Below are 57671 nucleotides of genomic sequence, written 5' to 3'. Positions count from 1 at the left end.
AGATCGGCAAGGTATCCCGGATCAACGACGCATCGGGCCGCTACATCGAATTCTGCAAAGGCAGTGTTCCAACCGGTACCAGTTTTTCTGGGCTGAAGATCGTTGTCGATTGTGCCCATGGAGCAACCTACAAAGTTGCACCGAGCGTTTTTCGAGAGCTGGGCGCCGAGGTGGTGGTGCTTTCTGCCCAGCCTAACGGGCTGAACATCAACCATAACTGCGGTTCGACCCACACCGAGGCATTGCAGGCGGCTGTACTGGCTGAACATGCGGATCTCGGTATCGCCTTTGACGGTGATGGCGACCGAGTGCTGATGGTCGATCACACCGGTACGGTTGTCGACGGTGATGAGCTGCTGTTCATTATTGCTCGTGATTTGCACGGTCGGGGCAAGCTGCAAGGTGGTGTTGTCGGGACATTGATGAGCAACCTCGGACTTGAGCTGGCCCTGGCTGACCTGGATATTCCCTTCGTGCGCGCCAATGTGGGCGACCGCTACGTGATTTCCGAGCTGCTGGAGCGCAGTTGGGTGATTGGTGGCGAGAACTCGGGGCACATCGTTTGCTTCGACCATACCACCACCGGTGATGCGATCATTGCCGCGTTGCAGGTGCTGATGGCGCTCAAGGCGCGCAACGAAGGGCTCGCCCAGTCGCGCCAGGCGTTGCGCAAGTGTCCGCAGGTATTGATCAACGTACGTTTCGGCGGCGGTGTGAATCCACTCGAACACACGATGGTCAAGCAAGCCAGCGAGCGAGTGACCCAGGCGATGGCTGGGCGCGGAAGGGTATTGTTGCGCAAGTCAGGGACAGAGCCTTTGGTGCGTGTAATGGTCGAAGGCGAGGATGAAGCACAGGTCCGTGGTTATGCCGAAGAGTTGGCAAAACTCGTTACTGAAGTTTCTGCCTGAATTCGGCTTGCCAGTCATGAAACGGTTGGGTAACATCTGCGCCCACTTTGACCGACGAGGTACAGCATGCGTCGCCCTATGGTAGCTGGTAACTGGAAGATGCACGGTACCCGCGCCAGCGTCGCTGAGCTGATCAAAGGCCTTCGTAGTCTGGCCTTGCCAAGCGGTGTTGATGTCGCGGTATTCCCGCCTTGCCTGTATATCAACCAAGTGGTTGATGGCTTGAAGGGTAAGTCGATTTCGATCGGTGCGCAGAACTCTGCGGTGGAATCCATGCAAGGCGCGTTGACCGGTGAGATTGCACCGAGCCAGCTCGTTGATGCAGGTTGTTCGCTGGTTCTGGTAGGGCACTCCGAGCGCCGCATGATCATGGGCGAGCAGGATAAAGCCCTGATCCGCAAGTTTGCTGCGGCCCAGGCCTGTGGCCTTGTTCCGGTGCTGTGCGTAGGGGAGACCCTGGAACAGCGTGAATCCGGGCAGACGCTTGAAGTGGTAGGGCGCCAACTGGGTAGCATTATCGAGGACCTGGGTGTCGGAGCCTTTGCCAAGGCGGTCATCGCTTACGAGCCTGTCTGGGCCATTGGTACCGGACTGACGGCTTCGCCGCAGCAGGCGCAGGATGTGCACGCCGCCATCCGCGCGCAGCTGGCGGCAGAAAATTCTGAAGTGGCACGAGGTGTGCGGCTTCTATACGGCGGCAGCGTGAAGGCGGCCAATGCGGTCGAACTGTTCGGCATGCCGGATATCGATGGGGGGCTCATTGGTGGAGCGTCCCTGAATGCAGATGAGTTCGGTGCGATCTGTCGCGCCGCGGGAAACTGAAAAAATGCTGGAAACAGTCGTAGTCGTTTTTCATCTGCTGGGCGCGCTGGGTGTTGTCGCTCTCGTATTGCTGCAGCAGGGTAAAGGTGCGGATGCTGGTGCGTCTTTTGGTGCAGGTGCTTCAAATACTGTATTCGGAAGCCAAGGTTCCTCTACCTTTCTTAGTAAGTTTACTGCTATACTCGCCGCCGGTTTCTTCATAACCAGCTTAGGGTTAGGTTACTTTGCTAAAGAGAAGGCTCATGAGCTGACTCAGGTAGGTTTGCCAAACCCAGCGGTGTTGGAAGCGCCAAAACAACAACCGGTTTCTGATGATGTCCCGGTGCTTCAAGAGCAAAAGTCGGCCAACTCGGCGACTGACGTGCCTCCAGCTCAAGAGCAGAAGTAAGAAAGTTTCAAACGCTGTATTGCCGAGGTGGTGGAATTGGTAGACACGCAACCTTGAGGTGGTTGTGCCCATAGGGTGTAGGGGTTCGAGTCCCCTTCTCGGTACCAATTATCAGGAGAGCCCGCTATTGCGGGCTTTCTTGTAGGTGGAAGGGTTACATTGACCCTATAAGGGATCGGTCGTATACTTCCGCCCCAGCTTTGTCGCGGGATGGAGCAGCCTGGTAGCTCGTCGGGCTCATAACCCGAAGGTCGTCGGTTCAAATCCGGCTCCCGCAACCAGTTTCAGGGCCCCTTCCAAGGGGCTTTTTGTTAGCTGGACACTTTACAACGCCGCTGTTCAACGGCGTTTCAAGGATGGGCGTTTCGCCCATTTTTTATTTTGCACAGCATGCACTACATGCACGAGGGGGTTCAGGTGTCGAGCAAGCTAGAAGAGTTGCAGGCCTTGTTGGCCCCGGTGGTCGTGGCCCTAGGCTATGAATGCTGGGGTATTGAGTTTTCGGCTCAAGGTCGCCACTCAATGTTGCGCGTTTATATTGATAAAGAAGGCGGTGTGCTGGTGGACGATTGCGCCATTGTCAGCCGTCAGATCAGCGGTGTGCTGGATGTTGAAGATCCAATCACATCCGAATACACCCTTGAAGTTTCCTCGCCTGGCATGGAGCGCCCTCTGTTCACCCTTGAGCAGTTCGCTTTGTTTGCCGGTGAACAAGTGAAAATCAGGCTGCGCTCGCCTTTCGAAGGTCGACGCAACTTCCAAGGCCTTCTACGCGGTGTAGAAGAGCAGGACGTCGTGGTTCAAGTAGACGAACACGAATTCCTGTTGCCGATCGATATGATCGACAAGGCCAACATTATTCCCAGTTTTGACTGATACGTGCCAGATACTGCGGATCCCGCGGATCCAATGGCTTGCGAAAGGCGAGGCGTACGATGAGCAAAGAAGTACTGCTGGTTGTTGAGTCGGTATCCAATGAAAAGGGCGTACCGGCTAACGTTATTTTTGAAGCGCTGGAGCTGGCCCTGGCCACTGCTACCAAGAAGCGGTTCGAAGACGAAGTTGATCTGCGTGTGGAAATCAATCGCCACACCGGTGCCTACGAGACTTTCCGTCGCTGGACGGTAGTCGAGGAAGAGGACCTGGACGATCCGGCTATCGAAACCTGGCCGAGCAAGGTCGCGGAAACGCACCCGGGCGCCAAGGTCGGCGATGTCGTCGAAGAAAAAATCGAATCCATCGAGTTCGGTCGCATCGCTGCACAAACTGCCAAGCAGGTCATTGTGCAGAAAGTTCGCGAAGCCGAGCGCGCACAAGTTGTTGACGCTTATCGCGAGCGCCTGGGAGAAATCATCTCCGGCACCGTGAAAAAAGTGACACGCGACAACGTGATCGTCGACCTGGGCAACAACGCCGAAGCGTTGCTGGCCCGTGAAGACATCATTTCTCGCGAAACCTTCCGGGTCGGCGTGCGTTTGCGCGCGCTGCTCAAGGAAATCCGCACCGAGAACCGGGGCCCGCAGCTGATCCTGTCGCGTACCGCGCCGGAAATGCTGATCGAGCTGTTCCGCATCGAAGTGCCGGAAATTGCTGAAGGTCTGATCGAAGTCATGGCCGCGTCCCGTGATCCGGGTTCGCGCGCCAAGATCGCGGTCCGCTCCAAGGACAAGCGCATCGACCCGCAAGGTGCCTGCATCGGCATGCGTGGTTCGCGTGTCCAGGCCGTATCCGGCGAGTTGGGCGGCGAGCGTGTGGACATCGTCCTCTGGGACGACAACCCGGCTCAGTTCGTGATCAATGCCATGTCGCCTGCTGAAGTGGCGGCAATTATCGTCGACGAAGATGCCCACGCCATGGACATCGCCGTTGGCGCAGACAATCTCGCTCAGGCCATCGGTCGCGGTGGTCAGAACGTGCGTCTGGCCAGCCAATTGACTGGCTGGACCCTGAACGTGATGACCGAATCGGACATCCAGGCTAAGCAGCAAGCTGAAACCGGCGACATCCTGCGCAACTTCATCGAAGAGCTTGAAGTCGATGAAGAGCTGGCGCAGGTGCTGGTGGATGAGGGCTTTACCAGCCTGGAAGAGATTGCCTACGTACCGGTGGAAGAAATGCTCAACATCGACGGCTTTGACGAGGAAATCGTCAACGAGCTTCGCGCTCGGGCCAAGGATCGTTTGTTGACCAAAGCCATCGCTACTGAGGAAAAGCTGGCAGACGCCCATCCGGCCGAAGACCTGCTCTCGCTTGAGGGCATGGACAAGGATTTGGCGATGGAACTGGCGGTGCGCGGCGTAATTACCCGCGAAGACCTGGCCGAGCAGTCTATTGACGACCTGCTCGACATCGACGGCATTGACGATGATCGTGCCGGCAAGTTGATCATGGCCGCCCGAGCCCACTGGTTCGAGTAATTAGGCGCGGCCTGAGGAGAGAAGTGCATGACGCAAGTCACGGTGAAACAACTGGCCGATGAGGTCAAAACACCGGTAGAGCGCCTGTTGCAGCAGATGCGTGAGGCAGGTCTGCCGCACACCGCCGCCGAGGAACATGTGACCGACAGTGAGAAGCAGTCCCTGCTGACTCACTTGAAGAGCAGTCACAAGGCGAAAGTGGAAGAACCGCGCAAGATCACACTGCAGCGTAAAACCACCAGCACCCTGCGTGTTGCCGGTAGCAAAAGCATCAGCGTTGAAGTACGCAAGAAGAAAGTCTTCGTACAGCGCAGCCCGGAAGAAATCGAAGCCGAGCGCAAACGCGAACTGGAAGAACGTCGTGCAGTGGAAAATGCTGCTCGCCAGAAGGCTGAAGAAGAAGCCAAGCGTCGCGCTGAAGAAGAAGCGCGTCGCCAGCCTGCTGCTGCGCAACCCGCTCCAGCCGAAGCTGTCGAGGCTGCGGCCCCGGTAGCCGAGCCTGTGCGTGAAGCCGCACCGGTCGCGGCACCAGCGCCGGCTCCGGCCGACACTCGCAAGCGCGATGAGCAGCGTCGTCCCGACAAGCCACGTGCCGACGACAACCGTCGTGGCGGTAACGATGGCGAGCGCAAGAATGCTCCTCATCGTGCTTCGGTCAAGGAAAAGGCGCCGGCTCCACGCGTTGCGCCTCGTACTACCGACGAAGAAAGCGATGGCTTCCGTCGCGGCGGTCGCGGCAAGGCCAAGCTGAAGAAACGCAACGCCCACGGTTTCCAGAGCCCTACCGGCCCTGTCGTGCGCGAAGTGAAGATCGGCGAGACCATCACTGTGGGCGACCTGGCCCAGCAGATGTCGGTCAAGGCTGCTGAAATCATCAAGTTCATGTTCAAGCTGGGTACCCCGGCCACCATCAACCAGGTACTGGATCAGGAAACTGCCCAGCTGGTCGCCGAAGAACTGGGCCACAAAGTGACCCTGGTCAGCGACACCGCCCTGGAAGATTCCCTGGCCGAGTCGCTGAAGTTCGAAGGCGAAGCGGTCGCCCGTGCGCCGGTCGTGACCGTCATGGGTCACGTTGACCATGGTAAGACGTCGCTGCTCGACTACATTCGTCGCGCCAAGGTTGCGGCGGGCGAGGCTGGCGGTATTACCCAGCACATCGGCGCCTACCACGTTGAAACCGACCGCGGCATGGTGACGTTCCTCGACACCCCGGGTCACGCCGCGTTTACCGCGATGCGTGCCCGTGGTGCCAAGGCCACCGACATCGTGATCCTGGTGGTCGCGGCGGACGACGGCGTCATGCCGCAAACCATCGAAGCTGTTCAGCATGCCCAGGCAGCTGGCGTGCCGCTGGTGGTTGCAGTGAACAAGATCGACAAGCCGGGCGCTGATCTCGATCGCATCCGCAGCGAACTGTCGGTTCACGGCGTGACCTCTGAAGAGTGGGGTGGCGACACTCCATTCGTCCCGGTTTCCGCGAAGATGGGTACTGGCGTCGACGAACTGCTCGAAGCCGTCCTGTTGCAGGCCGAGGTTCTGGAATTGACCGCTACGCCTTCGGCTCCAGGCCGTGGCGTGGTGGTTGAATCGCGCCTCGACAAGGGCCGCGGCCCGGTGGCGACCGTGCTCGTCCAGGACGGTACCCTGCGCCAAGGCGACATGGTGCTGGTCGGTTCGAACTATGGCCGCGTGCGCGCCATGCTCGACGAGAACGGCAAGCCAATCAAGGAAGCCGGTCCGGCTATCCCGGTCGAGATCCTCGGCCTGGACGGTACTCCGGACGCTGGCGACGAAATGAGCGTTGTGGCTGACGAGAAGAAAGCCCGTGAAGTCGCGCTGTTCCGTCAAGGCAAGTTCCGCGAAGTCAAGCTGGCCCGTGCTCACGCCGGCAAGCTGGAGAACATCTTCGAGAACATGGGCCAGGAAGAGAAGAAGACGCTCAACATCGTCCTCAAATCCGACGTCCGTGGCTCGCTGGAAGCTTTGCAGGGCGCTCTGAACGGCCTGGGTAACGACGAAGTGCAAGTGCGCGTGGTCGGTGGCGGTGTCGGTGGTATCACCGAATCCGACGCCAACCTGGCACTCGCCTCCAACGCTGTACTGTTTGGCTTCAACGTGCGTGCCGATGCCGGTGCTCGCAAGATCGTCGAGCAGGAAGGCCTGGACATGCGTTACTACAACGTGATCTACGACATCATCGAAGACGTCAAGAAAGCGTTGACCGGTATGTTGGGCAGCGACGTGCGGGAAAACATCCTGGGCGTGGCCGAAGTTCGCGATGTGTTCCGTTCGCCGAAGTTCGGTGCGATCGCCGGTTGCATGGTGATCGAAGGTGTCGTTCACCGTAACCGTCCGATCCGTGTATTGCGTGAAGACATCGTTATCTTCGAAGGCGAGCTGGAATCCCTGCGCCGCTTCAAGGATGACGCTTCCGAAGTGCGTGCCGGCATGGAGTGCGGTATTGGCGTCAAGAGCTACAACGACGTCAAGGTTGGCGACAAGATCGAAGTCTTCGAGAAGGTCCAGGTTGCTCGCAGCCTCTGACTCGCGCACTTCAAGAGCCGCATCGGGCAGCCGCATGAACATGCGCTGCCGTGCAGGCGGACTCTAAACGCAACGCCCGGTCTGGCTTTTGCCAGGCCGGGCGTTTGCCGCTTTCAGACCTCGCGGGTTTCACCGTGGGGCAGTAACAGGTAACAAGACATGGCAAAAGAATACAGCCGTACCCAACGAATCGGCGATCAGATGCAGCGCGAGCTGGCCCAACTGATCCGTCGCGAAGTCAAGGACCCGCGCGTCGGCCTGGTCACCATTACCGCAGTGGAAGTCAGCCGTGACGTCGGTCATGCCAAGATTTTCATCACCGTGATGGGCCAGGACAGCGCCGAAGAAATCGCCCAGAGCATCAAGGTGCTCAACTCGGCCGCCGGCTTCCTGCGCATGCAGTTGGCCCGGGAGATGAAGCTGCGCAGCGTTCCGCAGTTGCACTTCCACTACGACGAAAGCGTCGTGCGAGGCGCGCATCTGTCAGCGCTGATCGAGCGCGCCGTGGCTGAAGACAGCCAGCACCCGGCTGCGGCTGAACCCGAAGACTCCAAGGAGTAACCGGTGGCTCAGGTCAAACGTATCCGTCGTAATGTCAGCGGTATCATCCTGCTCGACAAACCGTTGGGATTCACCTCCAACGCAGCCCTGCAGAAGGTTCGCTGGTTGCTCAACGCCGAGAAGGCTGGCCACACCGGTAGTCTCGATCCGCTGGCTACTGGCGTGCTGCCCCTGTGTTTCGGCGAGGCGACCAAGTTCTCCCAGTACCTGCTCGATTCCGACAAGGGTTATGAAACCCTGGCGCAGTTGGGCAAGACCACCACCACGGCGGACGCCGAAGGTGAGGTTTTGCTGGAACGCCCGGTGACCGTTGGTCAGACGGATATCGAGGCGGTCTTGCCGAAATTTCGCGGGCAAATCAGTCAGATACCGCCGATGTACTCTGCCCTCAAGCGCGATGGACAGCCGTTGTACAAACTGGCCCGTGCAGGTGAAGTAGTGGAGCGTGAACCGCGTTCTGTTACTATTGCGCGCTTGGAATTGCTGGCCTTTGACGGTAATACTGCACGGCTAGCCGTGGATTGCAGCAAAGGCACCTATATCCGTACCCTGGTGGAGGATATCGGCGAGCAACTCGGCTGTGGCGCGTACGTGGCAGAATTGCGACGGACCCAGGCCGGGCCTTTCACGTTAGCCCAGACGGTCACGTTGGAAGAGCTCGAAGCCGTGCATGCCGAAGGCGGGAATGAAGCGGTCGACCGTTTCCTGATGCCGTCGGACAGCGGTTTGCTCGACTGGCCGCTGCTGCAGTTCTCTGAACACAGTGCGTTCTACTGGCTCAACGGCCAGCCGGTACGTGCCCCGGATGCGCCGAAGTTCGGCATGGTTCGGGTACAGGATCACAATGGTCGCTTCATCGGTATCGGTGAAGTGAGCGAAGACGGGCGCATTGCGCCACGTCGATTGATTCGGTCGGAATGACCGGAACCAGCCTGCGTAACAACAGGCTGGCGAGTGTGGCTGTTAACAGGCACGGTCACTACTCATTTATAGATACAGGGATTTGTCCCTGGCCTGTTGAAGCTGTTTCATTGAAACAGTTTCCTGACTAAAAGGATTGCCTCATGGCTCTCGACGTTCAAGAAAAAGCTCAAATCGTAGCTGACTACCAGCAAGCTGTTGGTGACACTGGTTCGCCAGAAGTGCAAGTTGCACTGCTGACCGCCAACATCAACAAACTGCAAGGTCACTTCAAGGCCAACGGTAAAGATCACCACTCCCGTCGTGGTCTGATCCGCATGGTAAACCAGCGCCGTAAACTGCTGGACTACCTGAAAGGCAAGGACGTGAGCCGTTACAGCGCTCTGATCGCTCGCCTGGGTCTGCGTCGCTAATAAGCGATTGCGCTAGAGGTTGGTGGTCTGTCGTACGTCAGGGGTTTCCCGTTGGCGCATGGCAGGCTCCCAGCCTCAAGTTTTATCTGGATGCACGTTTTACCCTGGACAGTCGCCGGGCCGATTCCCGTCATTGCCCAAGAATTTCGCAAGAAGACAAGTTCCCCCAAGAGCCACAAAGAAGGTAGGACACCGTGAACCCGGTAATCAAAAAATTCCAGTTCGGTCAGTCGACCGTTACCCTCGAGACCGGCCGTATCGCCCGTCAGGCCTCCGGCGCAGTGCTGGTCACCGTTGACGACGACGTCAGCGTATTGGTGACCGTTGTCGGCGCCAAGCAAGCCGATCCAGGCAAGGGCTTCTTCCCTCTGTCTGTCCACTACCAGGAAAAGACTTACGCAGCCGGTAAGATCCCTGGCGGTTTCTTCAAGCGCGAAGGCCGTCCTTCCGAGAAAGAAACCCTGACTTCCCGACTGATCGACCGTCCGATCCGTCCGCTTTTCCCAGAAGGCTTCATGAACGAAGTGCAGGTCGTCTGCACCGTCGTTTCCACCAGCAAGAAGACCGATCCGGACATCGCTGCGATGATCGGTACCTCGGCTGCCCTGGCGATCTCCGGCATTCCTTTCGATGGTCCGATCGGCGCTGCCCGCGTTGCGTTCCACGAAAGCACCGGCTACCTGCTGAACCCGACCTACGAGCAACTGAAAGCTTCGAGCCTGGACATGGTCGTGGCCGGTACCTCCGAAGCCGTGCTGATGGTTGAATCCGAAGCCAAAGAGCTGACCGAAGACCAGATGCTGGGCGCCGTACTGTTCGCCCACGACGAGTTCCAAGTGGTGATCAACGCCGTCAAGGAACTGGCCGCCGAAGCCGCCAAGCCAACCTGGACCTGGGCGCCACAGCCAGAAGCCACCGAGCTGCTGGGCGCGATCCGTGCCGAGTTCGGCGACGCGATTTCCCAGGCCTACACCATCACCATCAAGGCCGATCGTTATGCGCGTCTGGGCGAGCTGCGTGACCAGGTCGTCGCCAAGTTCTCCGGCGAAGAAGGCCAGCCATCGGCCAGCGACGTGAAGGCTGCGTTCGGTGAAATCGAATACCGCACCGTTCGCGAAAACATCGTCAACGGCAAGCCGCGTATCGATGGTCGCGACACCCGCACCGTACGTCCGCTGAACATCGAAGTCGGCGTTCTGCCGAAGACCCACGGTTCGGCACTGTTCACCCGTGGCGAGACCCAGGCACTGGTCGTTGCAACACTGGGCACCGCCCGTGACGCGCAACTGCTGGACACCCTGGAAGGCGAAAAGAAAGACCCGTTCATGCTGCACTACAACTTCCCTCCGTTCTCGGTGGGCGAGTGTGGTCGCATGGGTGGCGCTGGTCGTCGCGAAATCGGCCACGGCCGTCTGGCCCGTCGTTCGGTCCAGGCCATGCTGCCAGCCGCTGACGTGTTCCCGTACACCATCCGCGTGGTATCGGAAATCACCGAATCCAACGGCTCGAGCTCGATGGCTTCGGTCTGCGGCGCTTCCCTGGCCCTGATGGACGCTGGTGTGCCGATGAAGGCTCCGGTTGCCGGCATCGCCATGGGTCTGGTTAAAGAAGGCGAGAAGTTCGCTGTCCTGACCGACATCCTGGGTGACGAAGACCACCTGGGCGACATGGACTTCAAAGTGGCCGGTACCGCCAAAGGCGTCACCGCACTGCAGATGGACATCAAGATCAAAGGCATCACCGAAGAGATCATGGAAATCGCCCTGGGCCAAGCCCTGGAAGCGCGCCTGAACATCCTCGGCCAGATGAACCAGATCATCGGTCAGTCCCGCACCGAGCTGTCGGAAAACGCTCCGACCATGATCGCGATGAAAATCGACACCGACAAAATCCGTGATGTCATCGGTAAAGGCGGCGCGACCATCCGTGCGATCTGTGAAGAAACCAAGGCCTCGATCGACATCGAAGACGATGGTTCGATCAAGATCTTCGGCGAAACCAAGGAAGCGGCGGAAGCAGCACGCCAGCGCGTCCTGGGCATCACCGCCGAAGCCGAGATCGGCAAGATCTACGTCGGCAAGGTTGAGCGCATCGTCGACTTCGGCGCGTTCGTCAACATCCTGCCGGGCAAGGACGGCCTGGTTCACATCTCCATGCTGAGCGATGCTCGTGTCGAGAAAGTGACCGACATCCTGAAAGAAGGCCAGGAAGTGGAAGTGCTGGTACTGGACGTGGACAACCGCGGCCGTATCAAGCTGTCCATCAAGGACGTCGCGGCAGCCAAGGCATCGGGCGTTTAATCACTCCCTCGCTTAGCCGCTGAACAAGCAAACGCCCCGACTGGTTCGGGGCGTTTTGCTGTGCGCGCAAAAATCATTTTTGCCGCGGGTTGCCTGGCCTCTGGCTCAATGCTAGGTTTAGCCCCACGCCCGTGTAGCTCAGTCGGTAGAGCAGCGCACTCGTAACGCGAAGGTCGCAGGTTCGATTCCTGTCTCGGGCAAAGTCACACTTGTTTTCAGATGATCCCCCGAATGGTTCTGAAGGCCAGGTAAACCGGGCTTCCAACGGCTTCCTGCGTCAGAGAGATCCTTGATGATCCAGATCCATCTTCCATTCCCAGATCAGCGAGAACGCCATGACCGTCAAAGAACTGAGTCAAGAAGCCAGACACCAAGAAGCCCTCGAAAAGTACTTGAACGAAACGCCGCAGCTGCGGGATGAGATCAAGGACCTACCCGCCGATGATCAGAAAGACCAGATCCAATGGGCGTTCGAAGACGAGGCCGAAGCCCAGGGGCTGCAGCCTTGGGAGTTGACGCTCAAATACACCAGCACGCCTGAAGAGTTCGAGGCGCAGCGCCTTGCCTTGCACAAGGAGGCTGCCGAGGTGTTGGGTGTGGAATGGGATGAATATTGCGAGATGAACAATCTGGTGGTCTGAAGAAAACGCCAGCCTTTTGAGGCTGGCGTTTTTTGTTGTCAGAGGCTCAAGCGCATCGACAAATCCACGGCCTTCACATCCTTGGTCATCGCACCGATAGAGATGTAATCCACTCCGGTCTCGGCAATCGGGCGCAACGTGCTCTCGTTGATGCCGCCGCTGGCTTCCAGCTTGGCCTTGCCGCCGTTCAGACGCACCGCTTCGCGCATGTCGTCCAGGCTCAGTTCGTCGAGCATGATGATGTCGGCACCTGCCGCCAGCGCTTCTTTCAATTCCGCCAGGCTTTCGACTTCGACTTCCACCGGTTTACCCGGTGCGATCTGCTGGGCGGCGCTGATGGCCTGGGCAATCCCGCCGCAAGCGGCAATGTGGTTTTCCTTGATCAGGAACGCGTCGTACAGGCCGATGCGGTGGTTGTGACAGCCACCGCAGGTCACGGCGTACTTCTGGGCCAGACGTAGCCCAGGCAACGTTTTGCGAGTGTCCAGCAGCTTGACCTGGGTATCGGCGACGAAGTCGGCCAGGTAGCGAGCCCGGGTGGCAACGCCCGATAGCAACTGCAGGAAATTCAGCGCGCTGCGTTCGCCCGTCAGCAGTGAGCGGGCCGGGCCTTCGAGGTGGAACAGGGCTTGGTCAGGGCTCACGCGGTCGCCGTCATGCACTTGCCAATGCACCGCGACACGTGGGTCCAACTGCCGGAACACCGCATCCACCCAGGCCGTGCCGCTGATGATCGCTGCTTCACGGGTGATGATGGTGGCCTTGGCCAGGCGTTCGGCGGGGATCAGCTGCGCGGTGATGTCGCCGCTGCCGATGTCTTCCAACAGCGCGCGGCGCACATTGGCTTCGATTTCGGCGGTCAGGTCGGCGAGATGTAGATTCGGCATAACAGGCTCCACGAACAAAGTGGCCGGATTATATCCGCTTGGCACCTGTTGGCTTGCATTTGGTCGCGTCCACGCAACATTTACCCGAAATGCCGGTCATTTATTGCGATCTCTTTGAGCCTGTTCACAGAGTCCTCTGGTGTGGCGGGCTCTTTTTACCGGATAATCCGCCTTTCGTTTGACGTCATGAGTTTGACGTAGCGAGCCGAAGAATGCCGTTTCAGGAGTCCAGGATGCATAACGACGGGAATGTAGTGCCTTTGCATAAAGTGCCTACCGACCAGGCGAATCGTTCGCCGCTCGCCCGGCTGCCGGTCATTCTGCTCCAGGTTCGCGACAAGGCCGCGCAGCAGTTGCGCGTGGGTCTGCAGGGCTTGTTCGATAACGCCGATGACACGTTGTTCGAAATGGCCGACCGGGCGCGCAATGATCTCGAGCAGAACCTCTACTTCGAAGCCATGCGCGACTTGCGTTTGAAACGCAAAAGCATCGAGCGTGAATTCATCGAACAGTTTTTCGAGGCTTTTGTCAGTCTCGCCCAGTACGACCTTACCCAGGCGACCCTGGCACCCGTGGTGGGCGCCATACCGGCCCAGCCAAACCATGACGAGCTGGAGCGCCGCCTGGCGGTGGAAACCATGGTCGCCCGAGTGATCAGCCGCGACGGCGTGTCGCTCGACCAACTCACCGCGCGGCTCAGTGTGTTGCTGGACCGGCCATTGACGAACCAGTTGAACCCGTTAAGCCCAGGTTTATTGTGCGGGCATTTCCTTCAGGCTGGACGCAACCTGGGCGTGGGGATCAAGGTCAAGCTGATCCTGCTCAAGCTGTTCGAGCGTTATGTGCTCAGCGAATGCGACCAGTTCTATGCACAGGCCAATCAATTGCTCGCCGCGACGGGCGTCTTGCCGGACCTCAAGATCTCACCGTCGCGACGGGCATCGGATCGTGTCGAGGAAGTCGCCCAACCCAACGTCGATGGCGCCGCCAGGCCAAGGGCCGATGACGTCGACGACAGCGTCCAGGAGGTCTTCGCCGCGTTGCAGAAATTGCTGGTGCAGGTACGCGGCAGCGTCGCGCCAACCTTGGAAGCCAGCGCCCCAGCCCAGCCGATTTCGAAACGGGACCTGCTGCGATTGTTGTCTCATTTGCAGCAGTACGTTCCCTCGCCCACGGTGCAGGACGAGTTCGACCTGCGCAGCCAGCTCGAACAGTTGCTGACGCGTGTCAGCGTCAAGAGTGGCAAGTCCCGGGTCGTCGACGGCGCCGACGAAGACGTGATCAACCTGATCGCGATGATGTTCGAGTTCATTCTCGACGACCAGAACCTGCCGGACTCCCTCAAGGCGCTGATCGGTCGACTGCAGATTCCGATGCTCAAGGTCGCGGTACAGGACAAGAGTTTCTTCAGCCGAGGCAATCATCCGGCCCGCCGGCTGCTCAACGAAATTGCTGCCGCCGCGATGGGCTGGGGCGATTGCGACGATCATCAGCGCGACAGTCTTTACCTGCGCATCGAGCAAGTCGTGCAGCGTTTGTTGAACGACTTTGTCGACGACCCGGCGATATTTTCCGAAGTGCTGGCGGACTTCCTGGCGTTCACCAGCGATGAACGTCGTCGCAGCGAACTGCTGGAGCAACGCATTCGCGACGCTGAAGAAGGGCGGGCCAAGGCCGAACTGGCCCGACAGCGGGTCGAAGGGGCGCTGAACCACATCATGCTGGGCAAGGTCTTGCCCCAGGCCGTGGTGGATTTCGTCCAGCAAGCCTGGAGCCAGGTGTTGTTGCTGACCGGTTTCAAACATGGCGAGCAATCAGCTGAATGGCAGGCCGACGTGCTGACCCTCGAGCAGTTGGTGTGGAGCGTCCAGCATCACGAAGAACCCGACGCCGGTCTGCGCTTGCTGGCGATGGTGCCGGAGCTGCTCAAGGCCCTGCGCGACGGCTTGAGCCGTTCGGCGTTCGATCCGTTCGCCACCAGCGAATTCTTCAGCGAACTGGAAGTGCTCCATGTCCAGGCTCTCCAACGGCTGGGCCAGGCAACGGAGCAGGCACAGCCGGCGGATTCGCCGGTGCTGGTCGAGGTGGTGGAGCCCATCGTCCTGCGGGCTGCGCCGGTAACCGCGACGGACGAACCGACCGTACGCTTGCCTGCCGATGACGTGGGCCTGCTCCAGGTCGATCAACTGCGCCTGGGAAGTTGGGTCGAATTCCAGGAAGACGAAGACAACAACCTTCGTTGCAAACTCGCGGCGATTATCCAGGCCACTGGCAAGTATGTCTTCGTCAACCGTACCGGCCTCAAGGTCCTTGAGCACAGCCGCACCAGCCTGGCCTTGGAGTTCCGCCGTGGGGCGGCGCGGTTGCTGGACGATACCCTGTTGTTCGACAGGGCGCTGGAATCCGTGCTGGGCAACCTGCGCCAGCTCAATCGCGGCAAGTGATCGCGCAGCCGGGGCCGATCGCGGCATACTGACGGCCTTCACCGTCTCATCGAAGGAACCTGTATGCAGCTGGACTCCGCGAGCGGTTGGTGCGATGGCGTGCGTCATTGCCCTTCGCCCAACTTCAATGCGCGCCCCGAGGGCGAGATCTCCCTGCTGGTCATCCACAACATCAGCTTGCCACCGGCACAGTTCGCCACGGGCAAAGTGCAGGAATTTTTCCAGAATCGCCTGGATGTCACGGAACATCCCTATTTTGCGGGTATCGCGGACCTGCGCGTGTCCGCGCATTTTCTGATCGAACGTGACGGCACCGTGACCCAGTTTGTCTCTTGTCTTGATCGTGCCTGGCACGCTGGTGTTTCGTGTTTCGAAGGGCGGGAGACGTGTAACGATTTTTCCATAGGCATCGAGCTTGAAGGCACCGATGACCTGCCGTTCACCGACGGGCAATATGTCGCCTTGGTGGACTTGACCCGGCAGCTGCAAAAAGCATTTTCGGCGATCACGCTGCAGCGCATCTGCGGGCACAGCGACATCGCGCCGGGACGCAAGACCGATCCGGGGCCGGCATTCGACTGGGCGCGTTACCGCGCGGCCCTGACAGAAGGGGAAGGACAATGAGTTTTCTGGTGTTGCTGCTGGCGGTCTGGATCGAGAAGTTCTCGGCCTTGCGCCAGCGGGTCCAGCGTGACGGCGGCTGGCTGGGCGAGCTGAACAAACTCGAGGCGAGTCCGCGCTGGGGCAACCGGCCCTGGCTGGTGCTGGTGATGATGGTTCTGCTGCCGGTTTCGCTGCTGGCGTTGCTACTCTGGGTGTTGGAGCCGGTGGCCTATGGTTTGCTGGCGCTGCCGATTCACCTGTTGGTGGTCATCTACAGCCTGGGGCGCGGCGATCTGTTGGCTGATCTCGGGCCGTTTCGCGATGCCTGGCGACGTGAAGACCTGCAAGCGGCCGCCCACGTGGCCAAGCGTGACCTGAACATCGATGCCGATGACGGTGAGCAGTTGCTCGAACGGGTCCAGGGGCATTTGCTATGGCAGGCTTACCAGAGTTTTTTCGCGGTGATCTTCTGGTACTTCCTGCTGGGACCCGTGGCCGCCCTGAGTTATCGATTGTTGGCGTTGGCCGCCGAGCACAGCCAGAACCCGGGTGTGGCCGAGCGTGCAGCGCAACTGCGCCACGCCTTCGACTGGGTACCGGTGCGATTGCTGGCGGCGAGCTTCGCCCTGGTGGGCAACTTCGTCGCGGTCAGTCGGGTCATGCTGCATGAACTGTTGAACTGGAACATCAGCGCCGCCGACCTCATCGACAAAGTCGGCTTGGTGGCCGGCGAGATTCCCACGCCGGTCGCCGGGCCGGACGGCATCAACAGCCTGGATCGACTTTGGGAATTGCTGCTGCGCGCTGCGTTGCTCTGGTATGCCGGGTTCGCATTGTGGACGGTGTTGGCCTGATCGAACCCAGCAAGTTCGTAACGCTAAGCTGTCGTGGCGAGGGAGCTTGCTCCCGCTCGGCTGCGCAGCAGTCGTAAAACAGGATAAAAACCGCAAACCCCACGGGGCCTGCCGCACAGGCCAGCGGGAGCGAGCTCCCTCGCCACTGGATCGTGTGCCGTCGTTAACCTTAAGTTACAAATCTCCCCGCCGAATTAGGCTATACAGGAACAGCGTCCGAATAGTGGCTTTGTGCTGTCTCCGTGCGCAGCTCATAACAATAAAAACTACCGGGAGACTTCCCTTGTGAAGAGTTTGCTCTGGCCCGCCGTCGCCCTGATGAATCGCCTTAGCTTCGGCATGAAGTTCAGCCTGATCAGTGTCCTGTTCCTGCTGCCGATGCTGGTGACCAATTTCTTTCTGGTGCGTGATTCCTACCGCGAGTTCCAGGGCACGCAAGTGGAGCTGCAAAGCCTGGATTTGCTGGGCAGCAGCCTGGCGCTGCGGCGTGACCTGGAGACGCTGAACGACCTGGTGCAGATCAATGCCAGCCTGGGCCAGTCTGGCAAGGCCGGCGACGTGGACGCGAAGATCGCCGCGCTCGAGCACAAGGTGCTCGCCCGGTTGCAAGGCATGACGGCCATGGCGATGGAGCCCGAGCACGTCAGTGCCTTCGATACCAAGCGCGACGAAATGATCGCCGCTTTCAAGGCCCAGCAAGCCGAAAGCTCGCTGCAGAGCAAAAGCGCGTTAATCGGCAATCTGCTCAACAATGCACAAATATTCGGCCAGATCATCGCCAGTCAGGCCGGCCTGAGCCGTGACAACCAGGCCGACATCCGCCAGCTCAGCGAGCTGATCGTCGGCCTGACGCCCAGGGTCACTCAGATTTTGGGCGAGGGCCGTGCCTTGGGCGCTTCTTCGTTGGGGTTGGGTTTCCTCAATTCCGCGTCGAGTACCCGGTTCGATGAGTTGCTGGTGCAGATCGAGAAGCTCCAGGGCGAATATGAGCTGAAACTGCAGGACGCGCTGGGCTCGAGCAAGGCGGTCGGACAAGCACTCGCCGATCAGGCCGGTGGCAGCAAGAGCACTCTCAAGCAAGCGGCCGAGCTGATTGAAAACCAGGTTGTCATGGCGGACACCCTCGATGCGCCATGGCCGGCATTCTTCGATCAGGTCAGCGGCCTGATGGAGCAGACCTATCGGTTGAACGAGGCAACGTTGGGCTTTCTCGGTGTGCAACTGCAGCACCGCCTGGAGCAGAACCGCAGCCACATGGTGCTACAGGCGGTGGCGCTCGCAGCGGTGTTCCTGTTGATTTTCTATCTGTACGCCGGTTTCTACGCCTCGACACGCACGACGCTCAAGCACCTGGGGGCGATGATGGACAAAGTCGCGGCGGGGGATATGACGGTCAGTTTCGTCGCCCGCAGCAAGGATGAGCTGGGCGAGTTGGGCGAGGTGTTCAATGGCACCGTGGCGAAGATCCATGACTTGATCGAACAGGTCGGCCACACCGTCGCCGAGGTCGAGCGCCAGGCCGGGCAGGTGGAAACGGTATCGGCCCAGAGCAACCAGGCCGTGGCCGGCCAGCGCAGCCAGATCGAACTGGTCGCCACGGCGATGAACCAGATGTCCGCCACTGCCCAGGAAGTCGCCCGCAGCGCTGCGGCGGCGGTCAGCAGCGCCCATAGCGTGAATGATGAAACCCTCAGTGGACGAGGCTTGGTGGAATCCCAGCAGGGCAGCATCGCCCGGCTCGCCAGCGAAATCGACCAGTCGGTGCAGGTGATCAATCAACTGGCGACCGACAGCCAGGCCATCAGCCGCGTCCTCGATGTGATCAAGAGCATTGCCGAGCAAACCAACCTGCTGGCCCTCAACGCCGCTATCGAAGCCGCCCGTGCTGGCGAGCAAGGGCGCGGATTCGCGGTGGTGGCCGACGAGGTGCGAACCCTGGCCAAGCGGACCCAGCAGTCAACCGAAGAAATCGAAGCGATGATCAGCCGCCTGCACGGCGGCGTCGGTGCCGCCGTCAAGGCGATGGGCACTAGCCATGAGATGGCCAGCGGCACGGTTGGCCAGTCGGAGAAGGTCCAGCAGGCGCTGGAAAACATTCTCGGCGCCGTTGGCATGATCGTCGACCAGAACCAGCAGATCGCCGCTGCGGTGGAGCAGCAGACCGCCGTCGCCCATGACATCGACCAGAACATCGTCGAGATCAACCGCGCCGGCGAACGCACCGCCGAAGGGGCTCACCAGACCGAAGACGCCAGCCGCGAACTGTCCTCCCAAGTGGTGCGGCTCAAGCAACTGATCAATGCGTTTCGGGTGTGATCTCCTGCCTCACCACAGGCCCAGTGTGGGAGCGAGCCTGTGTGGGAGCGAGCTTGCTCGCGATGGCGGAGTGTCAGCCAATGAAAGGTTGCCTGGATCACCGCTATCGCGAGCAAGCTCGCTCCCACAAGGATCACCACTGGAATAGCTGCCGGGCGTTTGCCGTGCTGGCCTCGGCAAGTCGTTCAGGCGTCACCGCCATGATGCCCGCCAACGCCTCGCAAATCGCCGGCAAATGCGCCGGACTGTTGCGTTGCCCGGGAAACATCGACGGCGCCATGTCCGGTGAGTCGGTCTCCAGCACCACCGCATCCAGCGGCAGTTTCGGCAGCACCCGGTGCATGCGCAGGGCCTGGGGCCATGTGGCCGCGCCGCCGAGGCCGAGCTTGAAACCGAGCCTGATGTATTCGCGAGCCTCTTCGAAGCTGCCGGCAAAGGCATGGATGATGCCCGCACGGGCCGGGCACATGCGTTTGAGCGTCGCGATCACGGCGGCGTGGCTGCGACGTACATGGATCAGCGCCGGCAGTTCGAAATCCCGGGCCAGTTCCAGCTGCGCCTCGAACAGCGTTTGCTGGCGATCGCGGTCCAGGGTCTGGACGTAATAGTCCAGGCCGATTTCCCCCACCGCGCACAACTGCCGATGCCCGGCCAGGCGCTCCAGCCATTCGCGCAACTGCGCCAGGTCTTCGCCGCGATGCTCGTCGAGAAACACCGGGTGCAGGCCCAGCGCGGCATGCAGGTGCGGGTCGCTTTGGACCAGGTCCCAGACGCGCTGCCAGTTGTCCCGATATACGCCCAGCACCACTATTTCCCGGACACCCAAGGCGCGGCTTTCGGCCAGCAGCGCCGGGCGATCCGCGTCGAAATCCGGGAAGTCCAGATGAGTGTGCGTGTCGATCAACTGCATATCCGCACCCTGAACCTCAGCCCTGGTGAATGCGCTGCTTGAACGTGCGCGCAATCGCCTGGACACCGGGTTGATAGACATCGTTTTCGATGGCCGCCAGCGCCAGTTCCAAGGCTTTGTCGGCGATCAGTTGATGCTGCTGGGACATGGCATTGACCGGCAGCGGCAGGAAATCCAACAGTTGCGTGTCGCCAAAGGTGCCCAGGCGCAGGGGACGCGCCTTGAGCGGAAAATCATGCAAGGCATCGAACACCCCTTGCAGCAGCACATAAGAGGTGGTGACCAGCGCGTCGGGGAGATGGCCCAGGCGCGCGAGCATGTCATCCATCAACTGACGACCGCATTCACGGCTGAACGACTCGCCGTGCTCGATCAGCACCTGGCCTTCGAACCCAGCCAGCGCCTCGCGGAAACCAGCGGTCCGCTCCTGGCTGATGCTCAGTTCGGGGCGGGCGCTGATCAGCGCGATCTGCCGTGGATTCGTTTCCAGCAGGCTTCGTGTCAGTTGCAGGCTGGCCTGGCGGTCGTCGCTGATTACCGAGCAGAACTGCGCCGGTTCCATCACCCGGTCGATGGCGATGATCGGGATGCCCTTGGCCTGCAATTGGCGGTAGCTATCGTCTTCGGCGGGCAGGCAACTGGCAACGATCAGCGCATCGCAGCGTCGGGCGCGGAACAGTTGCAGCAACTGGCGCTCGCTGTCAGGCGCATCATCGGAGCTGGCGATCAGCAACTGATAACCTCGGGCGCGGGCACCTTGTTCCAGCAGCTTGGCGATACGCGCGTAACTGGGGTTCTCCAGGTCGGGCAGGATGAACCCCAACGTGCGGGTATGCCGGCTGCGCAGTCCGGCGGCCTGTGGGTTGGGCGTGAAGCCATGCTCTTGGACCACCGCCCGGACCCGTTCGACGGTCGCGTTGCTGATGCGTTGCTGTTCGGCCTTGCCGTTGATGACGTAGCTGGCGGTGGTCACGGACACACCGGCGAGCTGGGCGATATCACTGAGTTTCAACCCGGTTTTCCTTGTTTTTTCGAGTTTGCCCCGACAATGAAGGCTCATCCTACCCGATTCGGATCGATGGTCACCCCCGGACGCTTTCGACAAGTTGCACTTCAAGGATGAGAGATTATCGAGTAACGTGCCAATCTTTCTAGATTAAACGTTTCAGCAAGCGTATTTTCAGGGCTTCAGGGTTTTCGGTCGCACTGCCGCGACACCGCCGCAAGCCGTTTGCAACGCTAAGCTGATTCATTCAAAACAATACCTGGCGCCAACCGGACGCCAAAAAGGAGAAAGCATGCTCGAGCTCACTCTAGAGCAGATATCCATGGCCCAGGTGGCTGTGGATAAAGACGCCGCGCTGCAACTGCTCGCTGACAAACTGGTGGCCGATGGCCTGGTAGCCGAGGGTTATCTTGCCGGATTGCAGGCCCGCGAGGCCCAGGGCTCGACCTTTCTCGGCCAAGGTATTGCCATCCCCCACGGTACTCCGCAGACCCGCGACCTGGTGTATTCCACCGGCGTGCGCTTGCTTCAATTTCCCGAAGGCGTGGACTGGGGCGATGGCCAGATCGTTTACCTGGCGATCGGCATCGCCGCCAAGTCCGACGAACACCTGCGCCTGCTGCAACTGCTGACCCGCGCCCTCGGCGAGACCGATCTGGGCCAGGCATTGCGTCGCGCCGGCAGCGCCGAAGCCTTGCTGAAACTGCTGCAAGGCGCGCCGCAGGAACTGGCGCTGGATGCGCAGATGATCGGCCTCGGCGTGTCGGCCGACGATTTCGAAGAACTGGTGTGGCGCGGCGCCCGTTTGTTACGCCAGGCCGATTGCGTGAGCAACGGCTTCGCCGGCGTGCTGCAGCAGGTCGAAGCGTTGCCTCTCGGCGATGGGCTCTGGTGGCTGCACAGCGAACAGACCGTCAAGCGCCCGGGCCTGGCCTTCGTCACGCCCGACAAACCCATTCGTTATCTGGGCCAACCCCTGAGCGGGTTGTTCTGCCTGGCCAGCCTCGGCGAGGCCCACCAGGCGTTGCTGGAAAGGCTTTGCGCATTGCTGATCGAAGGTCGCGGCCACGAATTGGGCCGCGCTACCAGCAGCCGCAAGGTCCTGGAAGTGCTGGGGGGCGAACTGCCCGCCGACTGGCCCAGCGCGCGCATCGGCCTGGCGAATGCCCACGGCCTGCACGCGCGCCCAGCGAAAATCCTTGCCCAGCTGGCGAAAAGTTTCGAAGGCGAGATCCGCGTGCGCATCGTCGATGGCCAGGACAGCGCCGTATCGGTGAAGAGTCTGAGCAAACTGCTGAGTCTGGGCGCCCGTCGCGGTCAGGTCCTGGAGTTCATTGCCGAACCCAGCATTGCCGCCGACGCGTTGCCGGCGCTGCTCGCAGCCGTCGAAGAAGGTCTCGGCGAAGAGGTCGAACCGCTGCCGCCACCGAGCGCGCCGCGAGAAACCACCATTGCCGAAGTTGCCACCGTGCTGCTCGCGCCGGAATCCGGCAGCCTGATCCAGGCCGTCGCCGCCGCGCCGGGCATTGCCATCGGTCCGGCGCATATCCAAGTGCAGCAAGACATCGATTATCCACTGCGTGGCGAGTCTCCGGCGATCGAGCGCGAGCGTCTACAAAACGCCCTAGGCCAGGTACGTCGGGACATCGAGGGCTTGATCGAGCGCGCCAAGGCCAAGGCCATCCGCGAGATTTTCATCACCCACCAGGAAATGCTCGACGACCCGGAACTGACCGACGAAGTCGACACCCGCCTGAAGCTGGGCGAGAGCGCGCAAGCAGCGTGGATGGGCGTGATCGAAGCCGCCGCGAAGGAACAGGAAGCCCTGCAGGATGCCTTGCTTGCCGAGCGCGCCGCCGATCTGCGGGATGTTGGCCGTCGGGTGCTGGCGCAGTTGTGCGGCATCGAGACCCCGGCAGAACCGGATCAACCCTACATCCTGGTGATGGACGAAGTCGGCCCCTCCGACGTCGCGCGCCTGGACCCGGCCCGCGTGGCGGGGATCCTCACCGCACGCGGCGGCGCCACCGCCCACAGTGCCATTGTCGCCCGCGCCCTGGGCATTCCGGCCTTGGTGGGCGCAGGCGCGGCGGTGTTGCTGTTGGCGCCGGGCACGTCCTTGCTGCTGGATGGGCAGCGTGGTCGGCTGCATGTTGACCCGGACGCTGCGACCCTGCAACGGGCCGCTGAAGAGCGCGACACCCGTGAGCAGCGCCTGAAAGTCGCCGCCGAACAGCGCCACCAACCGGCGCTGACCCGCGACGGTCATGCCGTTGAAGTATTCGCCAACATCGGCGAAAGCGCCGGCGTCACCAGCGCGGTGGAGCAGGGCGCCGAAGGCATCGGCCTGTTGCGCACCGAGCTTATCTTCATGGCCCACACCGAGGCCCCGGACGAAGCGACCCAGGAAGCCGAATACCGCAAGGTGCTCGATGGTTTGGCCGGTCGGCCGCTGGTGGTGCGCACCCTCGACGTCGGCGGCGACAAGCCGTTGCCTTATTGGCCGATCGCGAAGGAAGAAAACCCCTTCCTCGGCGTGCGCGGCATCCGCCTGACCTTGCAGCGCCCCCACGTCATGGAAGCGCAACTGCGCGCCCTGTTGCGCTCGGCGGACAACCGTCCGCTGCGGATCATGTTCCCCATGGTCGGCAGCATCGACGAGTGGCGCCAGGCCCGGGACATGACCGAGCGTCTGCGTCGCGAGATCCCCGTGGCGGATTTGCAATTGGGCATCATGATCGAAGTGCCGTCCGCCGCGCTGCTGGCGCCGGTACTCGCCAAGGAAGTCGATTTCTTCAGCGTCGGCACCAACGACCTGACGCAATACACCCTGGCGATCGACCGTGGTCACCCGACCCTGTCGGCCCAGGCCGATGGCTTGCACCCGGCGGTATTGCAACTGATCGACATCACCGTGCGCGCCGCCCATGCCCATGGCAAATGGGTCGGTGTGTGCGGCGAGCTGGCGGCCGATCCGCTGGCGGTGCCGGTGTTGGTGGGCCTGGGCGTGGACGAGTTGAGTGTCTCGGCCCGCAGCATCGCGGAGGTCAAGGCACGAGTCCGCGAATTGAGCCTGGCACAAGTACAAACCCTGGCCCAAGCGGCATTGGCCGTGGGCAGCGCCGATGACGTGCGCGCATTAGTGGAGGCGCTGTAATGGCGAAGATTCTTACCCTGACCCTTAACCCGGCGCTCGACCTCACGGTGGAGTTGGCGCGCCTGGAACCGGGCCAGGTCAACCGCAGCGACGCCATGCACGCCCACGCCGCCGGCAAGGGCGTGAACGTGGCGCAGGTGCTGGCGGACCTCGGCCACACCCTGACCGTCTGTGGTTTCCTGGGTGAAGACAACGCCCAAGTGTTCGAGACGCTGTTTATCCAGCGTGGCTTCGTCGACGCTTTTATTCGCGTCCCCGGCGAAACCCGCAGCAACATCAAGCTGGCCGAACAGGACGGACGCATCACTGACCTCAACGGTCCTGGCCCGATGGTCGATGAAGCCGCGCAACAAGCGTTGCTGGAACGTCTCGAGCAGATAGCCCCAGGCCACGATGCCGTAGTGGTTGCCGGCAGCATGCCCCGAGGCGTCAGTGCGCAATGGTTGCAGGCGCTGATCATGCGGCTCAAACAGCTCGGCCTGAATGTCGCCCTCGACACCAGCGGCGAAGCGTTGCGCGTCGCCCTGGCGGCGGGGCCATGGCTGATCAAGCCCAATACCGAGGAGCTGGCCGATGCGCTGGGTTGCGACGTGGTGACCGAGGTCGCCCAGGCACAAGCGGCTCAGCGGTTGCATGCCCAAGGCGTGGAACATGTGGTGATTTCCCACGGCGCCGACGGTGTGAATTGGTTCAGCGTTGGTTCGGCCCTGCATGCCTCGCCGCCCAAGGTCACTGTCGCCAGCACCGTGGGCGCCGGCGATTCGCTGCTGGCCGGCATGCTGCATGGATTGCTCGCTGCCCACGCACCGGAGCAGACCCTGCGCACCGCCACGGCCATCGCCGCCATGGCGGTCACCCAGATCGGGTTCGGCATCCACGACACCGCGTTGCTGGCGTCGCTTGAACAGGGCGTGCGCGTGCGCCCCCTGACAGAACAATAAGAGGGTTCGCAAGATGAAATTAGCCATTGTGACGGCTTGCCCGAACGGCATGGTCACCAGCGTGTTGTGCGCCCGCCTGCTGGATGCGGCGGCCCAGCGCCAAGGTTGGAGCACCAGTGTCGAAGTCCATGACGCGGCCCACCCGGAACGCCAGTTGTCGGCGGCGACCCTCGAAGCGGCCGAATGGGTATTGCTGGTTGCCAGCGGCCCGGTGGACCTGTCGCGATTCGTTGGCAAGCGGGTGTTTCGCAGCACCCCGGCCCTCGCCCTGCAGGACGTTGACGCGGTGCTACGTCGCGGCGCCGAAGAGGCCCAAGTGCTGGGCGAGGCCGAGGTGCTCGCCGAAGAACCTGCGCCATCGACCGAACGCGCCCCGCGCCTGGTGGCCATCACCGCGTGCCCGACCGGCGTCGCCCATACCTTCATGGCCGCTGAAGCCTTGCAACAGGCAGCGGCACGCTTGGGTTATGACCTGAAGATCGAAACCCAGGGCTCGGTGGGCGCCCGCAACCCGCTCAGCCCCGAGGCGATTGCCGAGGCCGATGTGGTGTTGCTGGCGACCGATATCGAGGTCGCCACCGAGCGTTTCGCCGGTAAGAAAATCTATCGCTGCGGCACCGGCATTGCGTTGAAACAAGCCGAAGCCACGCTGAAAAAAGCCTTGGTCGAAGGCGTCCAGGAAAGCGCAGCGAGCGGTGCTTCCACGGGCCCGGCGAAGACGGAAAAAAGCGGTGTCTATAAACACTTGCTGACGGGTGTTTCGTTCATGCTGCCGATGGTGGTGGCGGGTGGCTTGATGATCGCTTTGTCGTTCGTGTTCGGCATCGAGGCCTTCAAGGAACCTGGCACTCTCGCAGCGGCGCTGATGCAGATTGGCGGCGACACCGCATTCAAATTGATGGTGCCGCTGCTGGCGGGCTACATCGCCTATTCGATTGCTGACCGACCTGGCCTGGCGCCAGGGATGATCGGCGGGATGCTGGCCAGCACCCTGGGCGCTGGATTCATCGGCGGGATCATCGCCGGTTTCCTCGCCGGGTATGCGGCCAAGGCGATCAACCGTTACGCGCGCCTGCCCCAGAGCCTTGAAGCGCTCAAGCCGATCCTGATCATTCCGTTGCTGGCGAGCCTGTTCACCGGCCTGGTGATGATCTACATCGTCGGCAAACCGGTGGCGGGCATGCTTGAGGGGCTGACCCATTTCCTCGACAGCATGGGCACCACCAACGCGCTTTTGCTGGGCGTGCTGCTGGGGGCGATGATGTGCGTGGACCTCGGTGGGCCGATCAACAAAGCCGCCTACGCGTTTTCCGTGGGACTGCTGGCTTCGCAAAGTTATGCACCCATGGCCGCGACCATGGCCGCCGGCATGGTGCCGCCGATTGGGCTGGGCATCGCCACGTTCATAGCCCGCCGCAAGTTCGCCAAGACCGAGCGTGAGGCCGGTAAGGCAGCGCTGGTGCTGGGGCTGTGCTTCATCTCCGAAGGCGCGATCCCGTTCGCGGCCAAGGATCCACTGCGGGTGATCCCGGCCAGCATTGCCGGCGGCGCGCTGACCGGTGCGCTGTCGATGTACTTCGGCTGCAAACTCATGGCACCTCACGGTGGGCTGTTCGTGATGCTGATCCCCAATGCCATCAACCACGCGCTTTTGTACCTGCTGGCGATCGTGGCGGGGAGTTTGGTGACGGCAGTGGCGTATGCGCTGCTCAAGCGACCGGAAGTGGTGGAAATGGCGTTGGAGCCGGCGAAGGCCTGAGTCCACTCCGGTTTCCCCTGTGGGAGCGAGCTTGCTCGCGATAGCGGTGTATCAGTCAACAAATAGGTGGCCTGACACTCCGCAATCGCGAGCAAGCTCGCTCCCACAGTGGTTGTGGGGTGATCATGAAATCCCTGTCACACCCACTTCACACACCCATGCTTAAGTTTTCCCATTTGGGGAGAACACCATGAGCGAATTCGACCTGGGCCGCCGCCGTGTGATGCAAGTCGTTGGCGCGGGCTTGTTGCTGCCCGGGCTGGCCCCGGCCGTGATCGCTTCGGTCAAGGACCGGCCCGTGTTGACCGAAGGTGTGCAGTCGGGCGACTTGCAAGGTGATCGCGCGATGATCTGGAGCCGCAGCGACCGCCCGGCGAGGATGGTGGTGGAGTGGGACACCCGCAGTCAGTTCCCCAACCCCCGGCGCTTCGTCTCGGCGCTGGCCGATAGCCGCAGCGATTTCACCGCTCGGGTCGAGCTCACCGGCTTGCCACCCGACCAGGCGATTTTCTACCGCGTGCATTTCCAAGACGCCCAGAGCGGTGTGGCCAGCGAGCCGTGGCTCGGCCACCTGCGCAGCGTGCCGCAGTTCAAGCGCAACATCCGTTTTGTCTGGAGCGGCGACACCGTCGGCCAGGGCTTTGGTATCAATCCGGACATCGGCGGCATGCGCATCTATGAGGCCATGCGCCTGCGCCTGCCGGATTTCTTCATCCACAGCGGCGACACCATCTATGCCGACGGCCCGGTGCCGGCGCAGATCACCACAGAGGGCGGGCGCATCTGGCGCAACCTGACCACCGAAGCCAAGAGCAAGGTCGCCAAGACCCTGGATGAATATCGCGGGAACTACCGCTACAACCTGATGGATGAAAACGTCCGTCGCTTCAATGCCGAAGTGCCGCAGATCTGGCAGTGGGACGACCACGAAGTGGTCAACAACTGGTCGCCGGGCAAGCAACTGGACGAGCGCTACCAGACCAAGGACATCCACAGCCTGGTCGGTCGTGCGCGGCAAGCCTGGTTGGAATACGCGCCGATGCGCCTGCAGAAGGCCGATGGCGGAGGACGCATCTACCGCAAGCTCGGCTACGGGCCGATGCTGGATGTGTTCGTGCTGGACATGCGCAGCTACCGCGAAGCCAACGACGCCAACCTCGGCGCGGCGAAACCGTTTCTTGGCCGTGAACAGTTGGATTGGCTCAAGCGCGAACTGAAGCAATCCCGCGCCCAGTGGAAAGTCATCGCCGCCGACATGCCCATCGGCCTGGGCGTGCCGGATGGCGAGGTCAGCCCGGGCGTGCCACGCTGGGAAGCGGTCGCCAACGGTGACCCGGGCGAGGCCCAGGGCCGTGAAGTGGAGATCGCCGAACTGCTCGGTTACCTGCGCAAGCATCAGGTGCGCAATTACGTCTGGCTGACCGCCGATGTCCACTATTGCGCCGCCCATCACTACCACCCTGAACAGGCCGCGTTCCAGGATTTCGAACCCTTCTGGGAGTTCGTCGCCGGCCCATTGAACGCCGGTAGCTTCGGGCCCAATGCCCTGGACAAGACCTTCGGCCCTGAAGTGGTGTTCCAGAAAGCCCCTCCGGCCCAGAACACCTCGCCGTTTGCCGGCTATCAGTTCTTTGGCGAGGTGAACATCGACGGGCAGAGCGGGGAGATGAGCGTGGTGCTAAGGGACCTGGAAGGGCTGGCGGTGTTCGAGAAGAAGTTGCAGCCGGTGTGAATCAGAGGCCACTACAGACCCCATGTGGGAGCGAGCCTGCTCGCGAAAGCGGTGTGCCAGGCAACACTTGTGCAAACTGACACACCGCTTTCGCGAGCAGGCTCGCTCCCACAGGGTTGATGTTGGGTGTCCAGGATCAGTACACATCCCGCCGATACCGCCCTTGCTCGATCAGCTTCTCCACTTCCTCACGCCCCAGCACCAGGTTGAGCACGTGATCCACCCCTGACGCCATGCCGTGCAGGCTGCCACAGACATAGATCACCGCGCCGTCGGCCAGCCATTGCTTGAGCAATGCCGCCGATTCCAGCAGGCGATCCTGGACGTAGATTTTCTTGTCCTGATCCCGGGAGAAGGCCAGGTCCAGGCGCTCCAGGTCGCCGGAGGTGACCCATTCCTGAAGCTCATCGCGACAATGGAAATCGTGTTCGCGGTTGCGTTCGCCAAACAGCAGCCAGTTGCGTTGCATGCCCTCGGCAACACGGGCCTTGAGCAAACTGCGCAGGCCGGCCAGGCCGGTTCCGTTGCCCAGCAAGATCATCGGTACGCCTTGGGGTGGCAGATGAAAGCTGCTGTTGCGTCTTACCCGCAAGCTGATTGGGCTGCCCAGCGGCGCATGTTCGGTCAGCCAGCCGGAGCCGACGCCCAGGCTGCCATCGGCGCGGCGCTCCTGGCGCACGATCAGTTCCAGCACGCCATCGGCGGGGATCGATGCGATGGAGTATTCGCGCATGCCCAGCGGTGCCAACGCCTCCACCAGTGCCTGGGCGTGCAGGCCGACCAGATGGGCGCGGTTTTCCGGCAACTGGCGTGTCGCCAGGGCTTGTTCGAGTGTCTGCTGCAAGCCGTCGACGTGTACCCGAGCAATACCGGCGATGCCCAGCCCATCGAGGAAATGTTCAATGGCCCATGGATCATTGCGCGGCAGGATTTCCACCAGGTCACCGGCCAGCCAACTGCTCGGCCCCGGTGCGGTGAGGCCCAGCAGGTATACGCCAGACCCGCAGCTGTCGGGGTTGAGCAGGGTGCGTTGGTTCAACGTCCAATGCTCGAAACTCGGCGCCCGCCAGGCGTCCGCCGGGGCCTGGCCGGTGAGTTCCGCCAGCTGTTGTTGCCAGTGGCGCAAGGCGTAAGGATCGCCGCTGTCCACTTCCACCGGCGCGAACAGTGTCTTGCCGCCGTGTTCCGCCAGCCAGGCATGCAGGCGGCGGGCGAAGCCGCAGAAGTTTTCATATTGGCGGTCGCCCAGGCCCAGCACCGAATATTGCAAGCGTTCCAGGCTCAGCGGCTGGCCCAACACCTTGCGCTCGAAACCCCGGACACTGTCGGGGCCTTCGCCATCGCCAAAGGTACTGACCACGAACAAGGCGCGAGTGGAGCTGTTCAAATCCTGCTCGCTGACGCCGGCCAATGGCCGGACCTTCACCGGCAGGCCGGCGGCCTGGAGCTGGCCGGCGGTCTGCCAGGCCAGTTGCTCGGCGAAACCGCTCTGGCTGGCGAAACCGATCAGCCACGCCGGGGCGTCACCAGGGGTTTGGGTCAGCGCCTGGCGGGCCTTTTGGACCTGGCGCTTCTTGCGTCGACGATCGAGATACAACAGCCAGCCAGTGATGAAAAACAGCGGCATGGCCAGCGCGGCGACAGTCACCAGGATCCGGCCGACCAGGCCGAAGTAGCTGCCGACATGCAGGGCGTAGATGCTGGTCAGCAATTGCGCCTTGAAGCTTTTGTCGCCGTAGCGGCTGTGACGGCTGACGACGCCGGTGGCCGGGTCGAGGATAAGCTGGTTCAGCGCCCGGTCATGGGGGGAGTTTTTCAGCAGGTAGAACACGGTCGCCGGTTGTCCCGCTACCGGCGGCATGCGCACGTTATAGGCGGACAGGTCGGGGCCGGCGGCGCTGTAGATGCTGCTCCACATGGCGCGGTAGTCGGCGATCGGCGCCGGGCCACCGGGTGCGGGGCCGCGCTTGCGCACGCGCTCATCCTTGGGCGAATCGGAAAGCAGGCGGGTTACGCCTTTGTTGTACCACTCGTAGGACCAGGTCAGCCCGGTCAAGGCGGCCAGCAGGTAGAACACCAGGCACCAGGTGCCCGCGACGGAGTGCAGGTCCCAATTGAAACTGCGGCCTTTTTTCGCCCAATCGAGGGTCAGCCAGGCGCGCCAGTTTTTCCATTGGCGCGGCCAGCGCAGGTAAAGCCCGGACAGGCAGAAAAACACCAGGATCAGCGTGCACGCGCCGGTGATCTGCCGGCCTACGTCGTCCAGGGTGAGGACGCGGTGCAGACGGAGCATCAGACCAAAGAAGTCCTGCCCCACCACATCCCCCATGAATTGCGCGTTGTAGGGATTGAAGTAGCGCATCGGGCCACGCTTTTCCCCGGGCGGGGCGGTGAAAACCGCCCGTGCGGCGTTGCCGCTGTCGGTCTCTACCCAGAGCATGCTGACGGTCTTGCCGGACGCGGCTTCGATCTGTTCCACCAGTTCGGCAGGCGGCAATACGCCGGCCGGTTGCTTTTCAACCGTCAGCACCTGTGGGTTCAGCGCGCGCAGGATCTCGTCCTGAAACGACACCATCGCACCGGTAATGCCCATCAACGCCAGGACCAGCCCGGCACTGATGCCAAAGAACCAGTGCAACTGGAACAGGGTTTTCTTCAACACGTCGCCCGCCTTGTTCGTTCAATACTGTTTGTCACGGCGTGCATTATGCCGTGTGTTATCGAGAACCATTCATAAACACACCTGAAAGCCCCGATCATTTGCATGAGCGGGGCTTTTTGCCCGGTGCCGGTCAGTGATGGCTGGGCGCAGTCCTGTGGGAGCGAGCTAGCCACCACAGGTCCATTGCCTGACCATCGGCATCGGGTTTTCGCCTTTAGAAGTGGAAGTTGGTACTCAACAACGCGGTGCGCCCGGCCGCCTGGTTGGCGAAGTGGGTCGAGAAAGCCTTGTCGTAGTAAGTCTCGTCCGTCAGGTTCTGCACGTTGAGTTGCAGGTCCAGGTTTTTGCTGACCTTGTAGCTGGCCATGGCGTCGTAACGCACGTAGGAATCGACCATCGTAGTATTCGCCACGCTGCCAAATACATCGTCCACATAGAAGGCACCGCCACCGATGGTCAGCTTTGGCGTGAGGGCATAGGTGGTCCAGACGCTGGCGCTGTTCTTCGGTGTGTTGGGCAATTGATTGCCATCGGTAACACTCAACGGCCCGCCATCGACCTGTTCGCTGTCCAGGTAGCTATAGCCGGCGAATACCTGCCACTTTTCCGTGAGCTTGCCGCTGGCTGACAGTTCGAGGCCGTCGACGCGGGTCTTGCCGGCGTTCTCATAGGTGGTGGTGTCGACCTGGACCCGGGCGTTTTCCTTCTCGGTGCGAAAGATCGCGGCCGTCAGTGACAGGCGACTGTCGAGCAAGTCCCACTTGGTGCCGATTTCGTAGTTCTTGGTGGTTTCCGGCTCCATGTCGCTGGCGAGCAGGTTGCCGCTGCGGTCCGGCGTGCCACCCAGCGGGTTGCCTTCCTGACCTTCACCGACCGTGTTGCCCGGCGGCGTGGCCGAGGTGGCGTAGGACGCATAGATGCTGCCGTTGTCCGCCGGTTTCCAGACCAGGCCGAACTGGCCGGTAACGAACTCGCTGGTGTCATCACCCTTGGAAGTGGTGGTGCCGGCGGCATTGTAGGTTTTGTATTTCGTGTCGAAGTGGTCGTAACGCAAGCCCATGTTCACCAGCCATTGCGGTGACAGCTCCAAAGTGTCGAACACGTAAAGCGCACGGGTGACGCTGGTGGTGTCGGTGCCGGCGTAGTTGCGGGAAATCGCGCCGCTCCAGGGATCGTTCGGGTTTGGATTGGACAGCGACGTGCAGTTGTTCCCGCTTGGCGACCCGACTGTCGCCGGGGTGCAGTTGGTGTTCGCGGCGGCGGTGCCCGGCACGGTGTCGGTGTTGACGTTGTACGAGGATTTCTCGCCGGTTTCGCGGCTCAGTTCGATGCCTGTGGAGAAGCTGTTCTTGAATCCTGCGACGTAAAAATCGCCAAACAGATCGGTCTGGTTGGTGGTGGTGTCGACATTGCTGACGCGAGTGTTGGCCCGGCGCCAGACCGTACCATTGTTGACGTTGCCCTTGCTGTCGTCGGGCTGGGTCAGGATGTAGTCCTGCATGCTGGAGCCGTGGCGCAGGGTGTTCTTGACCGTCAGTGCATCGCTCAGGTCGTGCTCGATGGCGATGGTCGCCGTGTCGACGCGAGTCTTGCGGAAGTCGCGGTCGGTGAGGCCGTAGAAGTTACTGCTGTCGCCGCCGGCGTAGGGCTTGTCGGGGTTGGCCTTGGTGCGATCGGCCGTACGACCCGAGGCGGGCACGGTGTAGGGAATGCCCGAATCCGGCAGGTCGTTGCTTTCCAGGTGGTAGTAATCGAGGTTGACCCGGGTATCGGTGCCCAGGCCGAACGCCAGCGATGGCGCGACGCCCCAGCGGTCGTAGTTGACCTTGTCACGACCGGCGACGTTGCTTTCATGGCTCATCAGGTTGAGACGGCCGGCGGCGCTGTCGCTGAACTGGTAATTGCCGTCCAGTGTGTAGCGCTGGGTCTGGTCCGAACCCCAGGTGAAACCGCCGTCGAAGGAGTCGCCCAGATGCGCTTTCTTGCTCACCAGGTTGATGGTGCCGCCGGCGGCACCACGGCCACCGATGGCGGAGTTGGGGCCCTTGCTGACCTCGATGGACTCGACCGCGAAGATCTCCCGGCTCTGGGAACCGGTGTCACGCACGTTATCCAGGTAAGTGTCGCCCTGGGCATCGAAGCCACGGATGAAGGGGCGGTCGCCCTGGGGGTTGCCGCCTTCACCCGCGCCGAAAGTAATGCCGGGCACGGTGCGCAGCGCGTCTTGCATGTTGAGCGCGCCGGTGTCCTTGAGTACTTGCTGGGGGATGACCGTCACCGAGCGTGGCGTGTCGACCAGCGGCGCGGTGTATTTCGAGGACGAGGCTTTCTCGACCTGATAGGACGTCGTGTCATGGGCTTCGCCGGTGATACTGGTGGCATCCAGGGAAATGGCATTGCGCGGTGCTTTTTCTTCGGTATTTTCTGCCGCCTGGGCCATCTGCGCCACGGAGGTAGCACTGAGCGCGACGCCGATGGCGGAAGCCAGTAGACGAGGTGAATGGGCCGGTGATTGTAGTTGTTGACGCGACATGAACAGTGCCTTCCCCAAGGTTAGAGGCCGCGGAATATAGGGGAAACAGGTATTTGTATCAATTGCGAAATATTGCTATTTGAGAGGAATTTACATTCTTTACAATTTGCCCTTACGGTTTCCGTCGAGTGGTGCGTTGTGCGGGGTTGTGCACAGCCAATAAGAATCACTACCATTGGCGCCCCTCTATCCACAGGTCCGAATGCCATGTTGTTGCACATCCCCGGTGTGTTTAGCGCCGAAGAAGCGCAGCGTATTCGTGAAGCGCTGGAGCAGGCCGAATGGGAGGACGGCAAGGTCACCGCCGGTTATCAATCGGCCAAGGCCAAGCGCAACCTGCAACTGCCCGAGGGCCATCCCCTGGCCAAGGAGATCGGCGCGGCCATGCTTGAACGGCTGTGGAAAAACCCGTTGTTCATGTCGGCGGCCCTGCCGCACAAGGTGTTCCCGCCATTGGTGAACTGCTACAGCGCTGGCGGCAGCTTCGATTTCCACATCGACAATGCCGTGCGCCAGCCCAAGGGCAGTGCCGAGCGGGTGCGCACCGACCTGTCGGCGACGCTGTTTTTCAGCGACCCGCAGGACTACGACGGCGGTGAGCTGGAAATCCAGGACACCTACGGCACCCAGCGGGTCAAGCTGCCGGCCGGCGACATGGTGTTGTATCCGGGGACCAGCCTGCACAAGGTCAACGCCGTCACCCGGGGCGCGCGCTACGCCTCGTTTTTCTGGACACAAAGCCTGGTGCGCGAAGACAGCCAGCGGGCACTGCTGTTCGAGATGGACGGCGCGATCCAGCAATTGACCCGGGACGTACCCGACCACCCTTCGTTGATCCGCCTGACCGGCACCTATCACAACCTGTTGCGCCGCTGGGTCGAGGTGTAAGTGGCGGATTTTCGTCTGCGCCGAGAAGAGGTGCTCGACGGCGAAAGCCTCAAAGCCATGCTCAAGGACAGCCCGGCGCGCGCGGCCCAGGCGATTCTCATCGCTGCTGGCGCTGGCGTGCTGGAGGCCCAGGCGCTGCTTGGGCAAATTCTGTTGGATGGGCAGGGCATCGAACAGGACAAACCCCTGGCCCTGCGCTGGTTCGACATCGCCGCCCAACGCGGGCACTTGATGGCGCGCAACATGCTGGGCCGTTGCCATGAGCATGGTTGGGGCTGTGTTGCCGATCCTGCAGTCGCTGCCGCCCATTATCGACAGGCCGCCGAGGCAGGGCTGGATTGGGCGATGTACAACTACGCCAACCTGTTGGCGACCGGGCGTGGGGTTACTGAAGATCAGCCGCAGGCGTTGGCCCTGTACCGCCGCGCCGCAGAATTGGGCCACGCCAAGTCAATGAACCTGCTGGGGCGTTATCTGGAGGACGGGCGCTGTTGCCCGGCGGATCCAGTTGCGGCGGCCGAGTGGTATCGGCGTTCGGCCGAAGCTGGAGATTTCCGAGGCCAGTTCAGCCATGCGGCGGTGCTGGCGCAAGAAGGTCGCATCGACGAGTCCTTGACTTGGCTGCGCGAGGCGCTGGCGGGTGGAAATGTGAGTTTCCTTCGCGTGGGCAGTGAGGCGTTGCGGGATGCTCTGCATCCGGAAGTTCGTGCCATGGCTTGTGCTTATCGGCAGCGACTTCTTCAAATGACGGACACCAACAATTCGTAATTGAGCCTGCCGCCAACCCTATGTCTTTCTAAATCGTGTTGTTGTCCATGAACATATTTCGAGTTTTATAACTTCAGGATTTGTCGGGCCGACAGTTTTGCGCTTCGGCGCGCTCGGCTGTCTTGTTTATTGATACTTGAGGTGTTGTGGCGTGTCGCAGATATATCCTAGAGTCTTTTTGCGCACTTTTATAAGTGTGCGCAATAACACTGGATAGTCGAATGACAGGAAGTTAAAGATAGAAATCGAGTTGGATGACAGGATAGTCAAGGCGGCCGCGGAGGCGCCTGAGGTGTTTGTGAAAGCATCTTTCGGTGAGGGCGGAGGAAATAACAGGCAACCGGGAATACAGCTAACCAAGGAACAGATCATCAGCCTGAAAAAATATGAGGTGCTGGGTTTATCGCTTCCTGTTCGTATACAAGATGTGCAAGTGTACTTGAATTATGGCGCGGGTGACGAGGGCGGACCGGGGCTCAAGGCCGTGGACTTTCAGAAAACATTCGCCATCACCTATGATCATGCCAAACGTTGGACACCTTTGCGTGAGGATATCATGCAGACGGGAACTAATCTGAGCATCTTCTCGAGAAGACCTATAAGCAAGATATTCAAGTCATTCAGGATGTAATCGATCAGCGTGCCGCTCGTATTGACGAGCTCAATCAGCAGTATGCCGAGATGGTTAAAGAGGCGATCGTCGCCGCAGCGACCTTGAATATCGGCGGATTGATAATGGGTATCTATCAAGGCGTCAAGGCTGAAGAGTTGCGAAAAGAACGAAATCGGTTAAAAAACGAACAGGATGGCGATATTGAGAAGCTGGTGAGTAAAAGTCAGACGCTAACGTCGTTGAATCGTGTGCGAGGCGATCTTCAAAACCTAAGTGCTGTAACGATTGAGGCGGAGGCGGCGACGCAGAACCTCATGTTGGTGTGGAACTCGCTAAGCAAATTTATAGAATCGTCGTCGGAACATGTCGAAAAAATAGAAAACGCCGTCAGGCTGAGAATGTTCATTACCCAGATCGAGCTGGTGGTTTCGCCTTGGAAGGATGAGATTCAACACCGCTCCGATGCGCTGCTGGCGATTTTTGATGAGGCCGAGAAGGAATATCAGTCTGGTAACTTGATTAAACCAAGGATGGCGAGAATGTCCTACATGTCGAATGAATCGTACTATCCACAACTGAATGTCAGTGCATTGTTAGGCTCTAACGAGGGCATGCAGAGCTCTAGGACGCAGGCGCAGTTACTTTTAGAGTTTCACAATTATTTGCCCGATGTGGTAGCAACAATGACGGGTTTGGCATCCGTAGCCAATGTCGAGACGGCAGAACTTCGCAAGCGCGCACAGACGACAATTTTCAATTTGGAGCAAACGGCAAAAAAACTTGAAACTTATAAAGCTCAGATGGACCGATATGATGATGAGGAAGATAAGGAGGATTTTCGCTCGGAGATTGAAATTGAACTTAATAAGATAAATAACTTGATCAGTCTAGAAGCCAGGGAATTGGGTGGAATCCAGCTGAGACTGAGTACTCACTATGACAGGTCTGCATCGAAAGAATGGGTGCTCGTACTGGAGCAGGATCGAGCCTATGCAGAGGAGCAAAAAGCTAATGCGCAAGCCAAGCGTGTCGAGCTGGATGAGCAGGCCAAGTCAGTTTCTGAAGCGATAGAGACGATCAGGAAAAATGGCGTCGAAAAAATTGGTCAGGAGGCGCAGCTGACAGTGGAGAACTTGGCGGCGATGGGGATGGCGCCGCCTCAGGTACAAGTCGCACTGCTGGCGATGGACACACTGAAAAAACTGGTCGCTGGTATTGGCGAAACGATTTCCTATCTGAGTATGGTTGCTGGTCACAACACGCTTAAGGAAAGAGTCCGTCAGCTGAGTATCGATATTGACGTACAGGACAAGGACATCGCCATCATACGAGGGAAAATAGAGTTGGTTAAAAGCCTGGATAGCTTGGATGGTTTTCGCTTGGACTATGTCAAGGAGTTCGCAAACATCGCTGGCGCCTATGAGAGGTTCGCAAAGGTTTTTGCTCGTGAAGAATCGCTGTCCATTGACGAACATACCCAGAAGGTTCTCTCAACTGTTCCCGGCGTTATTCAATATCTGCGCCCCCTTTCCAGCCAATGGCTGATTTGAGGTGGTTTCGGGCGTGAGCCAAGAATGTTAATTGATAAAACGTTGGCGGCCCGAGAGGCCGCCATCATCAAGGCATATCATGAACTCATTAAAAAGTAGTTTTACTGAGACTCAGCGCAGGACTCTCGATCGCCGCATATATTTTCTCGATACGCTGCGCTCGGTCTTTGACAAGATTCCGGTAGTCTTGGAGCGACGTCGCATAGCCGGTCATCAGCCTGCTACATTGGCTGCGGATACACGTTTGAACAATGCGTATTTCCATGCGAAGTATCTTTTGGCATTGGAGCGAGACGTTAATGTCATCAGGGTGTCCTGCGGTGCCCATACGGAGGAGCTGAGATTTTTCACTCAGGAGGCGCTGGATATCACGGCGCAGACCTCAAGGCGGCAGCTGCTCGCCGACCTGGATTTTCGACAGTTCAGTTTTTCCCGTTCCGAGCGCTGGACGATAAGGCCACCGAAGAACGTCGGGGACTTGGTCCATGAGTTTTATGTTCGCTTCATTGCCGTCAGGAGCTCAATCAGACAGCTGGCGTTCAAGTTCACCGAGCTGAACAATGAGTCGTTTGGTGTGAACGCGGTATTTACCAGCGCCATGGATCAACGGTCCTGCCATTGTCATGCTCAACCGACGCTAGCGCAGGCGTTGTTCCAAGAGGTCGATACCACACCGCCCTGGGACATTGTTTATTCCTCCCCGGATGCCTCGGTCAGGGCTGCGGAGTACAAGGCTGATATCGCATCCTTGTCCGGTGCTTTCGTCAATTTGAATTCACACATGAGCTTGCTGGCCCAAGCGCTGTTCCAGCGGATGCACAGCGTAGTGGAGGAACTCGACCGAGCGATTCCCTCGCGTACCTTGGGAGAGCTGAATTTGAAATTGGATACGGCGATAACGACGCTCGACCATTGCTTGACTGAGTTGAAGGATTTTGAAACCTGGCTGCGAAAATAAAAAAAGGTCCATGATTGCATGGACCTTCTCTTTAGCCGTCGGGGTTACACGTAAAACGACTTCAACGGCGGAAACCCGTTGAACTCCACCGCGCTGTAGCTGGTGGTATAGGCGCCGGTCGACAACCAATACAGGCGATCACCGATTGCCAGGTTCAACGGCAAGCCGTACTTGTAGTTCTCATACATGATGTCGGCGCTGTCACAGGTCGGGCCGGCGATCACTACTTCTTCCATCTCGCCTTTTTTCTCGGTCCAGATCGGAAACTTGATGGCTTCGTCCATTGTTTCGATCAGGCCGGAGAACTTGCCCACGTCCGTGTACACCCAGCGCTCGACGGCGGTACGGGACTTGCGCGCCACCAGCACCACTTCGCTGACCAGGATACCGGCGTTTGCAATCAACGAACGGCCCGGCTCCAGGATGATTTCCGGCAGGTCGTCACCGAAGTCTTCCTTGAGGAAACGGATGATTTCTTCGGCGTAGGTTTCCAGGCTGTTGGTACGAGTGATGTAGTTGGCCGGGAAGCCGCCGCCCATGTTGATCAGCTTCAAGACGATGCCGTCTTCTTCCTTCAGGCGCTCAAAGATCACCTTGACCTTGGCGATGGCCGCGTCCCAGACGCTGATGTCGCGCTGTTGCGAGCCAACGTGGAACGAGATGCCGTACGGCACCAGGCCCAGGTCGCGGGCGAGGATCAGCAGGTCCATGGCCATGTCGGTCTGGCAGCCGAACTTGCGCGACAATGGCCAGTCAGCGGTGGTCGAGCCTTCAGTGAGGATCCGCACATAGACCTTGGAGCCCGGCGCGGCCTTGGCGATGTTGCGCAGGTCGGCTTCGGAGTCAGTGGCGTACAGGCGCACGCCCTTGTCATAGAAGTAGCGGATGTCTCGGGATTTCTTGATGGTGTTGCCGTAGCTGATCTGCTCCGGGCCGACGCCACGGCTCAGGACCTTGTCCAGCTCGTAGATCGAGGCGATGTCGAAGTTCGAGCCTTTTTCCTTGAGCAGGTCGATGATTTCCACCGCCGGGTTGGCCTTGACGGCATAGTAGACCTTGGCGAATTCGAAACCGGCGCGCAGGTCGTCATAGGCCTGGGCGATCATCGCGGTGTCGATCACCACGAACGGGGTTTCCTGCTTGTCGGCGAACGCCTTCATTTTCTGAAAGGTTTCGCGCGCGAAATAATCTTCGACCTGGATCGACATACTTGGGACTCCTACTGGCAAACATCAGAATCAATGGGTTTGAGGGCAAGCTGCCCCCGCGAACGTCCTCCGTATCCCCACTTTGGTTCGCCTACTTCCCAAGGCATGTCGCCGAAAGCAAAAAGGCCATGGGACGCTTGATTCCCTTGGCCTTGCTGTCTCGTCGTCAGTACTTGAGCCGGATGGATCGTTTCCAGCATGGACGTTCGGCGCGAACTTTAGGGCGTGAGGGACCTGAGATCAACTAAAAATGTCGCGTTTTTGCACGCATCCGTCGTGCGGTCCGCGACAGCTCATGATGTAACCGACCTGCGTGACAGATTGACGTTCCCCTCGATCGGTTTCGAGCTTGCTCAATATGGCTTTTGCCTTTGTGGCGAGGGAGCTTGCTCCCGCTGGGGCGCGCAGCGGCCCCAAAAAAGCGATGAGCGCTTCGCACTGGAGCGCCAGCCCGGTCAAGCGGGAGCAAGCTCCCTCGCCACAAAAGCAGTCGTGCTTGGTTAGACTGAGGCAGCCTCCGCCGGCGAAACAATACTGGTCTTGCCCCCACGGGACTTACCGGAACTCAAATACTCGGCAATCGATTCCTGCGTCACTTCGCCGAGGAACACCCGCTCGGCGTCCATCACCGGCAGCCACGAGCGATTGAACTCGTACATGCGTGACAACAGGATCCGCAGATGTTCGTCGTAGGCGGCGGTGGCATTGAATTCCCGCAGGTATTGGCCGCAGGTTCCGGTCTGACGGTACAGGTCGCGGCGTCTTACATACCCCAGGGCCTTATTCTCGGCACAGGTGACCACCACGTAGCGCCGGTCATGTTCGTCCATCAGTTCCAACGCCTCGGCCACCGGGGTTTCGGGGCTGACCGAGGGGGCGTTGTCCGCCGCGTCTTCGGCCTTGACCAATAGCAGGCGCTTGAGCGTGCTGTCCTGGCCGACGAAATTGCTGACGAACTCATCGGCGGGATGTGCCAGCAGCGTGTCCGGGTGATCGCACTGGATCAATTTACCGGCGCGGAAGATCGCGATCTTGTCCCCCAACTTGATGGCCTCGTCGATGTCGTGGCTGACCATGATCACGGTCTTGTTCAGCGCCCGCTGCATCTCGAAGAACTCGTTCTGGATCATCTCGCGGTTGATCGGGTCGACCGCGCCGAAGGGCTCGTCCATCAGCAACAACGGCGCATCGGCCGCCAGGGCGCGGATGACGCCGATCCGTTGTTGCTGGCCGCCGGACAATTCGCGCGGGTATCGGTGCAGGTATTGCTTGGGTTCAAGCTTGATCATGCTCATCAATTCGCGGGCGCGGTCGCGGCATTTCTGCTTGTCCCAGCCCAGCAGGCGTGGGACGACGGTGATGTTTTCCTCGATGGTCATGTTCGGGAACAGACCGATCTGCTGGATCACGTAGCCAATATTGCGGCGCAGGGTCACCTCGTCCAGGCCGGTGGTGTCTTCGCCATTGATCAAGACCTTGCCCGAGGTCGGCGGGATCAGTCGGTTGATCATTTTCAGCGTGGTGCTCTTGCCACAGCCCGACGGCCCGAGGAACACGCAGATCTCGCCTTCGTTGACGGTCAGGTTCACCGAGTCCACGGCTTTCACATCCTTGCCGTTGCTCTTGAAGGTTTTGCTGAGGTTTTGTAATTCGATCATTTCAGTAATCCTTTCGGAGTCAACGAGCGTTGCAGCCATTGCAAAAGCAGGTCAGCGAAGATGGCCAGGAGGCTGACCAGCAAGGCGCCGACGATCAGCATCGACATATCGCTGCGGCTGATGGAAGCGAGGATGAGCACGCCCAGGCCACCGGCGCCGATGGTGGCGGCGATGGTCATGACGCCGATGTTCATGACCACGGCGGTGCGCACGCCGGCCAGGATCACCGGCACGGCGATGGGCAGTTCGACCATGCGCAGGCGCTGGCCGAAGGTCATGCCGATGCCGCGGGCGGCTTCGCGAATACCGGGTTCGACCCCGGTCAGGGCCAGGTAGGTGTTGCGCATGATCGGCAACAGTGAATAAAGAAACACCGCGGTGATCGCCGGCATCGGCCCCAGGCCTTGGCCGAACTTGGAATAGAACGGCAGCAGCAGCCCGAACAGGGCAATCGACGGAATCGTCAGCAGCACCGTGGCGCTGGCCTGCAACGGGCCGGCGAGCGCCGGGAAGCGGGTCATGAAAATGCCCAGCGGCACGCCGATCACGATTGCCAGGGTCACGGCGATGCCCACCAGGGTGATGTGCTGCCAGGTCAGGTGCAGCACCAGCGGCCAGTCCAGATGGGAAAAGGCGTCAAGAAAATCCATGGCTTTTCCTCCAGGTCATTGGGTTGAGAGCAGCGAATGCTGACGCAGGAAATCGGCGGCAACGACGGAAGGGCTTTCATGATCCACGTCCACGCGGGCATTGAGCTGGCGCATGGTTTCGTCGTCGAACAGTTCGGCCAGGGGCTTGAGTTGCGCTGCCAGTTGAGGGTGCGCGTCAAGGAATGCCTGGCGTACCACCGGCGCGGCGGTGTAGTCGGGGAAGTAATGCTTGTCGTCTTCCAGCAGCTTCAGTTTGAAGGCATTCAGGCGCCCGTCGGTGGTGTACACCAAACCGGCGAAAACCTGGCTGTTGCGCAGCGCCGTGTAGACCAGGCCCGCGTCCATCTGGCGGATGTTTCTGCGGGTCAGGTTCATGCCGTACTGCTTGACCATGCCGGCCAGGCCGTCGGAACGGTTGGCGAACTCGGTGTCCAGGGCAACCAGATGGTTCTCGTCGGCCTCGGCCTGCAACACGGCGTTCAACTGGCTGATGGAATTGATCTGCGGGTACTTCTTCGCGACTTTTTCAGGAAGGGCCAAGGCGTAGGTGTTGCTGAATTTCGACGGAGCAAGCCAGACCAGGCCTTTTTTCGCGTCGAGTTCTTTCACTCGAGCGTAGGATTGGGCGCTGTCGAGTTTTTCGGTGACATGGTTGTAGGCCACCAACGACACGCCGGTGTACTCCCAAAGCAAATCCAATTGCCCGGATTCCTGGGCGCTACGGGCCAGGTTGCTTCCCAGGCCGCCGGTGACTTGCGCGTCGTAACCTTTGTCACGCAGGTATTGCGCGGTGATCTCCGCTAGCAATGTCTGCTCGGTGAATACCCGGGCGCCGAGGCGGATCAGCGGTTTTTCAGCGGCTTGGGCAAACCCTGCGAACAGCAGCAGGCAGCCCAGAATCAAGCTCATCTTCTTCATAACGTTTCCTTTATCCAGCCAGGCTCAGGACGGTCGTAGACCGCGTTCCAGCCAGAGGCGGCTGGCCAGTGTCACCAGCCCGTCGAGCAGCAAAGCGAGCAGGGCGGTGCAGGCTGCGCCGAGCAGCAATTGCGGCTGGTTGTTCAAGGCGATGCCGGGGAAGATCAGGCTGCCAAGGCTGTTGGCGCCGATCAGGAACGCCAGGGGCGCGGTGCCGACGTTGATCGCCAGGGCCACGCGCACCCCGCCGACTATGATTGGCACGGCGTTGGGCAATTCGACTTTCCACAACACCTGGCGCGCGGTCATGCCGATGCCGATAGCGGCTTCCTTGAGGGAACCCTGAACGTTTTTCAGGCCTTCATAGGTGTTGCGCACGATGGGCAATAGTGAGGCGAGGAAGAGGGCGAAGATGGCGGGCCCGTTGCCGATGCCCAGGACGCCTAGGGCGATGGCCAATACGGCCAGGGGGGGCACGGTGTTGCCGATGTTGAACACTTGCATGAAGCGTTCGGCACGCCCGACCATGCCGGGGCGGCTGAGGAGTATGCCGGCTGGGATGCCGACTATCAGGGCCGCCAACATGGATGCCAATACAAGCATCAGGTGCGCTTGCAGGTAAAACAGCAGATCGTCGCGGTAGCGTTGGATCGTATCGATGCCAATCCAGTGGACCAACAGGGCCAGGAGTGCGACGACGAACGCAGCCCCTGTCAGCCCTTTGCCATAGCGGATAGCCACAGGCGGACTCCTTTTTCTTTTAGTCGGCGCACGCTTTGCTCGGGCGGCAAACCATCATGGGATGCCGGGAAAACGTTCGCGAGAAGCAGCTCTTTTCGAGGCGGGTCGAAGGACCGTCGAAGCGAGCCATGGGCGCAGCCTCGTCAGGCTAACTTGCTGATTTTGCAGGCCCCGACGGTTGCTCATATCAGGGTTGTGGACGGCTCCACGCGGCAAAAGGTTCCCATGCTGGGCAGCATTTGGCCACCCTCGATGTGCTCAACGGTTCGGTTCCTGGCCCAAGTTGAGCTATAATCGCCGCCCTTTTTTGAATCACCTGCCAGGCGATTTCCCATGACCAAACAGGCCGCCGAAGTCGCGAAACGCCGCACTTTCGCCATTATTTCCCACCCCGATGCCGGTAAGACCACCATCACCGAAAAGCTCTTGCTGATGGGCAAGGCGATTGCGGTGGCCGGCACAGTGAAATCCCGCAAGTCCGACCGCCATGCCACCTCTGACTGGATGGAGATGGAAAAGCAGCGGGGTATCTCCATTACCACGTCGGTCATGCAGTTCCCGTATCGCGATCACATGATCAACCTGCTCGACACCCCGGGCCACGAAGACTTCTCGGAAGACACCTACCGCACCCTGACCGCGGTGGACTCGGCCTTGATGGTTCTCGACGGCGGTAAGGGCGTCGAGCCACGGACCATCGCGCTGATGGACGTCTGCCGTCTGCGTGACACGCCGATCGTGAGCTTCATCAACAAACTCGACCGCGATATCCGCGACCCGATCGAATTGCTCGACGAGATCGAAGCCGTCCTCAAGATCAAGGCCGCGCCGATCACCTGGCCAATCGGTTGCTATCGCGACTTCAAGGGCGTGTACCACCTGGCCGACGACTACATCATCGTCTACACCCCAGGCCACGGCCATGAACGCACCGAAACCAAGATCATCCAGAAGCTCGACTCCGACGAGGCCCGCGCGCACTTGGGCGACGAATACGAGCGTTTTGTCGAGCAACTGGAACTGGTGCAGGGCGCCTGCCATGAGTTCAACCAGCAGGAATTCCTCGACGGCCAACTGACCCCGGTGTTCTTCGGTACCGCCCTGGGCAACTTCGGCGTCGACCATGTACTCGACGCCGTGGTCAACTGGGCCCCGCGCCCGCTGCCACGCGTTGCCAACGAGCGCACCGTGGAGCCGGTGGAAGAGAAGTTCGCAGGCTTCGTGTTCAAGATCCAGGCGAACATGGACCCCAAGCACCGCGACCGCATTGCCTTCATGCGTATCTGCTCCGGCAAATACGAAAAAGGCATGAAGATGCGCCACGTGCGCACCGGCAAGGACGTGCGTATCGGCGATGCCTTGACCTTCTTCTCCTCGGAACGCGAGCAACTGGAAGAAGCCTTCGCCGGTGACATCATCGGCCTGCACAACCACGGCACCATCCAGATCGGCGACACCTTCACCGAAGGCGAAGCCCTGGGCTTCACTGGCATCCCGCACTTCGCCCCGGAACTGTTCCGCCGCGTGCGCCTGAAGGACCCACTCAAGTCCAAGCAGTTGCGCCAAGGTTTGCAGCAATTGGCCGAAGAAGGCGCCACCCAGGTGTTCTTCCCGGAGCGCAGCAACGACATCATCCTCGGCGCCGTCGGTGTGCTGCAGTTCGACGTCGTCGCCAGCCGCCTGAAAGAGGAATACAAGGTCGAGTGCTCCTACGAGCCGATCACCGTTTACTCCGCCCGTTGGGTCGAATGCGGCGATAAGAAAAAGCTCGAGGAGTTCTCCAACAAGGCCGTGGAAAACCTTGCGCTGGATGGCGGTGGGCACCTGACCTATCTGGCGCCAACACGGGTCAACCTGGCGCTGATGGAAGAGCGCTGGCCGGATGTGAAATTCCGCGCAACGCGTGAGCATCATTAAGCGCTGAGCTAGATACCGAAACCTGTGGGAGCGAGCTTGCTCGCGATAGCGGTGGTCAGCCGGCATCTATTCAGGACGTGCCGGCGTCATCGCGAGCAGGCTCGCTCCCACATTGGTTTTGTGCCCGCCCTTGATCTCTAAGCCACCCACACTGTTTTTGTGCCACTTCTCCATTCTTGATCACCCAAACCCAGGCAATGGGAAACGGCGATCAGCACCTTTTGTAATAAGCGTTATTCGAAACTTGTCTTTACAACGGCGGCATTTCTAGCTGTTTCAGGGCGTCCTATCTTGTGAGCTACTTTGTTCAAAATTAGCTTCCCTTAAGCGCCATCGGGCTCTGTTGTATCCGGATAAAGAAGGAATTGGGCTATGAATAAGCTGCTGCGCATGATGTTTTTGCTGAAAGTTTTGGTGGTGCTTTCCCTCGGCTCAACGGCTGCGTGGGCCGAATGCGATGAGCATGAGAAACACGCCTCGAGCGGTTCGGTGGTGCAAGGCGAGATGATGCTGGCCGCGACCGATGCGGACGCAGGCGATCCGGACGATGGCGAGGATGATGATGGTTCGCCAATCGATACGCCGGATAGCGATGAAGATGCAGAGGGCGATAGCCAGACGTAGATTTCTGACCTAAAGAAAACCCCTTCAGCCCCAACTGAGAGTCAGTCGGGGCTGGAGGGGTTTTTTATTGCCAGCTGCACTGCCATGGCGAAGATTTACCCCTGTGGCGAGGGAGCTTGCTCCCGCTGGCCTGCGCAGCAGGCCCAAGAAAGAGGGGCCGCTGCGCGGCCCAGCGGGAGCAAGCTCCCTCGCCACAAGAGCTTTATCTACCTTCTGCGTTTATGCAGCACCGTCGAGAAACCGCTCGGCGTAGTGACACGCCACCAACCGGTTATCCAACGGCCGCAACGCCGGCTCTTCGGTCTTGCAGCGCTCGGTCGCGTACGGGCAGCGCTTGTGGAAAGCGCAGCCGGACGGCGGGTTCAACGGGTTGGGCAGTTCGCCGACGATTTTGATCTTCGGCTTGTTCGGGTCCGGGTGGATGGTCGGGGTGGCCGACAGCAGCGCCTGGGTGTATGGGTGCAGCGGGCGGCTGTAGATCGACTCGTTGGGGCCCATTTCCACTGGGCGGCCGAGGTACATTACCATCACGTCGTCAGCGACGTGCTGGACCACCGCCAGGTTGTGGGAAATGAACACGTAGGCGGTGTTGAATTCCTGTTGCAGGTCCATGAACAGGTTCAGCACCTGGGCCTGGATCGATACGTCCAGCGCCGAGGTCGGTTCGTCCGCCACCAGCACCTTGGGTTGCAGCATCATGGCGCGGGCCAGGGCGATGCGCTGGCGCTGGCCGCCGGAGAACATGTGCGGGTAGCGCTGGTAATGCTCGGGACGCAAGCCCACCTGCTTCATCATCGCCTGGACTTTCTCACGCCGCTCGGTGGCCGACAGGTTGGTGTTGATCAGCAACGGCTCGGCCAGTTGATCACCGATTTTCTGCCGCGGGTTGAGGGACGCATACGGGCTCTGGAACACCATCTGCACGTCTTTACGCAGTTGCTTGCGTTCGGCCTTGTTGGCGCCGGCCACTTCCTGACCGGCGATTTTCAAGGAGCCCGCGGACGGCTCTTCGATCAGCGTCAGGGCCCGGGCGAGGGTGGATTTGCCGCAACCGGATTCGCCCACCACGGCCAGGGTCTTGCCGGCCTCCAGTTCGAACGACACCCCGTTGAGGGCGCGCACAGTCGCATGGCCCTTGAACATGCCACGGGACACTTCGTAATGACGGGTCAGGTCACGGGCGGTAAGTACGACGGCCATCACGCCACCTCCTGGTTCAACGGGTAGAAGCAGCGGGCGAGGCTGTTGGTTTTCGGATCGAGGGCAGGGCGCTCCTGGCGACAGTTGTCGCGCACATACGGGCAGCGCGGCGACAGCAGGCAGCCTTGCGGACGGTCATAGCGACCGGGAACGATACCCGGCAAGGTCGCCAGGCGCTCGGCGCCCATGCTGTGCTCCGGAATCGCTGCCAGCAGCGCTTCGCTGTACGGGTGGGCGGGAATGTCGAACAACTGAGGCACCTTGCCCACTTCCACGGCCTGGCCGGCGTACATCACGCACACGCGCTGGGCGGTTTCAGCCACGACGGCGAGGTCGTGGGTGATCAGCACCAGGCCCATGTTCTGCTCTTTTTGCAGGGCCAGCAGCAGGTCCATGATCTGCGCCTGGATGGTCACGTCCAGGGCGGTGGTCGGTTCATCGGCAATCAACAACTTCGGCTCGCCAGCAATCGCCATGGCAATCGCCACGCGCTGGCTCATGCCGCCGGACAGTTGGTGCGGGTACGCGTCCATGCGGCTGGCGGCGCCGGGAATTTCGACTTTTTCCAGCAGTTCGATGGCGCGCTTGCGGGCGGCTTTGCCGGACATCTTCAGGTGCAGGCGCAGCACTTCTTCGATCTGGAAACCGACGGTGTAGCTGGGATTGAGCGCGGTCATCGGGTCCTGGAACACCATCGCCAGGTCCTTGCCGACGATCTGCCGACGCTGGCGGTTGCTCAGCTTGAGCATGTTCTTGCCGTCGAAGTTCAGCGCGTCGGCGGTGACGATGCCGGGGTGCTCGATCAGGCCCATCAGCGCCATCATGGTCACGGATTTACCCGAACCCGATTCGCCGACGATCGCCAGGACTTCGCCTTTGTCCACGCTCAGGTCCAGGCCGTCGACCACCGGCACGGCGGTGGCGTCGCCGAAGCGGACGTTGAGATTCTTGATTTCTAGCAGTGACATGGGAATCTCCTCAGGCGGCATTCTTGAGTTTCGGGTCCAGCGCATCGCGCAGCCCGTCGCCCATCAGGTTGATTGCCAGCACGCTGAGCAAAATGGTCAAGCCAGGCAGGCTCACGACCCACCAGGCGCGTTCGATGTAGTCGCGGGCCGAGGCCAGCATGGTGCCCCATTCAGGGGTTGGCGGCTGCACGCCGAGGCCGAGGAAGCCCAGGGCGGCGGCGTCGAGGATCGCCGAGGAAAAGCTCAGCGTCGCCTGGACGATCAGCGGTGCCATGCAGTTGGGCAGCACGGTGATGAACATCAGGCGCGGCAGGCCGGCACCGGCCAGGCGGGCGGCGGTCACGTAGTCGCGGTTCAGTTCGCCCATCACGGCGGCGCGGGTCAGGCGCACGTAGGATGGCAGCGAGACGATGGCGATGGCGATCACGGTGTTGATCAGGCCTGGGCCGAGGATGGCGACGATCGCCACGGCCAGCAGCAAGGACGGCAGGGCGAGCATGATGTCCATCAGACGCATGATGGTCGGGCCGAGGATGCGCGGGAAGAATCCGGCGAACAGCCCCAGCAGGATGCCCGGGATCAACGACATCACCACCGACGACAAGCCGATCAGCAGCGACAGGCGCGAGCCCTGGATCAGGCGCGACAGCAGGTCGCGGCCCAGTTCGTCGGTGCCCAGCAGGAATTGCATCTGCCCACCTTCCAGCCAGGCCGGTGGCGTCAGCAGGAAGTCACGGTATTGCTCGCTCGGGTCATGAGGCGCGACCCACGGAGCGAAGATCGCGCAGAACACGATCAGGATCATGAACATCAGCCCGGCGACGGCGCCCTTGTTGCGGGAAAACGCTTGCCAGAATTCTTTGTAAGGGGACGGGTACAGCAGGCTTTGATCGACTGCTACCGCGGTAGTTGGAGTACTCATGGTCTTGATCTCAGCGCTGGTGACGGATACGTGGGTTGGCAAAGCCGTAGAGGATGTCCACGACGAAGTTGACCAGAATCACCAGGCAGGCGATTAACAGGATGCCGTTCTGCACCACGGGATAGTCCCGGGCGCCGATGGCTTCGATCAACCACTTGCCGATGCCCGGCCAGGAGAAGATCGTTTCGGTCAGGACCGCACCGGCCAGCAGCGTGCCGACTTGCAGGCCGACCACGGTCAGCACCGGGATCAGCGCGTTGCGCAGGCCATGCACGAACACCACGCGCGACGGCGACAGGCCCTTGGCCTTGGCGGTGCGGATGTAGTCTTCGCGCAGCACTTCGAGCATCGAAGAGCGGGTCATGCGGGCGATCACCGCCAGCGGAATGGTGCCCAGCACGATCGCCGGCAGGATCAGGTGATGCAGCGCATCGAGGAACGCGCCCGGCTCGTCGGCCAGCAGCGTGTCGATCAGCATGAAGCCGGTTTTCGGCTCGATGTCGTAGAGCAGGTCGATCCGCCCCGACACCGGCGTCCAGCCAAGGGACACCGAGAAGAACATGATCAGGATCAGGCCCCACCAGAAGATCGGCATCGAGTATCCCGCGAGGGAGACGCCCATCACCCCATGGTCGAACAGGGATCCTCGCTTGAGTGCCGCGATCACCCCAGCCAGCAGGCCCAGGATACCGGCAAACAACAGGGCGGCCATGGACAGTTCCAGGGTCGCGGGGAACAGGGAGCTGAACTCGGTCCATACGCTTTCACGGGTACGCAGCGATTCGCCGAGATCGCCCTGGGCCAGTTTGCCGATGTAGTCCAGGTATTGGACATACAGCGGTTTGTTGAGGCCAAGGCGTTCCATTGCCTGTGCATGCATTTCGGGATCGACCCGACGTTCGCCCATCATCACTTCCACGGGGTCGCCGGGGATCATGCGAATCAACGCGAAGGTCAGCAAGGTGATGCCGAAGAACGTGGGGATCAATAATCCCAGTCGGCGGGCAATAAAACTAAACATCTTCAGGTGTACCTCATCAGCCGGTTAGGCGTGCCCTTCGAGGCTTGGGGTCAAGCGTCGAAGGGCGTTTTCTTATCTACTTCACCTGGGTGGTGGCGAAGTTGTTGGTGGTGAGCGGGCTAATCACGTAGCCCTCTACGTTCTTGCGCATTGCCGTGAACATGCGGGTGTGGGCCATGCTGATCCATGGCTGGTCCTGGTTGAAGATCACCTGGGCCTGTTCATAGAGCCTGGCGCGCTCCTCGGGGTTCACTGTGGCGCGTGCCTGGTCGAGCAGCGCCTGGAATTTTTCGTTGCACCAGCGCGCGTAGTTTTCGCCGTTCTTGGCGGCTTCGCAACTGAGCATAGGCGTCAGGAAGTTATCCGGGTCGCCGTTGTCGCCCGCCCATCCGGCGGACACCATGTCGTGCTCGCCGTTTTTCGCGCGCTTGAGCATTTCGCCCCACTCCATCACGCGGATGTCGACCTTGATCCCGACTTTCGCCAGGTCAGCCTGCATCATTTGCGCGCCGAGCATCGGGTTGGGGTTGGTCGGGCCGCCGCCGTTGCGGGTGAACAAGGTAAACACGGTGCCTTCCGGCACGCCGGCTTCCTTGAGCAACTGGCGGGCCTTGTCGAGGTCGCGGGTCGGGTTCTTCAGTTCGTGATTGAAGCCCAGCAGTGTCGGCGGGTACGGATTGACCGCCACGGTGGCGTTGCCCTTGCCGAACAGGGCGTTGACGTAGGCTTCCTTGTCGAAGGCCAGGTCGATGGCCTTGCGTACACGCACGTCGCTCATGTACTTCTTGCTGGTGTTCAGCGCGGTGTAGGAAACGGTCATCGCGTCCAGCTCGGTGACCTTCAGGTTCGGGTCTTTCTTGATGCTGGGGATGTCATCGGGTTTTGGGTACAGCGCGATCTGACATTCGTTGGTCTTGAGTTTCTGCATGCGCACGTTGTTGTCGGTGGCGATGGCCAATACCAGCGCATCGGCCGGTGGCTTGCCACGGAAGTAGTCCGGGTTGGCCTTGAAGCGAACCTGGGCATCCTTGCTGTAGCGCTGGAACACGAATGGGCCGGTGCCGATCGGCTTGCTGTTGAGGTCGCCGGCCTTGTTGGCCTTGAGCAACTGGTCGGCGTATTCGGCCGGGTAGATCGAAGAGAACGCCATGGCGATGTCGGCCAGGAACGGCGCTTCGCGACGGGTCAAGGTGAACTTGACCGTGTGCTCGTCGACTTTCTCGACGTTTTTAAGCAGTTCCTTGAAGCCCATGCTTTCAAAGTACGGGAAGCCCACGCTCGACAGTTTATGCCACGGATGATTCGGGTCCAGCTGGCGCTGAAAGCTCCAGACCACGTCGTCGGCGTTCATGTCGCGGGTCGGCTTGAAGTAATCGGTGGTGTGGAACTTGACGCCCTTGCGCAGGTGGAAGGTGTACGTCAGGCCATCGTCGCTGATGTCCCAGGACTCGGCCAAGGCCGGAATCACTTCGGTGGTGCCGGGCTTGAAATCAGCCAGGCGATTGAAAATGGTTTCCGCCACGGCATCGGCGGTGACTGCAGTCGTGTACTGGACCATGTCGAAGCCTTCCGGACTGGCTTCTGTGCAAACCACAAGGGGTTTGGCCGTGGCGCCAACGGCGACACTCAGCAGCGCGGCGGCGATGGCGGCGCGTAGGGGGTTCATGTTCATCGTCAATCCTCTGCAATCGGGTAATTGGCAAAAGACCGGGCGGGCGACCTTGTGAGTCGACCGCCCGGTGGCAGTTTAGAGAATGTTGAACGGGATGGTGGTGACCAGACGGAATTCGTTGATGCTGCCGTCGGCCTGGTTCTCGCTGGCGCGGTGAGCGGTGTAGGTCGCACGAATTGCGGTGGCCTTCAACGGACCGCTCTGCACGGCGTAGGAAGCACCGATGCCGTACTCGTAGTGATGTTCACCGTCCATGGCCTGGACGCCGTCGTAACCCTTGCCAACTACGCCTTTGTTACCGGTGTAGTGAGTCCCATCGATACCCCAGCCGCGGGCTTGGTAGACGTTGAACTTCAGGCCGGGCACGCCGTACTCGGCCATGTTCAGGCCATAGGCGATCTGGAAGGATTTCTCGTTCGGGCCGTTGAAGTCCGACAGCAGGGAGTTGGCCAGGTAGATGCCGTTGGTTTCGTGCAGGTAGTCGAAGTACTCGTCGCCATTGATTTCCTGGTACGAGAAGGTCACGGTATGAGCCTGGTGAGTCAGGCCGAACGACAGCGAGTAGGTATCGTTGTCGATATCGCCCAGCAGGGCAGAACCCGAATCGACGGTCTTATAGTAGTTCAGGCCAGTGGTCAGGCTCAGTACCGAGCTGTCGCCAAGCACGTGGCTGGCGCCGAAGTAGTACTGGTTCCACAGGTCTTCGGCCTGGGTGCCCCACAGGCTGGTGGTCAGGCTGGCGAGCGGCTGGTAAGTGATACCGGCGGTATTTACATGGTCGGCTTCAGCCGAGGAGTTACCGTATTCGGAGCGGAACTTGCGCTGGCTCTGTTCGGTACGAGGCGAGTTGCGATCGAAGGTGCCGATATCGAAAGACAGGTTCTCCAGCTCTTCGCTGTGCAGGCTCACACCTTCGAAGCTCGAAGGCAGGGCACGGTTGCCGATCACATCGACCATCGGGCTGCTGAAATTCTGGCGACCTGCAGTCAGGGTAGTGTTCGAGACACGGGCCTTGACGTTGGCCAGGCCCAGCTTGCTCCACTGGTCGACAGCATCGCCGCCACTCTCAGTCAGGGTACGGTTGTTTCCGCGGCCGCTTCGTCCTGGCTCTGGAGCGCCACCATTGGCCGATGCCAGATTCTTGCGGTCGCGCTCCAGCGCGATAGCGTTGTAGGCAGCCACTTCGGTACTGAAGCCAACAGTGCCCTCGGTGAAGCCCGAGTTGTACTTGATGATGGTGCCTTGCATCCAGTTGATGCGGCGATCAGTTGGAGCCAGGGCGCCGTTCTTCTGATACGAGAATTTTGCGCCACGCTTGAGTTGTTCGTTGGAGTACCAGTTACGGGTACTGCCCTCAAGCTTTTGCCCTTCAATAAAGCCCTTGGCTTCGGATTGAGCGCTGCTGGTCTTGACCGTCACCGGCGTAACCGCCTGGCTCTGGGACTCTGCATAGGCCGTCGCGGTGATGCTGCTGATGGCCAAGGCCAGTATCGCGGTGCTGCTCAGTTTCATCGGTAACGCTCCTTTTTCTTTCTTTTTTATGCCGTTCTTTTTTGGTGATACGGCTATTTGGTTTACAGCTCATTTGCAGCGTGCAAACGTTTGCCTGGCGCCGGATCGGCGAATTACGGCAAGACGTCTGCGTGAGGGCTTCCAGAGAAGCCCTCGCTGTGCGGCGATACGGTTATGGGTTCAGGCTGACGCCCGAGAAGACGTTGCGACCGAAGGGGCTGACTTTGAACCCTTCGACTTTGGCGCTCAGCGGCTGGTTGACCGTCGAGTGGGCAACAGGGGTGATCGGCACTTGCTGCTTGAGCAACTGCTGGGCCTGTTTGTAGAGCACGGTGCGCTTTTCGCGGTCGGTGACGATCTTGGCCTGCTTGATCAGCTTGTCGTAATCCTGGTCACACCACATGGAGTAGTTGTTGCCACCGATGGCGTCACAGCTGTATAGCGTGCCCAGCCAGTTGTCCGGGTCACCGTTGTCGCCGGTCCAGCCGATCAGGCTGATGTCGTGCTCGCCGTTCTTGGTGCGCTTGATGTACTCGCCCCATTCATAGCTGACGATCTTCACTTTCAGGCCGATCTTCGCCCAGTCGGCCTGGAGCATCTCGGCCATCAGCTTGGCGTTGGGGTTGTATGGGCGTTGCACGGGCATGGCCCAGAGGGTGATTTCGGTGCCTTCCTTGACTCCGGCGGCCTTGAGCAGCTCTTTGGCTTTTTCCGGGTTGTAAGGCGTGTCCTTGATGGTCTCGTCGTAGGACCATTGGGTCGGTGGCATGGCGTTCTGCGCCAGTTGCCCCGCGCCCTGGTACACCGCGTTGAGAATCCCTTGCTTGTTCACCGCCATGTCCAGCGCACGGCGCACTTCGACCTGGTCGAAGGGTTTGTGGCGAGTGTTATAAGCGATGTAGCCGAGGTTGAAGCCGGGCTTCTCGATCAACTGCAGCTTGGGATCGTTCTTCAAGGCGGGCACGTCGGCAGGACGCGGATGCAGCGTGACCTGGCATTCGTTGGCCTTGAGTTTCTGCACCCGCACCGACGCATCGGTGTTGATGGAGAAGATCAGGTTTTTCAGCTTCACCCGCTCCGGTGCCCAGTACTTGTCGTTGGCGACGTAGCGAATGTTGGAGTCTTTCTGGTAGCTCTTGAACTCGAACGGCCCGGTGCCGATCGGCTTTTGGTTGATATCGCTCGGCTTGCCGCCCTTGAGCAACTGGTCGGCATATTCAGCCGACAGGATCGAGGCGAAGCTCATAGCGATGTTCTGGATGAACGCGGCGTCGACGCTGTTCAGCGTCATGACTACCGTCAGCGGCCCGGTCTTTTCTACCTTGGCGATGTTCTTGTTCAGGCTCATGCCGTTGAAGTACGGGAACTCAGTGGGGTAGGCCTTGCGGAACGGATGCCGCGGGTCAAGCATGCGGTTGAAGGTGAACAGCACGTCGTCGGCGTTGAAATCCCGGGTCGGCTTGAAGTAATCGGTGGTATGAAACTTCACCCCTTCGCGCAGGTGGAAGGTGTACTTCAAGCCGTCTTCGGAAATGTCCCAGCTTGTTGCCAGGCCCGGGACGACATTGGTCGCGCCTTTTTCAAACTCGGCCAGGCGGTTGTACAGCGGCTCGGCGGCGTCGTTATCAGTGGCGGTGGTGTATTGCGCGGTGTCGAAACCGGCGGGGCTGCCTTCGGAACAGAACACCAGGCTGCCGCCGGCGGCCTGGGCTGCGGATGTGGCGGCCAGCAGGCCGGTGCCCAGCAATGCGGATAAAACCAAGGTATGGCGCATGACGCTCCCTCTTTCGTTCGGGGTGTTTGTCAGCGAACCGGCGTCCTTCTTCGGGGACAGGTCCGGGGCACTGGGCTCATTCCATTGCGTAAAACAGCGATGCCACAGCATTAGCAAACCGGTAGCCCGACGGTATGAGTCGTGGGCGAGGCGGTAAATGCGTAACGCCTGAAAGACATGTGGGAAAAGGCGATGCCCTCTCGGCTACCGCTGTGTGCGGTGCTTCCAAAGGCAGGCGGTTTCCTTGGGTCTTGGCGGATAGCACAACGGCGACGTTGAAAGCGCCGCCGTTGCCTATCGTTATTTGCTGACGCTGACGCCGTAGAAGGAGTTCAAGCCAAATGGGCTGATCTTGAAGTCCTGCACGTTGGCGCGCATGGGTTGATACACCGTCGAGTGAGCGATAGGTGTCATCGGCACAGCATCCTTGAGGACGTGTTGTGCCTGTTTGTAGAGGTCGGTGCGCTTGGCCTGGTCGGTGGTGCGCTTGGCTTCTTTCACGAGGCCGTCGAACTTCTTGTCACACCATTTGGAAAAGTTGTTGCCTTGCAGCGAGTCGCAGCCGAACAGCACGTTGAGCCAGTTGTCCGGGTCACCGTTGTCACCGCTCCAGCCAATGATCATGGCCTGGTTCTCGCCACCTTTGGAACGCTTGATGTATTCGCCCCATTCGTAGCTGGTGATCTTGACCTTCAGGCCGATCTTGGACCAGTCATTCTGCAGCATTTCCGCCATCAGTTTGGCGTTCGGGTTGTACGGACGCTGAACCGGCATGGCCCACAGAACGATCTCTGTGCCTTCCTTGACGCCGGCTTCCTTGAGCAGCGCCTTGGCTTTCTCTGGGTCGTATTTGGCATCTTTGATGGTGGTGTCGTAGGACCACTGGGTCGGTGGCATGGCGTTGACCGCCAGCTGGCCCGCTCCTTGGTACACAGAGTCGATGATTTGTTGCTTGTTCACGGCCATGTCCAAGGCTTGACGAACTCGCAGGTCAGCCAGTGGGTTGGGCTTGTCGTCGCCTTTGACTTTGTCCATCACGTTGTAAGCTACATAGCCCAGGTTGAAACCCGCCTGATCAGGCATCTTCAGCGCTTTGTCGTCCTTCAGGGCCTGGAGGTCGGCCGGGCGTGGGAAGAGAGTGATCTGGCACTCGTTCTTCTTCAACTTCTGGATACGCACCGACGGGTCGGTGGTGATGGCGAAGATCAGGTTGTCGATCTTCACGTCTTCAGGCTTCCAGTATTCCTTGTTGCCGGTGTAGCGGATGTTGGAATCTTTCTGGTAGCTCTTGAACACGAACGGGCCGGTGCCGACCGGCTTCTGGTTGATGTCCGGGGCCTTGCCTTCCTTGAGCAGTTGGGCGCCATATTCGGCGGACTGGATCGAGGCGAAGCTCATGGCCATGTTCTGGATGAACGCGGCGTCGACATCTTTGAGGGTGAACTTGACGGTGTGGTCGTCGACTTTATCGATCTTGGTGATGTTGGTGTCCATCCCCATGTCGGTGAAGTACGGGAATTCGGTTGGGTACGCCTTACGGAACGGGTCGTCCTTGTTGATCATGCGATTGAACGTGAACAGCACGTCGTCGGCATTGAATTCACGGGTCGGCTTGAAATACGGGGTGGTGTGGAACTTGACGCCTTCACGCAGGTGGAACGTATAGGTGAGGCCGTCTTCGGAGATGTCCCACTTGGTGGCCAGGCCAGGAATCACGGCGGTGCCGCCGCGCTCAAACTGGGTCAGGCGGTTGAACATGGTTTCTGCAGAGGCATCGAAGTCGGTTCCGGTGGTGTACTGACCGGGGTCGAAACCGGCCGGGCTGCCTTCGGAGCAGAACACCAGGTTAGTCGCGGCGGAAGCGAAAGGAGCGCTGGCTAACAAGCCTGCACCGACTAAAAACGGAATGACCGCGTGTTTAAGCATGTTGGCCTCATGATTTGTTGTCATTTTTGGATTTGAGGGCGACCTCGTGAGTCGTCCTGCGGATACTTATGCAGGCCCCATACCCAATGCAAGATCTAGAGCGGTTTCAACTCTGAAACAGTGGCACGAACGTACCTTAATGTCGCATCTTTGTAACTTTTGACGCATTTGATCGTTTGCGCGCGTTTTTTGGGGGCAGGTAGCGCCCTTTCATGGTGCGCTAGGTGGCTAGGATGCGCTGGGAGAGGGCGGGTGTTACCTCTTCAAACCTGCGTCATAGAGGGGGTAGGGCTGAATGGGCTGAGTTTGAGATCCGGCGCGTTTTCTGTTTATTCCTGCGTGGCACCGTTAGGGGCGGCTCCGACCCAAATCGCTGCACCGGCATCGCTCATGGATTGAGGGTGGCGCCTGGCGCAACCTTTGGCTCCTTTGAGTGGCGCCTTGGGGTTCCAGGGAAT

General features: G+C 60.3%; 43 protein-coding genes, 3 tRNA genes and 2 pseudogenes (1 of these 48 only partly in view). 30 read left to right on the top strand and 18 right to left on the bottom strand.

Going from position 1 to position 57671, the window contains the following annotated elements:
* The 14 genes from glmM to ACLK1G_RS11695 all read left to right on the top strand — a co-directional run.
* Positions 1-911, top strand: the 3' portion of a protein-coding gene (gene glmM / locus ACLK1G_RS11760; RefSeq protein WP_420765579.1) for a phosphoglucosamine mutase. Its footprint begins 427 nt before the window's first position; only the last 911 of its 1338 coding nucleotides appear in the window; the start codon falls outside the window, past its left edge; the stop codon is at positions 909-911.
* 66 nt (positions 912-977) lie between these two features.
* A complete protein-coding gene (tpiA, locus tag ACLK1G_RS11755) occupies positions 978-1733 on the top strand; it encodes a triose-phosphate isomerase (protein WP_420765578.1) in 756 nt (251 codons plus the stop codon).
* A gap of 4 nt (positions 1734-1737) precedes the next feature.
* On the top strand, positions 1738-2121 hold the full coding sequence (gene secG / locus ACLK1G_RS11750) for a preprotein translocase subunit SecG (protein WP_420765658.1): 384 nt from the start codon (positions 1738-1740) through the stop codon (positions 2119-2121).
* A 21-nt stretch (positions 2122-2142) separates the two neighbouring features.
* A tRNA-Leu gene (locus ACLK1G_RS11745) sits at positions 2143-2228 on the top strand.
* Positions 2229-2325: 97 nt separating this feature from the next.
* Positions 2326-2402, top strand: a tRNA-Met gene (locus ACLK1G_RS11740).
* 136 nt (positions 2403-2538) lie between these two features.
* On the top strand, positions 2539-2997 hold the full coding sequence (gene rimP, locus ACLK1G_RS11735; protein ID WP_420765577.1) for a ribosome maturation factor RimP: 459 nt from the start codon (positions 2539-2541) through the stop codon (positions 2995-2997).
* 59 nt (positions 2998-3056) lie between these two features.
* A complete protein-coding gene (nusA, locus tag ACLK1G_RS11730; RefSeq protein WP_420765576.1) occupies positions 3057-4538 on the top strand; it encodes a transcription termination factor NusA in 1482 nt (493 codons plus the stop codon).
* Positions 4539-4565: 27 nt separating this feature from the next.
* Positions 4566-7085: a translation initiation factor IF-2 gene (gene infB, locus ACLK1G_RS11725; protein ID WP_420765575.1), complete on the top strand. Its 2520-nt coding sequence runs from the start codon at positions 4566-4568 to the stop codon at positions 7083-7085.
* 159 nt (positions 7086-7244) lie between these two features.
* Positions 7245-7646 (top strand): 30S ribosome-binding factor RbfA, encoded by a 402-nt coding sequence (gene rbfA / locus ACLK1G_RS11720; RefSeq protein WP_420765574.1) that lies wholly within the window; start codon positions 7245-7247, stop codon positions 7644-7646.
* A 3-nt stretch (positions 7647-7649) separates the two neighbouring features.
* The gene (truB, locus tag ACLK1G_RS11715) at positions 7650-8567 is read left to right on the top strand and encodes a tRNA pseudouridine(55) synthase TruB (RefSeq protein ID WP_420765573.1); all 918 of its coding nucleotides are present in this window, start codon (positions 7650-7652) and stop codon (positions 8565-8567) included.
* Between the two features lie 143 nt (positions 8568-8710).
* Positions 8711-8980 carry a 30S ribosomal protein S15 gene (gene rpsO, locus ACLK1G_RS11710; RefSeq protein WP_011332409.1) on the top strand — a complete coding sequence of 90 codons (270 nt, stop codon included), beginning with the start codon at positions 8711-8713 and terminating at the stop codon, positions 8978-8980.
* 194 nt (positions 8981-9174) lie between these two features.
* Positions 9175-11280, top strand: a complete 2106-nt coding sequence (gene pnp / locus ACLK1G_RS11705) for a polyribonucleotide nucleotidyltransferase (protein WP_420765572.1) — start codon at positions 9175-9177, stop codon at positions 11278-11280.
* A 127-nt stretch (positions 11281-11407) separates the two neighbouring features.
* A tRNA-Thr gene (locus ACLK1G_RS11700) sits at positions 11408-11480 on the top strand.
* A 135-nt stretch (positions 11481-11615) separates the two neighbouring features.
* Positions 11616-11921, top strand: a complete 306-nt coding sequence (locus ACLK1G_RS11695; protein WP_420765571.1) for a DUF6388 family protein — start codon at positions 11616-11618, stop codon at positions 11919-11921.
* Between the two features lie 38 nt (positions 11922-11959).
* Here ACLK1G_RS11695 and nadC read toward each other — a convergent pair whose 3' ends face one another.
* Entirely contained in the window at positions 11960-12808 is an 849-nt protein-coding gene (gene nadC / locus ACLK1G_RS11690; protein WP_420765570.1) for a carboxylating nicotinate-nucleotide diphosphorylase, read from the bottom strand.
* Positions 12809-13041: 233 nt separating this feature from the next.
* Between nadC and ACLK1G_RS11685 the strand changes: the two genes are divergently transcribed.
* From ACLK1G_RS11685 to ACLK1G_RS11665, 5 genes and pseudogenes are all read left to right on the top strand, one after another.
* The gene (locus tag ACLK1G_RS11685) at positions 13042-15252 is read left to right on the top strand and encodes a DUF1631 domain-containing protein (protein WP_420765569.1); all 2211 of its coding nucleotides are present in this window, start codon (positions 13042-13044) and stop codon (positions 15250-15252) included.
* A gap of 63 nt (positions 15253-15315) precedes the next feature.
* Entirely contained in the window at positions 15316-15876 is a 561-nt protein-coding gene (gene ampD, locus ACLK1G_RS11680) for a 1,6-anhydro-N-acetylmuramyl-L-alanine amidase AmpD (RefSeq protein ID WP_420765568.1), read from the top strand.
* A complete protein-coding gene (gene ampE / locus ACLK1G_RS11675) occupies positions 15873-16709 on the top strand; it encodes a regulatory signaling modulator protein AmpE (protein WP_420765567.1) in 837 nt (278 codons plus the stop codon). Before ampD ends, ampE begins: the two co-directional genes overlap by 4 nt.
* A 318-nt stretch (positions 16710-17027) precedes the next feature.
* Positions 17028-18119 (top strand): annotated as a pseudogene (locus tag ACLK1G_RS11670) (methyl-accepting chemotaxis protein); the annotation flags it as partial.
* Positions 18120-18452: 333 nt separating this feature from the next.
* Positions 18453-19025, top strand: a pseudogene (locus tag ACLK1G_RS11665) (methyl-accepting chemotaxis protein); the annotation flags it as partial.
* A 133-nt stretch (positions 19026-19158) separates the two neighbouring features.
* Here ACLK1G_RS11665 and ACLK1G_RS11660 read toward each other — a convergent pair.
* Positions 19159-19935, bottom strand: a complete 777-nt coding sequence (locus ACLK1G_RS11660; RefSeq protein WP_420765566.1) for a TatD family hydrolase — start codon at positions 19933-19935, stop codon at positions 19159-19161.
* Positions 19936-19951: 16 nt separating this feature from the next.
* Positions 19952-20947: a catabolite repressor/activator gene (cra, locus tag ACLK1G_RS11655; RefSeq protein WP_420765565.1), complete on the bottom strand. Its 996-nt coding sequence runs from the start codon at positions 20945-20947 to the stop codon at positions 19952-19954.
* Positions 20948-21233: 286 nt separating this feature from the next.
* Here cra and ptsP point away from each other — a divergent pair, with 286 nt between their 5' ends.
* The 4 genes from ptsP (at position 21234) to ACLK1G_RS11635 (ending at position 28530) form a co-directional block, all read left to right on the top strand.
* A complete protein-coding gene (ptsP, locus tag ACLK1G_RS11650; protein ID WP_420765564.1) occupies positions 21234-24098 on the top strand; it encodes a phosphoenolpyruvate--protein phosphotransferase in 2865 nt (954 codons plus the stop codon).
* Entirely contained in the window at positions 24098-25039 is a 942-nt protein-coding gene (gene pfkB / locus ACLK1G_RS11645) for a 1-phosphofructokinase (protein WP_420765563.1), read from the top strand. The genes ptsP and pfkB overlap by 1 nt, the downstream gene beginning before the upstream one ends.
* Before the next feature lie 13 nt (positions 25040-25052).
* Positions 25053-26798 (top strand): PTS fructose-like transporter subunit IIB, encoded by a 1746-nt coding sequence (locus tag ACLK1G_RS11640; protein ID WP_420765562.1) that lies wholly within the window; start codon positions 25053-25055, stop codon positions 26796-26798.
* A 190-nt stretch (positions 26799-26988) separates the two neighbouring features.
* Positions 26989-28530, top strand: a complete 1542-nt coding sequence (locus ACLK1G_RS11635) for an alkaline phosphatase D family protein (RefSeq protein WP_420765561.1) — start codon at positions 26989-26991, stop codon at positions 28528-28530.
* Between the two features lie 136 nt (positions 28531-28666).
* Here ACLK1G_RS11635 and ACLK1G_RS11630 read toward each other — a convergent pair whose 3' ends face one another.
* Together ACLK1G_RS11630 and ACLK1G_RS11625 are read right to left on the bottom strand one after the other, a co-directional pair.
* Positions 28667-31192: a PepSY domain-containing protein gene (locus ACLK1G_RS11630; protein ID WP_420765560.1), complete on the bottom strand. Its 2526-nt coding sequence runs from the start codon at positions 31190-31192 to the stop codon at positions 28667-28669.
* A 214-nt stretch (positions 31193-31406) separates the two neighbouring features.
* Entirely contained in the window at positions 31407-33725 is a 2319-nt protein-coding gene (locus tag ACLK1G_RS11625) for a TonB-dependent receptor (protein WP_420765559.1), read from the bottom strand.
* A 207-nt stretch (positions 33726-33932) separates the two neighbouring features.
* Here ACLK1G_RS11625 and ACLK1G_RS11620 point away from each other — a divergent pair, with 207 nt between their 5' ends.
* The 5 genes from ACLK1G_RS11620 to ACLK1G_RS11600 all read left to right on the top strand — a co-directional run bounded on the left by ACLK1G_RS11620 (position 33933) and on the right by ACLK1G_RS11600 (position 38502).
* Entirely contained in the window at positions 33933-34613 is a 681-nt protein-coding gene (locus ACLK1G_RS11620) for a Fe2+-dependent dioxygenase (RefSeq protein WP_420765558.1), read from the top strand.
* Between the two features lie 57 nt (positions 34614-34670).
* Positions 34671-35381, top strand: a complete 711-nt coding sequence (locus tag ACLK1G_RS11615) for a tetratricopeptide repeat protein (RefSeq protein ID WP_420765657.1) — start codon at positions 34671-34673, stop codon at positions 35379-35381.
* 298 nt (positions 35382-35679) lie between these two features.
* Positions 35680-36012, top strand: a complete 333-nt coding sequence (locus ACLK1G_RS11610) for a hypothetical protein (RefSeq protein ID WP_420765557.1) — start codon at positions 35680-35682, stop codon at positions 36010-36012.
* Positions 35991-37544, top strand: coding sequence for an alpha-xenorhabdolysin family binary toxin subunit A (locus ACLK1G_RS11605; RefSeq protein WP_420765656.1), 1554 nt, complete (start codon positions 35991-35993; stop codon positions 37542-37544). The genes ACLK1G_RS11610 and ACLK1G_RS11605 overlap by 22 nt, the downstream gene beginning before the upstream one ends.
* 79 nt (positions 37545-37623) lie before the next feature.
* Positions 37624-38502 carry a hypothetical protein gene (locus ACLK1G_RS11600; protein WP_420765556.1) on the top strand — a complete coding sequence of 293 codons (879 nt, stop codon included), beginning with the start codon at positions 37624-37626 and terminating at the stop codon, positions 38500-38502.
* A 44-nt stretch (positions 38503-38546) separates the two neighbouring features.
* On the opposite strand, the gene ACLK1G_RS11595 is transcribed toward ACLK1G_RS11600, so the two are convergent.
* The 5 genes from ACLK1G_RS11595 to ACLK1G_RS11575 form a co-directional block, all read right to left on the bottom strand.
* Positions 38547-39710, bottom strand: coding sequence for a type III PLP-dependent enzyme (locus ACLK1G_RS11595; RefSeq protein WP_420765555.1), 1164 nt, complete (start codon positions 39708-39710; stop codon positions 38547-38549).
* 500 nt (positions 39711-40210) lie between these two features.
* On the bottom strand, positions 40211-41368 hold the full coding sequence (locus ACLK1G_RS11590) for an osmoprotectant ABC transporter ATP-binding protein OsmV (RefSeq protein ID WP_420765554.1): 1158 nt from the start codon (positions 41366-41368) through the stop codon (positions 40211-40213).
* Positions 41365-42018 (bottom strand): ABC transporter permease, encoded by a 654-nt coding sequence (locus ACLK1G_RS11585; RefSeq protein WP_420765553.1) that lies wholly within the window; start codon positions 42016-42018, stop codon positions 41365-41367. Before ACLK1G_RS11585 ends, ACLK1G_RS11590 begins: the two co-directional genes overlap by 4 nt.
* Before the next feature lie 15 nt (positions 42019-42033).
* Positions 42034-42936 (bottom strand): glycine betaine ABC transporter substrate-binding protein, encoded by a 903-nt coding sequence (locus ACLK1G_RS11580; protein ID WP_420765552.1) that lies wholly within the window; start codon positions 42934-42936, stop codon positions 42034-42036.
* A gap of 24 nt (positions 42937-42960) precedes the next feature.
* Entirely contained in the window at positions 42961-43677 is a 717-nt protein-coding gene (locus ACLK1G_RS11575) for an ABC transporter permease (protein WP_420765551.1), read from the bottom strand.
* A 333-nt stretch (positions 43678-44010) separates the two neighbouring features.
* Between ACLK1G_RS11575 and ACLK1G_RS11570 the strand changes: the two genes are divergently transcribed.
* Together ACLK1G_RS11570 and ACLK1G_RS11565 are read left to right on the top strand one after the other, a co-directional pair.
* The gene (locus ACLK1G_RS11570; protein WP_420765550.1) at positions 44011-45594 is read left to right on the top strand and encodes a peptide chain release factor 3; all 1584 of its coding nucleotides are present in this window, start codon (positions 44011-44013) and stop codon (positions 45592-45594) included.
* 372 nt (positions 45595-45966) lie between these two features.
* Positions 45967-46218 (top strand): hypothetical protein, encoded by a 252-nt coding sequence (locus ACLK1G_RS11565; RefSeq protein ID WP_420765549.1) that lies wholly within the window; start codon positions 45967-45969, stop codon positions 46216-46218.
* Between the two features lie 219 nt (positions 46219-46437).
* On the opposite strand, the gene ACLK1G_RS11560 is transcribed toward ACLK1G_RS11565, so the two are convergent.
* The 8 genes from ACLK1G_RS11560 to ACLK1G_RS11525 all read right to left on the bottom strand — a co-directional run bounded on the left by ACLK1G_RS11560 (position 46438) and on the right by ACLK1G_RS11525 (position 57213).
* Positions 46438-47418 (bottom strand): peptide ABC transporter ATP-binding protein, encoded by a 981-nt coding sequence (locus ACLK1G_RS11560; protein ID WP_030139820.1) that lies wholly within the window; start codon positions 47416-47418, stop codon positions 46438-46440.
* Positions 47418-48386, bottom strand: coding sequence for an ABC transporter ATP-binding protein (locus ACLK1G_RS11555; RefSeq protein WP_420765548.1), 969 nt, complete (start codon positions 48384-48386; stop codon positions 47418-47420). Before ACLK1G_RS11555 ends, ACLK1G_RS11560 begins: the two co-directional genes overlap by 1 nt.
* Positions 48387-48396: 10 nt before the next feature.
* A complete protein-coding gene (locus ACLK1G_RS11550; RefSeq protein ID WP_186706009.1) occupies positions 48397-49308 on the bottom strand; it encodes an ABC transporter permease subunit in 912 nt (303 codons plus the stop codon).
* A gap of 10 nt (positions 49309-49318) precedes the next feature.
* Complete coding sequence (locus ACLK1G_RS11545) at positions 49319-50329, bottom strand: ABC transporter permease subunit (protein ID WP_420765547.1); 1011 nt, start codon at positions 50327-50329, stop codon at positions 49319-49321.
* Between the two features lie 76 nt (positions 50330-50405).
* Complete coding sequence (locus tag ACLK1G_RS11540; RefSeq protein ID WP_420765546.1) at positions 50406-52001, bottom strand: ABC transporter substrate-binding protein; 1596 nt, start codon at positions 51999-52001, stop codon at positions 50406-50408.
* A 75-nt stretch (positions 52002-52076) separates the two neighbouring features.
* Positions 52077-53513, bottom strand: a complete 1437-nt coding sequence (locus tag ACLK1G_RS11535; RefSeq protein ID WP_420765545.1) for an OprD family porin — start codon at positions 53511-53513, stop codon at positions 52077-52079.
* A 172-nt stretch (positions 53514-53685) separates the two neighbouring features.
* Complete coding sequence (locus ACLK1G_RS11530) at positions 53686-55287, bottom strand: ABC transporter substrate-binding protein (protein WP_420765544.1); 1602 nt, start codon at positions 55285-55287, stop codon at positions 53686-53688.
* Positions 55288-55587: 300 nt separating this feature from the next.
* Positions 55588-57213: an ABC transporter substrate-binding protein gene (locus ACLK1G_RS11525; RefSeq protein ID WP_420765543.1), complete on the bottom strand. Its 1626-nt coding sequence runs from the start codon at positions 57211-57213 to the stop codon at positions 55588-55590.
* Positions 57214-57671: the final 458 nt, after the last annotated feature.

The organism is Pseudomonas algeriensis (genome assembly GCF_048847255.1).
GTDB lineage: Bacteria > Pseudomonadota > Gammaproteobacteria > Pseudomonadales > Pseudomonadaceae > Aquipseudomonas.
The sequence above is the reverse complement of the archived record's forward strand: the minus strand, read 5'-3'. Positions and strand labels throughout refer to the sequence as shown.

Coding starts and splice junctions, on each gene's coding strand:
- tpiA (WP_420765578.1), top strand. CDS start 978: ATGCGTCGCCCTATGGTAGCTGGTAACTGGAAGATGCACGGTACCCGC.
- secG (WP_420765658.1), top strand. CDS start 1,738: ATGCTGGAAACAGTCGTAGTCGTTTTTCATCTGCTGGGCGCGCTGGGT.
- nusA (WP_420765576.1), top strand. CDS start 3,057: ATGAGCAAAGAAGTACTGCTGGTTGTTGAGTCGGTATCCAATGAAAAG.
- infB (WP_420765575.1), top strand. CDS start 4,566: ATGACGCAAGTCACGGTGAAACAACTGGCCGATGAGGTCAAAACACCG.
- rbfA (WP_420765574.1), top strand. CDS start 7,245: ATGGCAAAAGAATACAGCCGTACCCAACGAATCGGCGATCAGATGCAG.
- rpsO (WP_011332409.1), top strand. CDS start 8,711: ATGGCTCTCGACGTTCAAGAAAAAGCTCAAATCGTAGCTGACTACCAG.
- ACLK1G_RS11695 (WP_420765571.1), top strand. CDS start 11,616: ATGACCGTCAAAGAACTGAGTCAAGAAGCCAGACACCAAGAAGCCCTC.
- nadC (WP_420765570.1), bottom strand. CDS start 12,808: ATGCCGAATCTACATCTCGCCGACCTGACCGCCGAAATCGAAGCCAAT.
- ACLK1G_RS11685 (WP_420765569.1), top strand. CDS start 13,042: ATGCATAACGACGGGAATGTAGTGCCTTTGCATAAAGTGCCTACCGAC.
- ampD (WP_420765568.1), top strand. CDS start 15,316: ATGCAGCTGGACTCCGCGAGCGGTTGGTGCGATGGCGTGCGTCATTGC.
- ampE (WP_420765567.1), top strand. CDS start 15,873: ATGAGTTTTCTGGTGTTGCTGCTGGCGGTCTGGATCGAGAAGTTCTCG.
- ACLK1G_RS11660 (WP_420765566.1), bottom strand. CDS start 19,935: ATGCAGTTGATCGACACGCACACTCATCTGGACTTCCCGGATTTCGAC.
- ptsP (WP_420765564.1), top strand. CDS start 21,234: ATGCTCGAGCTCACTCTAGAGCAGATATCCATGGCCCAGGTGGCTGTG.
- pfkB (WP_420765563.1), top strand. CDS start 24,098: ATGGCGAAGATTCTTACCCTGACCCTTAACCCGGCGCTCGACCTCACG.
- ACLK1G_RS11640 (WP_420765562.1), top strand. CDS start 25,053: ATGAAATTAGCCATTGTGACGGCTTGCCCGAACGGCATGGTCACCAGC.
- ACLK1G_RS11635 (WP_420765561.1), top strand. CDS start 26,989: ATGAGCGAATTCGACCTGGGCCGCCGCCGTGTGATGCAAGTCGTTGGC.
- ACLK1G_RS11625 (WP_420765559.1), bottom strand. CDS start 33,725: ATGTCGCGTCAACAACTACAATCACCGGCCCATTCACCTCGTCTACTG.
- ACLK1G_RS11620 (WP_420765558.1), top strand. CDS start 33,933: ATGTTGTTGCACATCCCCGGTGTGTTTAGCGCCGAAGAAGCGCAGCGT.
- ACLK1G_RS11615 (WP_420765657.1), top strand. CDS start 34,671: ATGCTCAAGGACAGCCCGGCGCGCGCGGCCCAGGCGATTCTCATCGCT.
- ACLK1G_RS11600 (WP_420765556.1), top strand. CDS start 37,624: ATGAACTCATTAAAAAGTAGTTTTACTGAGACTCAGCGCAGGACTCTC.
- ACLK1G_RS11595 (WP_420765555.1), bottom strand. CDS start 39,710: ATGTCGATCCAGGTCGAAGATTATTTCGCGCGCGAAACCTTTCAGAAA.
- ACLK1G_RS11590 (WP_420765554.1), bottom strand. CDS start 41,368: ATGATCGAATTACAAAACCTCAGCAAAACCTTCAAGAGCAACGGCAAG.
- ACLK1G_RS11585 (WP_420765553.1), bottom strand. CDS start 42,018: ATGGATTTTCTTGACGCCTTTTCCCATCTGGACTGGCCGCTGGTGCTG.
- ACLK1G_RS11580 (WP_420765552.1), bottom strand. CDS start 42,936: ATGAAGAAGATGAGCTTGATTCTGGGCTGCCTGCTGCTGTTCGCAGGG.
- ACLK1G_RS11570 (WP_420765550.1), top strand. CDS start 44,011: ATGACCAAACAGGCCGCCGAAGTCGCGAAACGCCGCACTTTCGCCATT.
- ACLK1G_RS11565 (WP_420765549.1), top strand. CDS start 45,967: ATGAATAAGCTGCTGCGCATGATGTTTTTGCTGAAAGTTTTGGTGGTG.
- ACLK1G_RS11560 (WP_030139820.1), bottom strand. CDS start 47,418: ATGGCCGTCGTACTTACCGCCCGTGACCTGACCCGTCATTACGAAGTG.
- ACLK1G_RS11555 (WP_420765548.1), bottom strand. CDS start 48,386: ATGTCACTGCTAGAAATCAAGAATCTCAACGTCCGCTTCGGCGACGCC.
- ACLK1G_RS11550 (WP_186706009.1), bottom strand. CDS start 49,308: ATGAGTACTCCAACTACCGCGGTAGCAGTCGATCAAAGCCTGCTGTAC.
- ACLK1G_RS11545 (WP_420765547.1), bottom strand. CDS start 50,329: ATGTTTAGTTTTATTGCCCGCCGACTGGGATTATTGATCCCCACGTTC.
- ACLK1G_RS11540 (WP_420765546.1), bottom strand. CDS start 52,001: ATGAACATGAACCCCCTACGCGCCGCCATCGCCGCCGCGCTGCTGAGT.
- ACLK1G_RS11535 (WP_420765545.1), bottom strand. CDS start 53,513: ATGAAACTGAGCAGCACCGCGATACTGGCCTTGGCCATCAGCAGCATC.
- ACLK1G_RS11530 (WP_420765544.1), bottom strand. CDS start 55,287: ATGCGCCATACCTTGGTTTTATCCGCATTGCTGGGCACCGGCCTGCTG.
- ACLK1G_RS11525 (WP_420765543.1), bottom strand. CDS start 57,213: ATGCTTAAACACGCGGTCATTCCGTTTTTAGTCGGTGCAGGCTTGTTA.